The following is a 57671-nucleotide window of genomic DNA, read 5'->3' as shown; positions in this document are numbered from 1 at the left end:
CCGACGCGCGCTCGGCCGCAGTCGAGTTGACGTCCGCCTGGCACGAAACCTCCTCGCCCGCCTCGTCTTCCAGTTCCTCGATGTCCGCGGCGGAGACGGATTTGGGGGCACTGGGAAGAGCAAAAGCGAGCAGGGTGTGCAGGGCGGCGAAACCTACGCTGGACCAACCGATCAGGGCATAGCCACCCCAGAGGTAGAGCGGGGTGGCGGCGACGATACCGACGACGACGGCGCTTTCCGACGCGGCACGGGTGTAGCCGAGCAGGCGCGGATAGGCCGACTGTGCGCCGCGCGCGACCAGGTCGTCGTACAGCAGCGCTTCGAACGTGCCGGAAGCCAAAGCGCCTGCCGCGCCCCACAATACGAATCCGGCGGCGAAGCCGAAGTAGGTCGGGACCACGGTCCAGAGGGCGAAGCCGGCGGTCAGCAGGACACCGCTGAGGACGAGCAGCGCCCGGCGCGAAACGGTATCGGCCCACGCGCCGGAGGGCACCTCGAGCAGGAACGCGGTGACCGACCAGATCGCGAACAGCGACGAAATCTGTCCCGTGCTCAGCCCGTGCTCGGCGAACAACAGGGCGTACACCGCATAGAACGGAATCAGCTCACCGATGCCCTTGAAGAGCACCACGCGAACCGCGAGGGAACGAACGGTTCCGGCACTACCCGTCAGCCGGGCCAGCACCGTCCGGACAGATCAACAGCCATAAACGAGCAAACGCATGCCCCCAGCATGGGCATCCGCTCGAGCCAGGTCAACCGGATTATCCACACTCCGACGCGGCGTAGACCCGGCACCTGCTACGGACCTGGGCGGCCGCCAGGACCTCGAGTCGGTTCAGCCGTGGCCGACCTCCCGCGGCAACCCGACCGCGGCTCAGCCGAGCGGCAACCATCCGTTGGCGGCGTGCATGGAATCCCCGTTGCCGAGTTCGCGGTCAGACGTACCGGGACCGACCCGCCCCTGGTTCTCATTGAGGTCGCTGATCAACTCCGCGACCGGATGCGAGTCGCTGTAGTGATAGCCCTGGGCGAGCGCGAAGCCGAGTTCGGTGAGCACCGCGGCCTGGTACTCGGTTTCCACGCCTTCGGCGATGACCTGCAGATCGAGGGCGCTGCTCAGCGCGGCGATCACGCCGAGCAGCGGCGGCGCGGGCGAGTCGGAGCGGATCGCGGCGACGAAGGACTGGTCGACCTTGAGGATGTCGCTGGGCAACGTGGCGAGCCGGCTGAGCGAGGAGTATCCGGTGCCGAAATCGTCGATGGCGATGCGCACGCCCCGCTCGCGCAGGGTGTGCAGGTTCGCGATGGCGGTCTGCGATTCGGCGGCGAGCTCGCTCTCGGTCACCTCGAGCACGAGCTGATCGGCGGGCCAGCCGGTGCCGGCGAGGATGCCCGCGACCCGGTCGGCGTAGCCGGCTTCGGCCAGTTCGAGCCCGCTCACGTTGACGTTCAGTGTGAGGTCGAGTTGCGCGAAGGTGTCCTGCAACCGGGCGGCATCGGCGCAGGCGCGGCGCAATACCAGCTCGTCCAGGTCGGAGATGAGGTCGTATTCCTCGGCAACGCGGATCAGGCCCTCGGTGGTGACGTCGGGTTGCGCGCTCGACGACCAGCGCAGCAACGCCTCGACGCCGACCGCTTTGCCGCCGCCCTCGGTGAGGCTGACGATCGGCTGGTAGTGCACGTCGAGGGCGCCGCGGTCGATCGCCTCGCGCAGTTCCACCGCGAGCGGCAGCTGCCGCGACGATTCGAGCACCGTCCGGTTGCGGCCCGCCTGCTTGGCCCGGTACAGACCGACATCGGCGCGACTGACCAGCAGCGAGCCGGATTCGCCCGGCTGCCAGGAGGTCACGCCCGCCGAGCACCCGGTGGTCACCGCGGCGCGCAGCTGCTCGGTGAGCAGGATGGCCGCCTGCTCGGTGGTGTTCGGCAACAGCAGCGCGAACGCGTCGCCGCCGTAGCGGGCCAGACGCTGTTCCGGCGCAAGCAGTTTCGACCAGGTGTCGGCGACGCGCTGCAGGACGGCGTCGCCCGCGCGATGGCCGAGGTGGTCGTTGATCTTCTGGAAACGGTCCAGGTCGACGAGCACGAGGGCCAGTCCCTGGCCGGTGCGCGAGGCCTGCTCGATCGCGGAGTTGAGCGCCCGATCGAAACCGCGACGGTTCAAAAGCCCGGTGAGCACGTCGATATCGGCTTCCGACGCCATCCGGGTGAGGATCCCGACGACGATGCCGACGCCGAGCGTGACGCCCGCCGGGATGAGCCCGGACCACCACGGCAGGCCCGGCTCGACGGGGCGCGCCGGCAACACCCACAGACACAGGACCAGCGCGAAGGCGATGTGCGAGGCGGCATGCGACCACGCGAAGAACAGCGCGGCATCGCAGGCGATGAAGACGTAGAACGCGGCGAGGCTGATGGCGCCGACGGTGTTCGGGAACGCGTAGACCGCGATCGTCACCAGCACGGTCGCGATCGCGACGTACATGTGGTGGATCGAATGCGGCAACCGCGGCCCCCAGGCGAGCAGGGTGAGTCCGAGCGCCAGGGCGATCGCCGCAGCCGTGCCCACCAACGGCCGATTACCCTCGTCGCCCGGGGCGATCGCAGTAATCAGCAGACCCAGCACACCACCCATGACGTAGAACGCCCCGGTGGTCCGAGCCATGACCATAGCTGTCGCCAGCGCCGATGCCGCCCGCACCCGGGTTCGGGTATCGCCGCGCGCCCCGATTCCTCGCACGGGGAACAGCCTAGACACAACGAATCCCGACGGTTGCCACATCCCGTGAATCCGGCATGGCGAACAGGTAGCTATTCACGGACACGAAACATATTCGGACCGTGCGCAGGGTTCCACACCGGACCCGGCCGATCCGGTCAAACCCGGTGTGCGCAGCGAACGTTGGGCGTCGTCACCGCGGCGGGGTCAGCACCTCGGTGCCGACGAACGGCACCAGCGCGGCGGGCACCCGCACCGAACCGTCGGCCTGCTGGTGGTTCTCCAGGATCGCCACGATCCAGCGTGTCGTCGCCAGCGTGCCGTTCAAAGTGGCTGCGATCTGCGGCTTTCCGTTCTCGTCGCGGTAGCGCACGGCGAGGCGGCGGGCCTGGAAGGTGGTGCAGTTCGAGGTCGAGGTGAGTTCCCGGTAGGTCTGCTGGGTCGGCACCCAGGCCTCGCAGTCGAACTTCCGCGCGGCCGAGCTGCCGAGATCGCCTGCGGCGACGTCGATGACCCGGTAAGGCACCTCGACAGCGGCGAGCATGTCCTGCTCCCAGGCGAGCAACCGCTTGTGCTCGGCGTCGGCCTGCTCCGGCGTGGTGAAGACGAACATCTCGATCTTGTCGAACTGGTGCACCCGGATGATGCCGCGGGTGTCCTTGCCGTAGCTACCCGCCTCCCGCCGGAAACAGGTCGACCAACCCGCATACCGCTTCGGCCCGTCGCTCAGATCGAGGATCTCATCCGAGTGGTAGCCGGCCAGCGGCACCTCCGAGGTGCCGACCAGGTACAGGTCGTCCTCTTCGAGGTGATAGACCTCGGCCGAGTGCTGCCCGAGGAACCCGGTGCCCGCCATGATCTCGGGCCGCACCAGCACCGGCGGGATCATCATGGTGAAGCCGTTGGCGACCGCGCGCTGGGCCGCCAGCTGCAACAGACCGAGCTGGAGCAGCGCGCCGTAACCGGTCATGAAGTAGAAGCGCGCGCCCGACACCTTCGCGCCGCGTTCCATGTCGAACAGCCCGAGCGCATCGCCGAGCGCCACATGGTCCTTCGGCTCGAAGTCGAATTCCTTTGGCTTGCCGATGGTTTCCAGGACGACGTAGTCGTCCTCGCCGCCGGCCGGCGCGCCCTCCTGCACGACGTTCGAGATCGCGCGCTGGGCGGCGTCGAGGTCGGCGTCGGCCGCGTTCTGCGCGACCTCGGCATCCTTGACCTGCTGCGACATCTCCTGCGCCTGCGCGAGCAGGGCGGGCCGTTCCTCTTTACTCGCCTTACCGATCACCTTGCCCATCGCCTTGTGCTCGGCACGCAGGTTGTCGGCGGTGGCGACGGCGGCGCGGCGCGCCGCGTCGGCCTCGAGCAGGGCATCGACGAGGGCGGGGTCTTCGCCGCGGGCGCGCTGCGAGGCACGGACCGCGTCGGGGTTGTCCCGCAGGAATCGGAGGTCGATCATGGGCACTGAGCCTAATGGTCTGGGGATTGTTGTTTCACGCCGATATCCCAGGATGTAAACCACCGGCCGAATCGCCCGGGCATAGTTGCCGGATGGGCACAACTTTCGATGAAGCCGCGATCGATGAGGCGTTGACCGAGCTGACCGCGGGCGAGAAGGCCTGGGCCCAGACCTCGCTGCGCCGGCGCCGCGAACTGCTCGACGACATCAACACCAGAACCGGCCGCTTCGCCGGCGACTGGGTGCGCGCCGCCCGGACCATCAAAGGCTTGGCCGAGGATTCGCCGCTGGTCGGCGAGGAGTGGATGTCCGGCCCGCTCACCCTGTTGCAGGCCACCGCCGCCCTGTCCGCGACGCTGGCCGCGCTGGAAGAGGGGCGCAGCCCGCTCGACGGCGTCGCGGTGCGGACCGCGCCCGGCGATCGCGTCGCGGTGCCGATCCTGCCGCACAGCGCCTATGACCGATTGCTGCTCAACGGTTTCGAGGGCGAGGTGTGGCTGCGTCCCGGCGTCGATGCCGACACCGCGCGCCGGCGCGCCGGACTCGCTCAACTCGATCCGAGCGCGACCGCGGGCATCGGGGTGGTGCTCGGGGCGGGCAACATCACCTCGATTCCGCCGCTGGACGCGCTGTACGAGCTGTACGCGCACAACCGCGTCGTCCTGCTGAAGCTGAACCCGATCACCGACCCGCTGTTCACGGTGTTCGAGATGGTCTTCGCGCCGCTGTGCGAGCTGGGGGTGCTGCGCATCGTCACCGGCGGCGCGGAGACCGGCCGATACCTGGTGCACCACGGCGACGTCGCGCACGTGCACATGACCGGCAGCGCGCACACGCACGATGCGATCGTGTGGGGGCCGGGACCGGAAGGACTGGAACGGAAGAAGGACCGCCGGCCGCTGCTGGACAAGCCGATCACCAGCGAACTCGGCGGGGTGTCGCCGACCATCGTGGTGCCCGGCGCATGGTCCGACGCGGATCTGCGCTACCAGGCCGAGCACGTGGCCACCCAGCGGCTGCACAACGGCGGCTACAACTGCGTCGCCGCGCAGGCGCTCGTGCTGAGCAAGGACTGGCATCTCAAGGACGAGTTCCTGGCCGAACTGCGCACGGCGCTCGCGCAGGCGCCGCAACGCACCCCGTACTACCCCGGCAGCGACACCCGGGTGGCCGACGCGCTGGCCGCCTATCCCGCGGCCGCGCAGGTCGAGGGCGGGCGGGTGCTGGTCGAACAGGTACCGCTCACCGACACCCCGCTGCTGCGCACGGAATACTTCTCGCCGGTGCTCGGCGTGGTCGAACTGCCGTACGCGGGCACCGAATTCCTCTCGCGCGCGGTCGAATTCGCGAACACCGAGCTCACCGGCACGCTCGGCGCCAACGTGCTCGCGCACCCCACGACGATTCGCGACCTCGGCGCGGGCTTCGACCGCGCGCTCGAGCAGCTGCGCTACGGCGCGATCGCGGTGAACGCGTGGACCGGGCTCGCCTTCCTGGCGCCGCGCGCCTCGTGGGGCGCGTTCCCCGGGCACACGCTCGACGACGTGCAGAGCGGGATCGGCGTGGTGCACAACGCGTTCCTGCTCGACGACGTGGAACGCACGGTGGTGCGCGGTCCGTTCCGCCCCGCGCCGCGCTCGGTGCTGCACGGCGAACTGGCGCTCTCGCCGAAGCCGCCGTGGTTCGTCGGCAACACCACCGCGGCGGCGACCGGGCGCAAGCTCACCGAGTTCTACGCCACCGGCAACCCGGCCCGGATCCCCGGCATCTTCTGGTCCGCGCTGCGCGGGTGAGCGCGTGCGCGCTGCGGGGTTCCGCGCGCAGAGGTCTGATCAGACCAGGTCGTGGCACCGCGGGCCGGAGACTGCCATGATGGATCGCGATGTCCCCTTCCGATCATGAGCCCCAGTCCGACCCGTCGAGCCGGTTCCCCACGCGCGGCAAGCCGTCCCGCCCCGCCGGGGCGCGGCGCGTGTTCGACTCGGTGCGTGGCGTGTTCACCGGCGAGACCGCGCTGCCCGCGCCCACCCTGCGCTGGGGCCTGCTGCTGGTCGCCGCGGGCGCGGTCGTCGCGGCGCTTGTGACGCTGTTCGTCACCGGCTTCGACAACAAGGGGCTCGAGGCACACACGCCGGGCTCGCCGGCCGAGCCGGTGGTCGACAAGGAGTTCGGCACCGCGGTCAAGGGTGATTGCCTGAGCTGGTCCAAGCCGGACCACTCCGATCTGGTCAAGGTGCGCTGCGACGCGAAGCACATGTTCGAGGTCGCGGCCGATGTCGACATGAGCAAGTACCCGGGCAAGGAATTCGCGACCGGCGCCCGCTTCCCCGACTCGCTGCGGCTCACCGAACTGAAGGAAGAGCACTGCGTGCCCGCGGTGCAGGAGTACCTGGGCGGGCGGTTCGATCCGCGCGGGCGCTACATCGTCGGGCTGATGTACCCGAGCCCGGACGGCTGGCAGCACGGGGACCGCACGCTGCGCTGCGGCTTGCAGTACGCGGCGAGCGCGGGCACCCCCGCCTCGACCGGCAGCGCCACCCAGCACGATCAGTCGAAGGTCTACGGCCCCGGCGTCTGCCTGGGCATCAACCAGAGCCTGCCCACCGACCCGGTGGACTGCTCGCAGGTGCACGCGGTCGAGGTGGTCTCCACCATCGACCTCGGCCAGCGCTTCCAGGGCGGTCCGCCCGCCAAAGAGGAGCAGGACCGGTTCGTCGAGGACGAGTGCGCGCGCACGTCCTCGGACTACCTCGGCGGACCCGACGTGATCCGCAACAAGACCCTCACCTTGTTCTTCGACTACCTGGACGCCCGCAGCTGGCTGGCCGGCAGCCGCAAGCTGGACTGCATGGTCGGCAAGGGGGCCGACCGGGAAGGCTTCGCGCCGATCACCGGTTCGGCCAAGGGCGACATCCTGATCAACGGCCAGGCGCCGGAACCGCCGCCGAACACCGGCCGGTCCACGCCGACGCCGCTGCCCGGCGCCGCGCCGCTGCCGCCGCAACCCCAGCCGAGGTAGTCCACGACGATGTCGGTCTCCATGTCCGAGGACCGGTTCGAGGAATTGGTCGGCGACGCGCTCGATCGGATCCCGCCGGAGCTGTCCCGCGCCATCGATAATGTGGTTGTGCTGATCGAACCTCGCAATTCGGAGGATCCACATCTGCTCGGTTTGTATCAAGGCATCGCGCTGACCGAACGAGACAGCCATTACGGCGGCTCGTTGCCCGACACGGTGACCATCTATCGCGACTCCATCTTGGCGATCTGTGCGGATGAGAACGAGGTGGTCGAGGAGGTGGCGATCACGGTGATCCATGAGATAGCGCACTATTTCGGCATTGACGAAGACCGCCTGCATGAGCTGGGATGGGGCTAGTCTTTACCCCAGCTGTATGAGTGCGGTTGCAGTTGGGGTGAGCAGGGAAGAAACTTTAGGGGATTCGATGGAACCGATTGCCTGGCTGTCGCGTCCTATCACTCGAAGGGGGAATTCTCGTGGTTCCGCCCCATAGCCGCCACTAGAAGGAGTCGAGTCATGGTTGGCCACGTACTAGTCGCACCCGAAGTCGTCCTCGCCGCCGCCGCCGAGCTGGATCTGCTCGCCGACCGGCTGGCCGCCGCCGCCGCGCTCACCGCGCCCGCGACGCATGTCATCCCCTCCGGTATGGACGAGGTCTCGCTGCACGCCGCAAACCACCTCAACAAGGGCGCCGCCACGCACGATCAGGCCGTCGCCCAGGGCATCCTCGAGCTGCACCACGCGGCCGCGACGCTGCGTTCCCAGCTCGTCACGCACATCGGTGAGGACGTCGTCCGGGCCGGCACGATCGGTGCCGTCAGCTCCACTATCGCCTAAGCCTGCGGGCACAGCACAAAAGAACAAGCAAGGGGAGAAACGCATGACCGCAGGAATCACCGGGGTGTTCTGGCTGCCCCGTATGGCAGAAGGAAACTCGATCGCGCTCAACGCGGGCGCGCATGCCGTGCCGATCTCGGCCGCCGCCACCGCGTGGGGTGGCCTGACCGCCGCCTGGATCGACGCCACCGCGACCGTCGCCCGCGTGATGGCCGAGCTCGGTGTCGGCATGCAGGGCCTCAACGGCATCTCGGCGCTGTCCAAGCTGACCGGCTTCGTCGGCTGGGCCGAACAGCAGGGCGTCATGGCGGCCACCATGAGCTCGAAGGCGGCCTCGAACGCGATCGCCTACACCGTGGCGTCGATCGCCATGCCGAGCATCCCGGAGATCGCGGCCGTCGACGCGGCCCGCGTCGCCGCCTACTCGACCGGCGGCGTGCTCAACGGCACCGCCGAGGCGGCCGAGGCCGCGAAGGCCGCGCTCGATCTGCGCGCCGCGCTGACCATGGAAACCTACGAGGCCGCCACCACCGCGATGGTCGTGACGCCGGGTGAGTTCATCAACCCGCCCGCGATCGCGCACGGCGCGGGCCAGGCGAACGCGGGCGGCGCCGAGCAGGCCGCGCAGAGCACCACCAACGCCGACCCGGTGCAGACCGCGATCTCCGCGGCCGGTGCGCTGGTCAACAACCCGGCCGTGGTGAGCGCCGCGACGCAGGTGGCGAACGTCGCGGGTTCGGTGGCGACCACCGGTGTATCCACCGTGGGCACCATCGGCTCGCAGGCGGTCTCGGCCGTCACCAGCGCGGTCGCCGCGCCCGGAATCACCGCAGCGGCACCGGCTTCGATGGTCGGCGGGGCAGGCCTGGCGGCTGCCGCCGCGTCGTCCGCGACCCGGTCCGCGTCCCTCGGCGGCAGCACGGTGTCGTTCGGCAACGGTTCGCTGAAGCTCCCCGAGGGTTGGGGCGCGGGCAGCGCGGCAGGCGGCGCACCCGCCACGGCCGCCGTCGTCGAGAACAACGCGGTGGCACAGCCCACCGGCGCGCCGGTCCGCAACAACAACGGTGCGCACGGCAGCCCGCTGCTGGGCAACCAGGTGCGCGACGAGGACGACGAGTCCGAGCACAAGAGCCAGGACTACCTGCGCTCGACCGAGCACTTCAACGACGGCCGCTACGCCGCGGACGGAGTGATCGGCGCCGAACCCGCCGGAGCGGCGGCTAAGTGACCGTACTGGGTGCGGGCCGCGGCCCGTCACTGCTGAAGTCGGTTGTGCTGTCGCTCGACGAGATGCAGTTCCTCCTGGAGAAACTGGAGATCGACGAGGTCCCCGTCGTGTTGGACGCGCGCGGGCAATACGACAACGTGGCCGACCACGACGCAGCGATGGCCGTGGCCGCTCAGTCGCTCGCCGATCGGGAACTGCTGATCGGTGACGCGGTGCATCACGAACTCGAAGACCGGCTGCAGGCGCTGTACCGACCGCACTGGGTGGTCGCGCTACGGCTGCATGTGGACGGTGCGATGAGTCGCATGTGTCTCGCAAAGGGCGACGATGTTGTCACCGTCGCCCTGCGCGGGCCGCAGTCCTACGTGATCGACGAGGTCGAAGACGACCTGCCCGGCCCGGTGATCGCGGCGCTCGGCCCTGCCGAACCGCTCGACCTGACCGGCATGAACGCGCCGACCGAACAGCTCGTTCCGATTTTCGACGACACCGGTGACGCGGCCGCCACCGCCAACCGGCTCGCGAAAGTCGGCACCCCGCCACGCGATGCGCAAACCCTCGCCTCCGCGATGGTGCAGATCCATTCGCACGCCGAAATCGTCGGCGTCGTCTACGGCGACGGCACCCGCGACGTCACCGACAACCACATCGCCGTATTCAACACCCGCTCCGGGCGTTTCCTCGCCACCGCCAGCAAATCCGACGACGGCGTGAAATGGACGTCGCTGAGTCCGGGGACCCCGGGTCGGTTGCGAACGGCGTTGCAGGACTTGATCAGTGGGCTGCCGGAGCGAGAAGAGTTCCCGGCCAAACCGCAGCAGGGTTAGCGGGGGTTGTCGCTGGTGGCTTGCCGCGCGGCTGACGGTTGAGGTTCGGGGCGGGTTTCACAGACAGTCCACACCGTTCACAGGGCATACAACCCGTGAGCCGTATGCACGCGCTGTGGGTCCGCACCTATCTGTCGCTTGGGTGCCACTGTCAGCGGGCCGTACACGGTATGCACCCCACCGCGTCCTGAGTGACACGCTGCGCACGAACCGTCGCGGGGCGGGTTCACAGACAGTCCACACCGTTCACAGGGCATACAACCCCTGTGGACCGTGTGCACGCTCTGTGGGTCCAGCGCCCATCTGTCGCTTGGATGCGACTGGCGGGGGGCCGTGCACGGTGTGCGCCCCACGGCGTCCTCGGGACCCGCACCACCTCTCCGGAACCCCACCAGTCCTAAGTGCCACCACTGCGCGCGAACGTCGCGGGGCGGACCCACAGACAGTCCACACGGTTCACAGGGCATACAACCCCTGTGAACAGGGTGCACGCTCTGTGACCCTGCGCCGATCTATCGCTTGGGTGCAGTTGGCGGCGGGCCGTGCACGGCGTGCCCCGCCGCGTCCTGAGTGCCGCGCTGCGCACGAACGTCGCGGGGCGGACCCACCGTGCGGCTGGCGGCGGGCCGTGCACGGTGTGCACCTCGCCGCGTCCTGAGTGCGCGCTGCGTACGAACCGCCGCGGGGCGGGTTCACAGACGATCCACACGGTTCACAGGGCATACAACCGCTGTGAACAGGGTGCACGCTCTGTGGGCCTGGGACCTAGCTGTCGCTTGGTGCGACTGGCAGCGTGATCTGCCGCGCGACGCGCGCGTTTCAGTTCGGTGCGCGCGGAATGGTCAGCAATTGTGCGCGCGGGACGCGAAATGGTGCGCGGGAGGTGAATTCGCGCGCGAGGCACGCTCGTGCGGCAGGCTGGAGTCAGCCCATCGGGTCGTCGGGGGTGGGCGAGACGTCGTAGCCGAAGGGTGGGGTGAAACGGCCCCAGCGGATGCAACTCCAGCCGCCATCGGGGAGCGGGACCAGTTCGATGGTTTCGGTGTTGTCGAGGTGGTTGTTCGTGGTGAAGGGCGGGCGGACGTCGGCCAGGTAGCGGGAGACCAGGCGCATGGCGGCACCGTGGTTCACCAGCAGGACGTCGCCTTCGCCGGAGCCGGACAGGTAGCGCTCGCGTAGGTCTTCGATCACGGGGAAGAACCGGGCCAGGATGTCGTTGCCGGATTCCCCGCCCGGAATGCGTTCGTCCAGGTCGCCCTCGTGCCAGGCGCGGTATATGCGCTGGAAGAACAGGTGCGCTTCCTCGCTGTGCAACCCCTCCAGGTCACCGGCCTGCACCTCCTGCAGGTTATCCAGGACGGTGGCGGGCACCCCGGTCGCGGCCTCGATGTAGCCCGCGGTCTGCCGGGCGCGCAGCGCCGCCGAGCAGAACAGCACGCGCGGCGGGGTCAGCAGGGTCTCGCCGAACGTCTTCGCCTGTGCCGCACCGCGTTCGGTGAGCGGCAGGCCGGGCACCTTGGTGTCGAGCAACTTCGCGACGTTGCCCTCGGTCTCGCCGTGCCGGACCAGCACCAACTTGGCCGGGCCGATCTTGCGGTCGGAATCCGGTGCGGTACTCACAGATCCGCCACCCCCTTTCGCAGCTGGGTCAGCCACGCCGCCGCGGGCTCGTCGGACGGCGGCGGCGTGCCGGTCGCCGAGGTAGCGGGCCAGGAACCGAGGAACCGGATCCGGGCCGTGCGATGTAAAGCCTTGAGCGCCTCGGCCACCGCGATGTCGTCGATATGCCCGACGCAGTCGAGATAGAAGCGGTAGGTGCCCATCCCGGTCCGTGTCGGCCTGGATTCGATCCTGGTCAAATCGATACCGCGGGTTGCGAATTCGGCGAAGGCGCGCATCAGCGACCCGGGTTCGTTAGGCAGTTCGAGCACGATCGAGGTCCGGTCGGCGCCGGTGGCCGGCGGTGCCACCCGAGGCCGAGTCACCAGCACGAAACGGGTGATCGCCTGCTCGACATCGGCGACACCGGTGGCCAGCGGGATCAAACCGAGCCGTTGCCCGGCCAGCGCGGTGGACACGGCCGCATCGGCCTTGCCCGCCGCGACGTCCTCGGCGGCCGCGGCATTGGACGCCGACGTGTAGGGCTGCGCCTGCGGCAATTCGCGAGCGACCCATTCCCGGACCTGCGCGGCGGCCACCGGATAGGCGGCCAGCGTGCGCACCTCGGCGAGGGTGGCGCCGGGGCGGCCCAGGATCGTGAAGGTCACCTCCAGCTCGGTTTCCGCGACGATCTGTAACCGCGGACCGATCGCCAGGGAATCGAGTGTCGCGGAGATCGAACCCTCCACGGAACTCTCGATCGGCACCACCGCGCCGTCGACGTCTCCGCTACGGATCAACTCCAGCGCGGCGCCCTGACTGGGCGCGGCGACACGCTCGACAGCCCCTTCGAAGGCTCCCGAGATCTCGAGGTCGGCGAGGGCCATCTCGGTGAAGGTTCCGGAGGGCCCGAAGTACGCGATGCGCGGCACGGTTACGACCTTACTTGCGTCCGCCGCCGACCCTCCCGGGATTCACCGCGTCCCCACCGCACCTCGCTCTCCGGTCACCCCTGATTCAGGTGGGGGCGAGGGGTGTCAGGGCTGCGGTGAGGGTGTCCGGGTCATCGGTTTCGATGGCGAGCAGCACGGAGCGGAGTGCTTCCACCGCAGGGGGTTTCAGGCCGGTCAGGAAAGGGAGATCGGGGTGGCTGAGGGCGGCCGGGATGTCTTCCCCGCAGAGGGCGGCGGCGGTGCCGGCGATGACGGCCAGGGCGCGATCGCCGGAGCCGGTGCGGGCGACGAAACCGGAGTCGGTGTGCACGATGCCGGCCAGGAACTCGGCGATCTCGGCGTCGGGCGCGTCCGCGTCGAGCACGGGCGCCGGCACCTCGGCCCGCGGGGTGCGGACCAGGCCTTCGACCAGGCTGCGCCGCGCGGGCGCGGTCAACGCCACGAGTACCGGTTCGCTCGCTGATTCCGATCCGTGCGCCACCGACCCACCGTAACAACCGCGTTCGAGTCGGGGTCCGCGGGTGAATTCTCAGGATCAGGGTGGCGGGAACGCTTGCGGATGTCCCGCACGTCACTTAGCTTAGGGTAACCTAATTGAGCGCCGAGCGAGGCGAGCAGAGCCCGACCACGGAGGTTTGTATGCCGCGTCCGACACCGACCGTCGCGCCGTCCACGGCCGAGCGGGTGCGCAGTGCCTGCGCGCATGCCGAACACGCCGTGCTGGCCATGCCCGGCATCGATCCGACGCCGATCTCGGTCCATCACGTGCGTGAATGCGGCGACGCCGTGATCGCGGTGCCGACCACGTCGGTGGCGGCGGTGCTGGCCGGGAATTCGCCGGACGCGGGCGCTCCCGCGGTGCTGGAGCTCACCGATCACGCGCCGCTGCCGCTGCGTGAGCCGGTGCGCGCGCTGGTGTGGCTGCGCGGCTGGGTCCGTGCGGTGCCGACGCAGGCGCAACGCGCGCTGGCCACCGAGGTCGCCAAGGAGAACCCCGATCCGGGTCTGCTCGATGTCGGGCACACCGCGACGCTGCTGCGCCTGGTGATCAACTCCGCGGTGGTCGCCGACTCGACCGGCGCCGAGTCGGTCAGCGTCGACGAACTACGCCTGGCACAGCCGGATCCGTTCTGCACCTTGGAATCCGCGTGGTTGCAGCACATGGACGCCGACCATGCCGACGTGGTCGCACAGCTGGCCAGGCACCTGCCGCCGCGCCTGCAGCACGGCATCGTGCATCCGCTCGCCATCGACCGCTACGGCCTCACCCTGCGCGTCGAAGGACGCGACGGCGACCACGATTTCCGGCTCCCCTTCACCTCCCCCGCCGACGATATCGAGGCGCTCAGCCGCGCGGTCCGCACCCTCGCGGGCTGCCCCTTCCTCAACGGCCTGCGCCGCATCTGAGCCTCAACGGTCTGCGCCGCATCTGCGGCCTCAACGGTCTGCGCCGCATCTAAGCATCCGGACCACCCGGCGCAGAACGCCAGGCACTGAACCGGCTCGCCCGGGGCGGTGGGCTCTCCGCGTTTCGGCAGCGGCCAAAGCGGCTTCGACCGCATCCGGGGGTAACCGCTGTCGAGCGCCGCGTAGTCCGCGGCGGTGCGTGGCGCGACGCGGGCGGGGGCGGGCAATAGATTCGAGGGATGCGTAGTGCGGTTGGTGACGAGTCGGCGGAGCTGACCGGGCGGGAGCGGCTCGGGATCAAGCTCGAGATCGCGGTCGTGCTCGTGGTCACCTTCGGGTTGAGCGGGCTCAATGCGGCGTTGTCGCTGGTGGAGAGCGCGCTCGCGCCGGGCGGCGTGGGTGGGCGCACGGTCGCGCTGAATCCGTCGCGCTCTGCCCAGTCGATCATCGACCTGCTGTTCCAGCTGCTGAGTGTGGCGCGGCTGCTGGGGTGGGCGGCGCTCGGGCTGTACCTGTTGTGGCGCAGCGGAATCGGGCCGCGACTGATCGGGCTGGCGGCGCGCGTGCGGTGGCGCGCGGATGTGCTGCCGGGGCTGGTGCTGGCCGCCGTGATCGGTTTGCCGGGCTTGGGTCTGTATCTGACCGCGCACGCGCTGGGGGTCAGCGTGACGATCGTGCCCGCCTCGATCGGCGACCACTGGTGGCGGTTGCCCGCGCTGATCCTGTCGGCGTGCGCGAACTCGCTGGCCGAGGAGATCATCGTGGTCGCGTTCCTGATCACCCGGTTGCGCAGGCTCGGCTGGTCGGAGAATTCCGCGCTGTTCGCCTCGGCGCTGCTACGCGGCAGCTACCACCTGTACCAGGGCCTCGGCGGCGGCATCGGAAACGTGGTGATGGGCTTGGTGTTCGGCCGCTACTGGCAGCGCACGAACAAACTGTGGCCGCTCGTGCTCGCACACGCCACCATCGACGCGGTCGCCTACCTCGGCTACACCGCCCTGCGCGGCCACGTCTCCTGGTTGCCGTAGCCCGCGAGACCGACTGTGCGGCAACGGAACAGCAGGCAGCAGCTGCCCTGCACCCGGTAACCCACGGCTAACCATGCGGCAGGTAGCGGCCGCATATCGCGCAGCAAGTGGCCGCTGACGGACCACCCCGCACCATGGCCGGCCCCGTCTGCGATGCCCGCGAGTTGCACCACCTGGCCGTGCTGATCGGCTTCGACGCGGCCGCGTTCAACGCGTACCTGGCCATCGAAGACATGCTCGACCGCGGCCCGCTCGACATGCCGGACAGCACTGGCGATCCGGCCGCCGACTACGCCGTCGCCGCGTTTCCCCGGCACGGTCAGCGCGATCCGTCCCGCAGTTCTCCGTTGAGCCGGGCGGCCTGGCGGGTGAGGTGCGCGCGTTCCGGGAGGGACGTGGCGGCGAGGGCGGCTTCGCTGTAGAGCCGGGCGGCGGTTTCCGGGTCGCCGTCGCGTTCGCGCAGGTATGCCTCGACGGCGGTGTACCTGGGGAGGGTGGGGTCGAGGTCGGTCAGGGCGGCCAGGCCGGCGCGCGGGCCGTCGGCCGCGCCGACCGCGACGGCCCGGTTGAGGCGCGCCACCGGACTGTCGGTGAGCGCGACCAATTCGTCGTACCACTCGACGATCTGCACCCAGTCGGTCTCCTCGGCGGTCCGGGCGTCGGCGTGTAGCGCGGCGATGGCGGCTTGCGCTTGGAACTCGCCGAGCCGGTCGCGGGCGAGGGCGGTCTGGAGGATGTCGACGCCTTCGGCGATGAGGCGGGTGTCCCACCGGGCGCGGTCCTGTTCGGCGAGCGGCACGAGACTGCCGTCGGCGCTGGTGCGGGCCGGGCGGCGCGCGTGATGCAGCAGCATGAGCGCGAGCAGACCCGCGACCTCCTCGTGCGCGGTCACGGCCGCCAGCTGACGGGTGAGCCGGATCGCTTCGGCCGCGAGATCGACGTCGCCGGAGTAGCCCTCGTTGAACACCAGGTAGAGCACGCGCAGCACGGTCGCGACGTCCCCGGCCCGGTTCAGCCGGACGCTCGACACCGTGCGTTTGGCCCGGCTGATCCGTTGCGCCATGGTCGCTTCCGGCACCAGGTACGCCTGCGCGATCTGCCGCGTGGTCAGGCCGCCGACCGCGCGCAACGTGAGCGCGACGGCCGAAGCCGGTGTCAGGGACGGATGCGCACACAGGAAATACAGCTGCAGCGTGTCGTCCGCGGTCTCGGCGGGGCCGGGCGCGGGCTCGACCTCGACGAGTTCCTCCCGCCTGCGCCGCGACGTTTCGGCACGGGCGGCATCGAGGAATTTGCGCCAGGCCACCGCGACCAGCCAGCCCTTGGGATCACGCGGCGGCTCGTCCGGCCAGGCGCGCAACGCTTCGATCAGCGCCTCCTGCACGGCATCCTCGGCCGCCGCGAAGTCTGCGCCGCGGCGGACGAGGATCCCGAGGACAGCGGGCGTGAGCGTGCGCAGCAACGCCTCGTCCACCGTCGTCACTCCGTGATGGTCGCCGGCACACCGTAGAACGGCCGCACCTCGAGCCATTCGCAGATCGGCTCGCCGCCGGGCCCGGGCGCCGCGGACAGCTCGCGCGCCAGTTCCACCGCACGGTCCCACGATTCGACATCGATGATCAACCAGCCTGCGATCAGGTCCTTGGTCTCGGCGAACGGCCCGTCGGTCACCGGCGGCCGCCCCTCCCCGTCGTACCGCACGAACGCGCCTTCGGGGGACAGCGCCTGGGTGTCGACGAATTCGCCCGTCTGCTCCAACCGGGCCGCGAAATCGCGCATGAACTGGAGGTGCGCGTCGACCTCCGCCGGGGTCCACTGGTCCATCGGCGCGTAGTCCACGGCCGGGGTCGGGCCGCCGCGGTAGTGCTTGAGCAGCAGGTACTTCGCCATCTTGATCTCCTTGATGTGGTGCGGCCCATTCTGGCCGCTGTGCCCCTGGGACGGAGCCGTCTACGCGTTCTCGACATCCATGGCGGACGAATTCCGAAAATCTTTTCCGGTCCGGCAGGCGGACCGAGCCCGAGCGGCCGACCTGCGCCGATCCATTCGTGACCCAACTGTTCCCGGCCAGGCGATAACAGTGAATCAGCCCAGGCGAATTCATAGAGAGTGCTCGGACGGAAGGGCACTGGCTTCGGCGCGCCGGGCAGTCGCGCCGGACCGAGATCGATCCGTCGCACGACCACCCCGAACGACGAGCGATAAGTAGAGTCTTTGTGATGAATGGCGACGACCCCCAGTACCGCGCACCGATGCGCCGGGTGCCGCCGCCCGGCCGGCCGCCGCTGCCGCGGCCCGGGCCGCACCGGGCGGGCCCGCCCCCCGGCGACCCGCGTGCGCCGTACGTCGAACCGACCCAGGTGATGCGGCGCCGCGGCCCGCACGCGCAGCCGCTCGCCTATTCGCAGGTGCCGCCGGAGCAGGCCGCGACGCGGATGCCGCCACCGATGAACAAGCGACGCCCGCCGACCCATGCACCGACGCAGCAGCCGGTCCCCTACCGCGAGGATCCGCCGCCGCCACGCCAATTCCGGGGCGCGCCGCCCCCGCCGCCCCCGTCGGCCCCGCCGCGGCGGGAGCGGGCTCCGCGGCCGCGCCGCAAGCGGCACTATTTCCGCTGGTTCCTGGTATTGCTGCTGGTGCTCGTCCTGGCTGCGATCGGTGCCGTGATCCAGCTCGACCGATCCCTGACCCGTATCCCCGCGTTGGCGAACTACGCCGAGCGCGTCGGCGACACGCCGGGCACCAACTGGCTGCTCGTCGGTTCCGACGGCCGCGCGGGGCTGTCTCCCGAACAGGAGCAGGAGCTCGCCACCGGCGGCGAGGTCGGCCCGGAACGCACCGACACGATCATGCTCGTGCACGTCCCGAAGTCGGGTAAGGCGACGTTGGTCAGCCTGCCGCGCGACTCGTACGTCAGCATCCCCGGCAACGGCAAGGACAAGCTGAACGCCGCCTTCGCGATCGGCGGCGCGCCGCTGCTCGTGCAGACCGTCGAGATCGCCACCGGCCTGCGCATCGACCACTACGCGCAGATCGGTTTCAGCGGTTTCGCCGGCGTGGTCGACGCGCTCGGCGGCATCGACGTGTGCCTGCCCACCGCCATCGACGACCCGCTGGCCGGGATCAACCTGCCCGCGGGCTGCCAGAAACTGACCGGACCGGAGGCGCTCGGTTTCGTGCGCAGCCGCGCGACCGCGCTGGCCGATCTGGACCGGATGAACAACCAGCGCATCTTCATGTCCGCCTTGCTGAAGAAGGCGACAAGCGCTGCGACACTGGCCAATCCGTTCAAGCTGTGGCCGTTGGCGTCGGACACCGTCAAATCACTGAAGGTGGACAACGGGGACCACATCTGGAATCTGGGTCAGCTCGGCTGGGCGCTGCGCGGCGACACGGTGGCCACGACGGTGCCGATCGGCGGCTTCGACGACACCGCGAGCGGCAACGTGCTGCTCTGGGACAAGAACAAGGCGAGCGGGTTCTTCGAGGCGCTCGCGAAGGACCAACCGATCCCGGAGGATCTGCTCACCAGGTAACGTCGATCACATGGCCGACATCGACGAGTCGTTCCCTGGTCTGCTGCGCGAGCAACTGCACCGCGGCTTCACCGCCGCCCAGCAGTATCTGGCCGCCGCCGTGTACTTCGATTCGAATCGGTTGCCGCAGTTGGCGAAACACTGCTACGCGAAGTCCGCCGAGCAGCGCGCGCACGCGCTGCGGATGGTCCAGTATCTGCTCGATCGCGACCTGGAGATCCGGATCGGCGGGCTGCACGAGGTCCGGTCCACCTTCGAATCTCCGCGTGCCGCAATAGCTTTCCTGCTGGACGACGAGCAGAACCGGAGCACGCAGATCACCGGGCTGGCGCGGGCGGCCCGCGAATCCGGTGACTACCTCGGCGAGCGGTTCATCCAGTGGTTCCTCAAGGAGCAGGTGGAAGACGTCGCCCGGATGACCACCCTGCTGGCTGTGATCGACCGTGCGGCGGGCGACCTGTTCGACGTCGAACAGTTCATTGCGCGCGAGTTGAGGGCACCCCAACGCCTCGATACCACGACGCCGAAAATGGCAGGCGCAGCAAAGAATTAATTAGGCAATACTAGCCTCAATAAGGTTGCACTTGGATGACACGCGCGTTGACCAGCGCTAATGTCACCTCTATGTCCAGCCATCCGGAGTCCCCGCGCAGCAAATTCCACGGCCTGCTTCACGATCAGATCAGGCATGAATTCAATGCCGAACATCAATACATCGCTATCGCGGTGTGGTTCGACAATGCTGATCTGCCCCAGTTGGCCAAGCGGTTCTACGCGCAGGCGGTCGAAGAGCGCAATCACGCGATGATGATCGTGCAGTACTTCCTCGATCGCGATATCAGCGTCGACCTCGCCGGGATCGACGCCGCGAAATCCAAGTTCGAGAATGTGCGCGAGCCGATCGCGCTGGCCCTCGCCCAGGAGAAGACGGTCACCGACCAGATCATCCAGCTGGCGAGCACGGCCCGCGAAGAGGGCGACTACCTCGGCGAGCAATTCATGCAGTGGTTCCTGAAGGAGCAGGTCGAGGAGGTCGCCAATATGACCACCCTGCTCAATATCGCCGATCGCGCCGGGTCGAACCTGTTCGATCTGGAAGAGTTCATCGCGCGCGAAATGAGTGGTCCGAGCGATGCTTCCGGCGCGCCGTCGGCCGCGGGCGGCACCGTCTGATCAACGCGCTGCGATAAGCGACAAGGCCCAGCTCTTCGCGACGAGCTGGGCCTTTGCCATTCCCTGCGCTAGCTGGCGCTCAGCGTGCTGATCAAGGACGTGATGATCTTCAGGATCTGCTCCATTGGTGTGCCTCATTCCTCATCGATTTGGTGAGACTGCCCTCACCTGCACCAGCCTTCGGTGTCAGAGGAGAACCTAACGGAGCAGCGATCATTCAGTTGGATTTTGACTGAAATCAATCCGCTTAATTTGTCAGCGCAGGGTGACCTGGCGCGAGCGCAAACCGTCACGCGAACGACGCTCGTCGGCGGTCAACGGCGCGTCCGTGGCGAGCGCCTCGGCCAGCCGAGCCCCGAATTCCTCGGCGGGCTTGGTCCATTCGTCCGCGTGCCGCTCCCGATCCAGGTCGAACACCGGGACGAGCACGCCGTGCGTGCGGAACGAACCGGCGAACCGGGAACCCTCGCCGAGTTGCAGACCGCCCGCGGCGTGCAGCCGGGCCAGCGCCAGCATCAGATCGTCCTCGTTCTCCGGGCGGACCCAGCGGATATGCGCCTTCTCGCCGGCATCCACCCACCACGCGGCCCCGGCGGTGTCCGGCGCGAGCGCGATCCGCGCCGACGGCATGATCGCCTGCTTGGCCTGTTCGATGGTCGCGGCCACCTGCGCGTCGGGCTGCACGCCCTCGGGCACCCACCAGTCGAAGTCCTGGTGCACCGTGAGTTCCAGGGCGGCACCGGGATCGATCACGTCGGCCAGCCGCGGACCGCCCGCCACGCTCTCCACCGACGACAGCGAATCGCCGGGCTCGGCGGACTGCGTCCACAGGATGGCGGCGGCCAGGTCGGCGCCCGCATCGGCGCTCTGGAACTGCGTCTGCGCGCCGACGAATCCGGTCGGCGGCTCACCCGCGCGCGCCAGCGCGGCGACCGCACCGGGGAGCACGGTGGCGAGCACGACCGGGCGCTCGGCCGCGACGCTCGACGCCAGCTTCAGCTCGGCGGTCGCCGACGGCACGAACTCGCGCAGCGCGACCAGATCGCACTCCGCGGCCAGCCCCTCGAAGGGACGCGTCACGGTCTGCGCCGCCTGCTCCTGCGCGGCCTTCCGCTCGGCGAGACGCTGGGCCCGGTTCCCGCCGGGCTTAGGACTGTTGCGCTTGCTCTTACCCACGGGGGGTCAACCTACAGGGTGTGCCCGCCGCCACCCCGCGCGCCACGTCGGCGAATCCCACCCGGCCCCGCCGCCGCGCCACCGGCATCCGAATAACCAACGCACCCAACCACGTTCGCCATCCTGCCTACCCCGCACTCCCCGACCCGCCCGGCGACACCCGGCAACCCCCGTTCACCGGGGTATACAACCCACCCACATATCCCGGCGGGCGCAACACGGCACCGCCGCTTTCCGGCCACCACGAATCCCGTTGAGCACGCAGCGATTCCCAGCGTGGGTCACCCACTGCCGCAAAGTTCGCGTGCGGGTGAGTCTGAGCGCTCGGCGCTTTCCGGCGACCAGTCACACGCTGCCGTGAAGGGTTTGTTTGCGGCCGGTTCAAGCGCGCAGCGCTTCCCGGCGAGCGGCCGCACCCCTGCCGCGGCGGCCTACGTGCAGCCAAGCCTGAGCACGCCGCGCTCCTGGGCGAGAGGTCACACCCTGCCGCGAACACGGCTTGATGCGGTCGTGCCCAAGTGCCCGGCGCTCCCAGCGAGCGGTCGCGCCCTGCCGCGCACGGTTTGCATGCGGCCGAGTCTGAGCGCGGCAATCCCCGCGTGTGTCACCCCTGCCGCACGGTTTGCGGGCGATCGGGGTCTGAGCCGCGCGGCTCTTTCGGACCAGCGGTCGGGCCAGCGATCAGGGGGTGCCGAGGAGGGTTTTGGTGCGGCCGGGGTGGTTGGTGGCGACCCAGCTGACGCCGAGGTCTGCGCAGAGGCGGACGTCGTCGGGGTCGTCGACGGTCCAGCAGTAGGTGGCGCGGCCCGCGGCGGCGGCCTTGTCGACCAGTTCGGGATGTTCGCGCAGCGTCTTCACCGACGGCCCGACCGCGGTCGCGCCGACCGTCGTCGCGGCGCTGCCGCCGAGGTAGCGGGAGGATTCGCCGAGCAGCACGGTGGGCAGTAGCGGCGCGGCGCGGCGGATCCGCCAGACCGCGGTCGCGGCGAACGACATCACCACCGCGCGGGAATGATCGGCGGACGCGGGCGTCGCGATCCCGAACCGCTGCAGCTCGGCGAGCAGCTTGTTCTCCACCAGCGCGCCGTAGCGCACGGGATGTTTGGTCTCGATGAACAGTTTGGTCGGCCTGCTGCGCCAGTCCAGGACGAGGGTGATCAGCTCGCTGAGCGTGAGCACCGGCGACGGTTCGCCGTCCGCGCCGAAGTCGAGTTCCTTCAGTTCGTCCAGCGTCATCTCGCTGACCAGGCCGGTGCCGGACGAGGTCCGGTCGACGGTGCGGTCGTGCACGCACACCAGGTGCCCGTCCCTGGTCAGCCGGACGTCGCATTCGACGCCGTCCGCGCCTTCCTGCAGCGCCAATTCGTATGCGGCGAGCGTGTGTTCGGGACGCGCCGCCGAGGCACCCCGATGCGCCACCACGAACGGCGCGCGACTGCCCTGGCTCACTTGGCCATAACCTCCTCGTGCTCACGGTCCACTGCACCGTCGGGCGGGTTCTGCGGTTCGGCGTCCGGCGCGGCAACGGGCTGCTCGACGGTAGCCGGTGCGCCGCGGCCGCCGGGCTGCACGGGCTCGATCACCGGTACGGGCGGGTCGACGGCGATCACCCAGCGGCGCGCGATCCGGCTGTGGCCGAACGCGTCTCGCTCCTCGATCGCGCGCAGCATGGTGAGGGTGAGCAGCGCGACGGCGGCGGCGACCAAGTCGGTGAATGCCGTGAACAGCACGCCGTCGGCTTTGACCTGCAACGAGTCCGCGGTCCGCCAGTACAGCGCGGCCACCGCGACGAGGCCGCCGATTACCCAGGCCGCCCACCAGATCCGGATCGCCCGCACCGCCCGCGGATCGTCGCGCTCGGCGACGATCTCGGTCAGGAAGATGCCCGGCCACACCATATTGACCACCGGAACGACGCAGCCGAGCACGAGCGCGCGCACCGACCGCGGCTCGCCGCGACCGGCCTGCTCGAAGACGGTGCGCCGGGTCCGGATCAGCCAGCCGACCATCGCGAGCGCGCTGATCAGCGCGAGCAGCAGGGCCAGCAGCGCGGCGCCGACGACGAACGCGTCGGAGGCGAACAGCAGCGCGGGGTGGATCAACCGGGTCCGATTGCGCAGCAGCAACAGATAGCGCAGCAGTTCGGCGAGTGCCGCGAGGCCGAACACCACGGCGGTGGTGATCAGCAGGGTCGGCACCTTGCGGGTCAGTTTCGCGAACGGCAGCGCCGGACCGGCCGATTCCCGCGGCGGCTGGTCGAGCAGACCCCAGCGCGGGATCTGGGTGTAGCGCGGGGTGGCGGTGGCGGCGGGTGGGGCGCCGGAGCTCTTGCGGAGGCGGTGATCGGGTCGGCGCGCCACCCACCGGTAGTTGCGGCGTTCGGCGGGCGCGTCGATCGGCGCGGGCGACAGCAGCACGCCACGGCAGCGCGGGCACCAGTGCATCGGAGTCGACTGCACGGCCCATCGCGCACCGCAACGCGCACAAGGTTGGACAACCGTACTCATCGCACCTCAGCTCTCCCTCAGTAGATCTTCGCCTGGTGGTCGCCGTCCGCGATCAGCGGGCGGCCGGCCTGCTGCCACGCCACCATGCCACCGCTGACCTGAATCGCTTCGAAGCCGATGTGCGTGAGGTATTCGACCACCTGGAGAGAACGGCCGCCTTGCCGGCAGATGACGTAGAGGTCGACGTCGAACTCCAGTTCGTCCACCCGGGCGGGCACGTCGACCATCGGGATGTGGATCGCGCCGGGCGCGTGTCCGAGCTGCCATTCGTCCTCTTCGCGCACGTCGAGCAGGATCGCCCGGGTGGGGTCCGGCGTGGTCGGCGCGGCGCGGTCGAAATCGCTCGGCACCGCGTCCACCGGGACGGAGGGAACATGGGGACTCGTCACGGTTTCGATCCTGCCATGGGCACGCGGGGACCGCGCAGTTCCGGCTCGGCCGGGGACCTCGACAGCAAGCCGATACTTCAGGTATGTTCTGCGTCCCGGAACCCTGAACGAGCCCCGCTCAGGGGCGGTATGTGCATATCTCCGACAGAGTTATCCACATAATCCACAACCTCATCCACAGGCTGCGGCTATCAGACAGCGCATCAATCCAGTGTTCGGCTATCAAAGCAACCGTATGGCTAACTTTCTCGCCGTCGCACGCACTCGAAGCCGTTCACTTCGCGTCGCGCCGGGCACTCTCTGGCGTGTCACGCGGGCGCGAACGACCGATCCGGGACTCCCCTCCACCAAGTACATCCCGGAGCGGTCATCCGCCGCTGACCTCGGAACTTGTGGCGCAACATGTTCCGACAACTACTTGGACGACGCAGCGTGCGGTTCGGTTCCATAAAAAACGAGAACGCTAGCGAAAAACTTAAATATTGGGCTGCACCGGTAGCTGTCGGTAGCCTGTGCGCATGAACGTGAGCAGGGGGCTACTCGACGGAATGGACACGGCCGGACTCAATGTCGCCCTGTCCGAGGCCACGTGCCTCGGCCTGCAGGTCGACGCGGTGGCCGGACAACTACGACTCGATCTAGAGGTGCTGACGCTTCCGGAGAACGGAACGCCCACCGAGGACTACCGGGTGCAGGTGACGTTCACCGGGGTCGGCCGCGTCGCCGCGTCGTTGCGGATGCAGAACTGGGATGCCGTCGAACCGCAGGTGCTGCCGCTGCAGTTGGACGGCCTGGACGAGGCGATCCGCAGTTTCGGCGGCGGCAGGCTGCACGGCTGGGAGTTCATCGACCTCGATGACAGCGGGTGGACGCTGTGGGGCGAGCTGCTCAGCTTCGATACCCGCATCGATGATCACGACTCCGCGCACGTGCTGGAGTTCTCTCAGGAGGAGGGCATCGACCCGCGTGAACTCGATGTGCGCGTGTGGTTCGACAACGTGCTGATCCAGGACGCGAACGGCCAGGAGATCCCGCTGGCCCAGTTCATCGCGGGCGCCACGCGCTGGTGGGCGGCACACGACGCGGGCGATCCGCGGGCGACCCGGCCCGGTGTTGCGCCGCCGCTCTGAAACTCCGCACCCCCTACCGCACATCCGGACCGACCGGGTGTGCGGTTTTCGTTCACGTGGGCGCTCAGGCGCCGAGGCCGGCCGGGCAGCTCACCCCGGTCGCGTGCACCGGGCAGTAGCCGCCGGGATTCTTGGCCAGGTACTGCTGGTGATAGCCCTCGGCGTAGTAGAACGCAGAAAGATCGGGCAGCGCCGCGATGTCGGTGGTGATCTCGCCGAAGCCGGCCGCGGCCAGCCGGGCGCCGAAGGCGTCCGCACTGCTGCGCGCCGACTCGGCTTGACCGGTATCGACCGTGAGCAGCGCCGACCGATACTGGGTGCCGCGGTCGTTGCCCTGCCGCATGCCCTGGGTCGGATCGTGGTTCTCCCAGAAGCACCGCAGCACGGCCGCGTAGTCGAGCATCCCGGGGTCGAACACGATCAGCACGGATTCGGTATGCCCGGTCTGCCCGCTGCAGACCTCTTCATAGGTGGGATTCGGGGTGAATCCGCCCGCGTAGCCGACCGCGGTCGTGTACACGCCGTCGAGCTGCCAGAACAGCTGCTCCGCACCCCAGAAGCAACCCATCGCGACCACCGCGACCTGCAGTTCGTCCGGAAACGGCGGATGCAGCGGATGACCGTTGACGTAGTGGGTATCCGGCACGAGGATCGGTTCCGCACGGCCGGGCAGCGCATTGTCCGGCGCGACCATGACGGGCGTGGGGAGGCGCAACCGCCCCACTAGTTCGTCGTACCACGACATGGTTCGATGCTACGCGTGAGGTTTCGACCCGGTGCCCGTACCGCGGACCGGACGGCGCACAGCCCGCGCGCTGGACGTCAACGCTGGAATGCGCAGGCCTCGGGCCCGGTTGGAACCGATCGGGTGTACGAATGATGGTTGGGTGTGCCCGCGAAACGGCGCGCCCAGCCCGACATAGGAAGGGACATCGTGGCTGAGTACACGCTGCCAGATCTGGATTACGACTACAGCGCCCTGGAGCCCCACATCTCCGGGCAGATCAACGAGCTGCATCATTCCAAGCACCACGCCGCATACGTCGCAGGCGCGAACACCGCGCTGGAGAAGCTGGAAGCCGCGCGCGAAAGCGGCGACCACGGCGCCATTTTCCTGTACGAGAAGAACCTGGCCTTCCACCTCGGCGGCCACGTCAACCACTCCATCTGGTGGAAGAACCTCTCCCCCAACGGTGGCGACAAGCCGGTCGGCGAGCTCGCTGCCGCGATCGACGACCAGTTCGGTTCGTTCGACAAGTTCCGTGGTCAGTTCACCGCGGCCGCCAACGGCCTGCAGGGCTCGGGCTGGGCGGTGCTCGGCTACGACACCCTCGGCCAGAAGCTGCTGACCTTCCAGCTCTACGACCAGCAGGCCAACGTTCCGCTGGGCATCATCCCGCTGCTCCAGGTCGACATGTGGGAGCACGCCTTCTACCTGCAGTACAAGAACGTCAAGGCGGACTACGTCACCGCGTTCTGGAACGTCGTCAACTGGGAAGACGTGCAGGAGCGCTTCGCCCGCGCCGTCTCGCAGGGCAAGGGCCTCTTCTTCGGCTGAGTCTGATTGCCGCGCCTTCGCGCGGTGAGTTCGCGGCCCCTCGAAGGTTCGGATCCGAGTGACGCCAGCTCGCGACTGCGTCGCCGGCGCATCGGCCACTCGGATCCGAACCGGGCCGCGAACGACAATGCTTGATCTCGCTCCGCTCGAAACCCGCGGTCCTACCGGTGTTGTCGCGTTGGGAGCCGAATCGAACCCGCAGGCAGTTACTGCCCGCGGGTTCGGTCGTTTCCGGGGTCCACGATGGACACGCCCGGGGCGCGGAGCGGTATCGGTTCGACTGGCAACGGCATCTGCCCAGCGAGAACAGCTGGTCAGGCGGTTTCTACCAGCCGACTGGCACTCTTTGGTACTTGTGTGCCAGGTGTTTCTTAGGTCATCCTCGGAATCCACAGTTCGAGGACGGGCAAGGCCGCCCCCGGTTTCATGACGGGAGGCACGATGCGTACGAATGAACCGATCGGCATCACGCCGTTCCAAGCCCGCGGCTCGCTGCGGGGTTTCGTCATCTCCGGCCGCTGGCCGGACACCACCAAAGAGTGGGCGCAGGTGCTGGTACTCGCGGTCCGGGTGGCCTCCATGCCGGGCCTGCTGGCCACGTCGACGGTGTTCGGGGTGCGCGAGGACCTGCCCGACGATCCGGCGCCCGGCACGGTCGGGTTGGTGATGGCCGAGGGCACGGTGCTCGGCGAAGAGGCGCTGACCCCCGGCCGGTTTGCCGGTCATGTGCCGACGGCGCTGCTCATGCTGCATCCGCCCTCGGAGACCAAACCGACGCTGCCCGAATGCGCGGGCGCCGCGTCCGGGTGTGTGCTGCTGCCGGGGGTGCCGCATCTGGGCCTGGAACACCGCGCGGCGTGGGCCGAGGCGGAGTCCGACGGCACGGTGACCTCGCTGGTCAGCCGGGTCGGACTGGACCCGATCAGCGATCCCGACACCGCGGTTCTGGCTATGCTGCTGGCCGCGTAAGGGTACCCGAAACTCGCGGCGAGGAGCGCCAAACTTATTGCGCGCATTGCGATTTCGATTACAGCATGGTGGCGTGCCCGGCGTGCGGCGGGTAGAGTCGGCAGCAGCGAAGGGGAGTAGCCCCCAATCACATAGTCGACATACTGACCCGCCACCGCACAACGGATCGGGTCCGGCTGTGTGAACCGGTCCGTTCCGGTGGGCGAGACCTTCGGCCAGGACAACATTCGTTGTCGGCCGGAGGCGTATCCAGACTCCGGCCGGCAGGCCGGAGACCCGGGAGCCGCACACGTCATGATCGCCACCGTTTTGCTGAGTATCGGCATCGTCTTCCTCGCCGAGCTGGGCGACAAATCCCAGCTGATGGCGTTGACGTTCGCCCTGCGCTACCGCTGGTGGGTGGTGCTCGGCGGGATCGCGACCGCCTCCGCCGCGGTGCATCTGCTCTCGGTCGGCGTCGGCTACTTCCTCGGTTCGGCGCTGCCCACCCGGGCCATCGCCCTGGTCGCCGCGCTCACCTTCCTTGCCGTCGGCGGGTGGACCCTGCGCGAGCACTTCGGCACCGCCGACGAGGACGAGCCGGCCCCGAAATCGTTGCGCGCGAGCACCGCCCCGTTCTTCGTGGTGCTGTCCGCGTTCCTGCTCGCCGAACTCGGCGACCGCACCATGTTCGCGACCGCCGCGCTGGCCACCGACTACGACTGGGTCGGCGTGTGGCTCGGCTCGACCATCGGCATGGTCGCCGCCGACGCCCTGGCCATCGCCATCGGCATCCTGGTCGGCAAGCACCTGCCCGAGCGCGCCATCGGCATCGGCTCCGGTCTCCTGTTCCTCTACTTCGGTGCCATGACACTGATCTCGACCGCCGCGCCGGATCTCGGCGGCCTCGTCGTCGCCCTGCTCGCCGCCACCGCCCCCGCCCTCGGCGGCGCTGCCCTGCTCGCCACCCGCCGCCGGCGCCGCACGACACCGGCCGAGCCCGCGGACCAACCCGCGATCCCCGCGGACCCGCCCACCCACCGCTAGGCCGACCACGCCCGAGGCCGCCGCGCACATTCCGCCACCCCGCACGCGTGTCCTTCACCCGACACGCGCGCGGCGCGCTGGAACCTGCGCGGCAGCGGTTGAACAACTGCGGAGTGCGGGCGGGAGCTGCGGAGTCAGGGGTGGGCGAGGGCTTCGCCGTATAGCCGTCCGCCGCGGCGGACGAGGTCCAGCAGGGGTGCGCGGAGGGCAAGGAGGCCGTCGAGGTCTTCGGCGGCGATTCGGCCGGTGACCATGGCGCTGATCGCGGCGGCCAGGGTGACGCAGGCGAAGCGCTGGTCGTCGGTGCGGGCGTCGAGGACGTCGGCGATCAGGCCGACGAACAGTTCTTGCAGTTGGGCGCGGCGCGCGATCGCGGCCGAACCGACCGCGTAGACCTCGACGAGGAACAGGCGCGCGCTGGCCGGGTCGTCGACCAGGTGCTGGAGGTAGGCGGCGAAGATCTTGTCCATCCGGGTCACCGGGTCCAGCTCGGTGGCCGCGGCCGGTGCTCCGTCGGCTTCCAGGGACGCATCGGCGATGCGCTCGAGCAGGTTCTGCGCGGCCCGCTCGTACGCGGCCTCGAAACAGGCTTCCTTGGAACGGAATTGCTCGTAGAAGGTTTCCCGGGAGACCCCGGCCCGCTTCAGGATCGCGGCGACGGAGGTGCCGACGTAACCGTTCTCGACCATCGCCTCGGCCATCGCGATCAGGATGCGCTCGCGCTGCGAGGCGACCACCTGCTCCCGCGGCAGGCCGTGCCTGCCCCGAGGGAGTTGCCGTGCGCTGGTTGCCGATTCGGTCATTCAGGAACTCCGGTGTTGTCGGTCTAGACGGGCCGCTCCATTTTGCGTGGTCTGTCCGGTTGGTCTGTTGTGAAGGGTGCCGCTTCCTTCCTGGCGATCTCCAGCGCGCGCGGTACGCCGCGCCGCAGGGCGAGGTCGATGACCCGCTGGGCGACCGGCCGGGCGGGCAGCACGTAGGCCACCCACCACGGTGACACGACTTGACGGCTCCGGCGCGCAATCGCCTTTTCCACCGCATCGATGGCGGGGCCGAGCGGCGCGACACCGGAGACCGTGGCGCGCCCGATGATGGCGCGTGCCGCGTCGGTGCCGAAGCCGCGCGAGGTCATGTCGGTGTCCAGTTCGGCGAAGTACGCGACGCCCACCTTCGCGCCGGTGTGTTTGACCTCGATGCGCAACGTGTTGCCCAGGGCCTCCACCGCCGCCTTCGCCGCGCTGTACGCGCCGACCAGCGGCAGATTGACCGCCGCGGCGAGCGAGGACACCAGCAGCGCATAGCCGTTCGCGTGACTGATGTGCGGCCCGGCCGCGCGCAACGTGTAGTAGACGCCTAGGACGTTGACCGCAAGCGTCTGCTCCATCACCGCGGTGTCGCCGCCGAGCAGCGGCAGTTGCCGCGCGATACCCGCGTTGGCGACCACCACGTCCAGCCCGCCGAGTTCACCGACCAGGGTCTGCACGACGCGGTCGACCTGTTCCGCGTCGCCGACATCGCAGTAACGCCACGGTGCGTCCCCGCAGTCGGCCGCGACTTCGGCGAGCAGTTCCGGCTCCAACCCGAGCAGCGCGACCCGGGCGCCGTGGGCGTGCAGTTGCCGGGCCAGCGCGGCCCCGATCCCCCGCGCCGCCCCGGTGATCAAAACCTTGCGACCGGCCACGGACGTCGCGGAGAACAGCTTCATGCCAGCGACGGTACCACCCAAGAACACATCTGTTCGCAAATAATCCCAGCGCACCGGGCGCGCTGTTCGACCCGGGTGAGCGGCACACCGCCCGTTCGCCCGCGCGTAACCCTGCGGCAGCGGGGCCGTTCACCGGTGCCGAAATGAGAGGGAGGCCTCATCGGGTCCGGTGGGCACACCCGTTAGGGTGCAATTGACGAAAGGCCAACTGGCTGTCACGAACGAGAGGACCATCGTGGAGATTTCGGGTTCCGCCGCCATTGTCACCGGAGGCGCATCCGGCCTCGGCGCCGCCACTGCCAAGCGTTTCGCCGAGCTGGGGGCCACCGTTTTCGGCCTGGATGTGCCGCAGTCCATCGAGCGCGCGGGCGATAACGTGCCCGCCGGGGTCACCCTCATTCCGGCCGACGTCACCAGCAACGACGAGGTCGGCGCCGCGGTCGCGAAGGTCGTCGAGTCCGGTGCGCCGCTGCGCATCGTGGTGAACTGCGCGGGCGTCGGCTGGGCGGGACGCATCCTGTCCAAGAACGGCCCGCACGACCTCGAGCTGTTCCGCACGGTCATCACCGTGAACCTGCTCGGCACCTTCAACGTCATGCGCCTGGCCGCCGACGCGATCTCCAAGACCGACACCGTCGACGAATACGGCCAGCGTGGCGTCATCATCAACACCGCCTCCGTGGCCGCGTTCGAGGGCCAGATCGGCCAGATCGCGTACTCCGCGTCCAAGGGCGGCGTGCACGGCATGACCGTGCCGGCCGCGCGCGACCTGGCCCAGTTCGGCATCCGGGTTAACACCATCGCCCCCGGCATCATCGACACCCCGATGCTGGCCGGCGTCACCGAGGAGTACCGCAAGGGCCTCGAGGCCGGCGTGCCGTTCCCGTCGCGCCTGGGCCGCCCGGACGAGTACGCGCAGCTCTCGCAGTACATCGTCGAGCACGACTACCTCAACGGTGAGACCATCCGCATGGACGGCGCGCTGCGCATGGCCCCGCGCTAGGCCTCCCCTGCGTGAAAGCCGCTGTCGACCGACCCGGTCGGCGGCGGCTTTCGGTTTTTCAGGGCGCCGGCTTGTGCCCGATACCGAGGAATGCGGTGGTCGACAGCGGCTGGTTCGGCCGGTAGTTGGCGGCCAGATAGGACTTCATCAGCGACACCCGCTCGGCCCACACCTGCTCGCCGACAGTGCGCCGCATGAGCGTCAGCGGCGCGCTGCTGCGCACCATCGTGTCCCACAGCTGGTCGGCGTCGGCGCAGGCCAGCGCGGTCGAGTGACGTTGGATGGACACGGCTTCGAAGCCGGCCCGGCGCATCTCGGTCTCGAAGATCTCCGGATTTTCCAGGCTGAGGTAGTTGGGCTGCGGCTCCTGGACGCTCGGGTCGGCGGCCGCGATCGCGCCGAACATCAAGCGCATCAACGGGGATTCGACCACCGGCGCCCAACTGGACACCACCGCCGTCCCGCCGGGGCGCAGCACCCGGAACAGTTCGCCGAAACCCTTGGCCCGCTCCGGGAAGAACATCAACCCGAACATGGAGAACCCCGCGTCGAACCGGTCGTTCTCGTACGGCAGGTCCTGTCCGTCGCCCACCCGCGTCTCGATGTTCGTGAGCCCGGCGGCCCGCGCGGCGGTGCTCAGCCGCGCCAGCATCGGCTCGGAGAAGTCGATCGCGTGTACCCGCGCCACCTGCGGCGCGGCCAGCAGGCTCAACAGTCCCGTACCCGCCGCGACATCGATCACCTGCGAAGCCGGTGTCAGCGAGGCGAATTCGAGGGCGCGATCGGAGAACGGCTGCATCAGCGCGGGCGCGAATTCCGCGTAGCCGTCGGCGACGAGATCCCACGGCTCGGCGACCGCGAGGGGGTTTCCGGACATGAGCTGGCGATCCTTTCGAATGTCCAAATTTAACCGCCTCGGACCGCGCCGGACCACCAACTCGAACGAAAAACGCTGTGCGCGAAGCAAAGAGCGAAGGCCACCCGATCCGCGGATCGGGTGGCCTTCGGGTGTGCGCGCGGTGAACTCAGAGGGTGCGGGTGAGCCGATCGGTGAGGATGTGCGCGAACCGCGCCGGATCCTTCAGCTCGCCGCCCTCGGCCAGCACGGCGGTGCCGTACAGCAGTTCGGCGGTTTCGGTCAGCTCGGGCACCTTGCCCGCGTCCGCGTCCTCCTTGCGCGTGTCGTACGCGTCGCGCAGGCCGGTGACCAGCGGATGCGTCGGGTTGAGCTCCAGAATCCGCTTGGACTCCGGCAGCGCCTGCCCTGACGCGCGGTACATCCGCTCCAGCATCGGGGTGAAATCGAAGACATCACCGACCAGGCAGGCGGGCGAGGTGGTGAGCCGGTTGGTGAGGCGCACCTCCTTGATGTTCTCGTCCAGGGTCTTGCCGAGCCAGGTGAGCACCTCGGCGAAGTCCTTGTCCTGCTGTTCGCGCAGCGCCTCGGAGGCCTTCTTCTCCTCCTCGGACTCCAGGTCGACCTCGCCCTTGGCGATCGAGGTGAACGGCTTGCCGTCGAAGTCCGGCACCGAGCCGACCCACATCTCGTCGACCGGGTCGGTCAGGATCAGCACCTCGCGGCCCTTGGCCTTGAAAGCCTCCATGTGCGGGGAGCTTTCGATCTGCTGCCGGGATTCGCCGGTCATGTAGTAGATCGCGTCCTGGCCCTCGGGCATGCGCTCGACGTACTGCGCGAGCGTGGTCAGCTCGGACTCGGAATTCGTCGAGGCGAACGACGACACCTGCAGGATGGTCTCGCGGTTGTCGAAATCGCCGAGCAGACCCTCCTTCAGCACCCGGCCGAATTCGCGCCAGAAGGTCTGGTACTTGCCCTGGTCCTCGGCGCCCTGCAGCTCCTTGACCGTGGACAGCACCTTCTTGACCAGCCGCTTGCGGATCATCTGGATCTGGCGGTCCTGCTGCAGGATTTCGCGCGACACGTTGAGCGAGAGGTCCTGCGCGTCCACCACACCCTTGACGAAGCGCAGGTACTCCGGCATCAGCTCTTCGCAGTTGTCCATGATGAACACCCGCTTGACGTAGAGCTGCACGCCGCGCTTGTGCTCGCGGGTGAACAGGTCGAACGGCGCCTGCGAGGGCAGGAGCAGCAGCGCCTGATATTCGAAGGTGCCCTCCGCCTTCATCGGGATGATCTCCAGCGGATCGTCCCAGGCGTGGCTGACGTGCTTGTAGAACTCCTTGTACTCCTCGTCGCTGACCTCGCTCTTCGAGCGGGTCCACAACGCCTTCATGGAGTTGAGGGTCTGGTCCTCGAGGATGGTCTTCTCGGACTTCTCGGTCCCATCGGGTTGCTCCGCGGGATCCGCTCCTTCGTCGCCCTCTGGCTCTACGGTCACGGTCCGCTCGACCTGCATACGGATCGGCCATGCGATGAAGTCGGAGTACTTCTTGACGATCTCCCGGAGCTTCCACTCCTGGGTGTAGTCGAAAAGGTGGTCTTCCTCGTCGGCGGGCTTCAGGTGCAGCGATACCGCGGTACCCTGCGGGGCCTCGTCGAGGGTTTCGATGGTGTAGGTCGAGCTGCCGGCGGCGGATTCCCACCGGGTGCCCTCGGTCTCCCCTGCGCGCCGGGTGGTCAGCGTGACCTTGTCGGCGACCATGAAGGTCGAGTAGAAGCCGATGCCGAATTGGCCGATCAGCTCCTCGGCCGCGGCCTCGGACTTCGCCTCGTTGAGCTTCTTGCGCAGCTCGGCGGTGCCGGACTTGGCCAGGGTGCCGATCAGGTCGACCACCTCGGCGCGGGACATGCCGATGCCGTTGTCTCGAACGGTGAGGATCCGGTTGTCCTTGTCCACCGCCAGCTCGATGTGGAGGTCGGACGTGTCGACGTGCAGATCCTTGTCCCGGAAGGACTCCAGCCGCAGCTTGTCCAGCGCGTCGGAGGAGTTCGAGATCAGCTCCCGCAGGAAGGTGTCCTTGTTGGAGTAGACCGAATGGATCATCAGCTCGAGCAGCTGATGGGTTTCTGCCTGGAACTCGAGTTGTTCGACGTGCTCTGTCACGTCGCGATAGTACGTCTCCCGAAATCCTCGAGGCCAGGAACCTCCAGGTCGGCCCGATTCGACATCCATTCCCGCAGCACCTGGGTGGCGCGCACGTCGTCCTCGTTGTACTCCAGCAAACGGGTGCGCTGGGACAGATCCGGCGCGTCTTCGTAGCCGACAGCCAGCCGATACCAGCTCATCGACGCCTCGCCGCCCGCCTCGGCGTCGCGCCAGGCGAAGCCCGCGACCGGCGCGATCTTCTTGAGCCCCTTGCCGTTCGGGCAGATGAACTGCTCGGACACGGCCTGGAACATGTCCACCCATTCCGGCCCGTCCACGAACGCGCGCACCTGGTCCACCGTCGGCACACCGGGCCTGCCCGCGAACCGGCGCGCCGACTCGTACAGCCACTTGTCCTCTGCGGTGCGCGAATAGCAGTAGGCGGCAAAGGTTTTCCCGTGCGCCCTGGTTTCCGCCCGCACCGTCATCAGCCAGGTCCAGAATTCGCCGAAGGAGCGGCCCTCGTCCTCGGTGGGCAGCGGGTCCCAGGTGACGAACGGGCGGTACACCCCGTCGAGCAGCGTGCCCCACAGATACGCGCCGTACTCCTGGAAACTCTCCAGATCCACGTCGACCTCGACGTCGGCCCGCTGCACCCGCACCGGTTGCACCCGGCGCACCAGCGGCGCGCCCGCGATCCAGGCCCGGGCGGTGACCACCGCCTCGTCGAACGGGCCGTGCTGCCAGTCGTCCGGGTCCTCGCCGGTCCAGCTCGCCAGATCGTCGATGGTCTGCACGTCGTGCCTGCGCAGCACCTCGGCGCGGGAACCGGGCGCGACCAGGCTGACGTCGCGGTGTTCGATGAGCCAGCCCTCGCAGCTCGGCCCCTCGATGCTGCGCGTCCACCACGGGCACTGCCGGCACTCGGGCACCTTGGACGGCACCGTCGGCAGCTCGCCGCGGACCACCGCGACCCGGTCGGCATAGCGTTGGTCGTAGTCGGCCAGGATGGGCCCGAGGTCGTGCACGAGGATGCGGTCGAAGTGATAGCCGATCACGCCGCCGACCAGGGCGGGGCTGGCCAGGCCGTGCCGCTGCAGCATCCGGTAGAGGTGCGCGAGGCGCTGCTGATCCCGGGGCTGCTGGCGTAGTTTGCGATGCCGATCCGGTTGCGGATCCCAGTGATACGGGTCCGAGGTGGTCGGGTGGAAATCGGCGGGCTCGGGCTGGCGCGGGTCGGTCACCTTGTGGTTCACCACGATCACCGGGATGTAGCCGCCGCGGTCGGCGTCGTGCAGCAGGATCTCCGAGCCGCCGCGGCGGCCGGTCTCCGGTTCCTGCGGTAGCAGGGCGCCCCAGATGTGACGCACTCCGTCGGCACACGCCCGCATGGTGGCCGCGGCCCGCTCGGACGCGCGCAGGGTCGGATCGATGACCACCCAGCCGTCCGGGTCCGCCGCGATCAACGCGTCCCGCACGCGTAGCCGATGCGCCGTGGCGGCCTCGCGGCGCTGCCGCACGCCGGGGTCTTCGCTGACGCCCGTCAGCGCCCCCGGATGGGCCGCGTCCAGGTGCAGCCGGTGCCGGCAACCGATCAGCGCTCGCGCGTCGATGAAGGGGGTCGGCGCATCCGCGACACCGGCCGGCCGTTCCACGGCCATGCCGTTGTGCTTGCGACCTTCCCGGTCACCGATGCCCGAATCCACGTAATGCAGTATGGTCCCTCCCCCCGACAAACCCACGAACCCCGTGCGCACGGGCACGTTTCGGTCCGATCCCCACTTGCCTTCGGTACCGGGAGCGAGGCCCTACGCTCTTAACTGTCGCAGTTGAACCGATAGGGTATGGACAAACCGTGTGACATGGGCGGACGGGCTTTCCCCGGCGTCGTACTGCCATGGCAAACCAGCATGACGGAGGGCCTTCGATGGGGTTGTTCACGAAGCGCAAGGGGCGGCCGAGCCGCAGGGCCGAGGCGAAAGCCCTCAAGCACAAGGCCGGTCTGGAGGCGAAACTGGTCGCCAAGAACGACCGCAAGGCCCGCCGCGCGGAGGCCCGTACCCAGCGCAAGGTGGCCAAGGCCCAGATCTCCACGCTGCAGGCGGAGGAGAAGGCCGCGCTCAAGGTGGCGGCGCGGGCCGAGCGCGAACTGTTCAGCGCGAGCCAGATGAAGAAGTACCTCGGCGTGGCACGGGTGCTGATCCCGGTGCTCGCGCCGCTGGCCTACCGTGCCGCGACCTTCGTGCGCGGCCAGCTCGACCTCCGCAAGGCCCAGCAGCTCGGGATCGGCATCGAGCAGCTCGGCGACTTCGCCGGCCACGGCGCCCGGTTGCAGGCCCGGATCGCGAATACCGAAGCGGCCCTTGGCAAGGTCGGCGCGCAGGACGGCAAGGACAAGGGCGATACGCAGAAGTTCGTCGTCTCGACCCAGGCCCGCCTGGACAGCCTGGCCACCGCGGTGCAGACCGCCGAGCAGATGCCCGCGCCGCGCCGTCGCACCGTGCACGCCTCCATCTCCGAGGAGCTGTCCCAGGTCGAATCCGACGTACTGGCCCGCCTCGGCGTGCGCTGACCCCTGCCACGATGTCCGAGTCACCGACCAGCGGCCACCTCCGCGGTGGTCTGGTCGGTGTGCTGGTCGCCGTGCTCGCGATCGCCGCGCACGGCGTCGCCGGCGGCGGCCTGCCAGGGTCGGCGGAGTCGGCGCTGGTGCTGCTGGCGGCCGCGGTAGCGGGTTGCGCGGCACAGCGATTCGCCACCGGATCCGCCGCGGTGCTCACCTTGCTCGGCCTCGGGCAGCTCGCGAGTCATCTCGCGTTGTCCGGCCTGATCGGCCACGAACACACCACCGCGAGCACCGCGGTCCCCGTGCTGCCCACCGGGTGGATGCTCGTCGCGCACGCGGTGGCCACCCTCGGCTGCGCCGCGCTGATCACTACGGCCGAGCGGCTCTACGCCGCCGTCTCCGGCGCGGTGCGCGCGGTGCTCGCCAGACCGCGTCCGGGGCGCGTCGCGGGCCCGGCGCACTGGTCCAATCCTGGTCTCCCGCACTATCACTGCACTCCGAACGGGGCCATCGGCCCGCGCGCGCCACCGCTGCCCGCCTGACCCGCCGCACCACTCCCCCTCGGACAGAAAGACCTTCCATGTACCGTTCGATTTCGCGCGCCACCGGCACCGCCGCTGCCGCCGCCACGTTCGCGCTGCTGGCCTGCGGTAGCGCCGCCGCGCACGTCACCGTCGACTCGCCGGGCGCCCAGCAGGGCTCCTACGCGGTGGCCACCTTCCGGGTGCCCACCGAATCCGAGACCGCCAGCACCACCGCGCTCACCGTCACCGTGCCCAACCTGAAAAGCGCACGCACCGAACCGATTCCGGGCTGGTCGGCCAAGATCGAGAAGAACGAGAAGGCCGAGATCACCGCGATCACCTGGACCGCGGAGCCGGGCAACCCTGGCGTCGGCCCGGGCCAGTTCCAACGCTTCGCCGTCTCGGTCGGGCCGCTGCCGAAGCAGGAAACCGTCAGCTTCCCGACCAAGCAGACCTACAGCGACGGCAAGGTCGTCGCGTGGGATCAGCCCGCGGGCAAAGACGGCGCCGAGCCCGAACATCCGGCCCCGTCGCTCACCCTGGCCAAGGGCAAGTCGACCGATGATCACAGCGTCGACACCGCGAGCGCGGACCGTCCCGTCGACGACACCGACAACACCGCGCGCTGGCTCGGCGGCATCGGGCTGGCGCTGGGCCTGCTCGGCGTCGCGCTCGGCCTCGGCAACGTGATCCGGGCACGGCAGTCGTGATCCGCCGGCTGTTCACCGCGCTCGTCGCGGGACTGTTCCTGCTCGGATTCGGCCTGGCCGCCACGGGAACCGCGGCCGCGCATTCCGCCCCGACCGGCAGCGTGCCGGAGGACGGCGCGACGATCGAGGCAGGCCCCGCGCGAGCCAGCATCACCTTCAACGAGGCATTGCAGCCCAACTACCCGTCGCTCACCGTGGTCGGCCCGGACGGCAACCTGTGGTCCAAGGGCGAGCCGACGGTCGAGGGCAACACCGTCAGCGTGCCGGTGGGGGAACTCGGCCCGGCCGGGGTGTACACCGTCGCCTACCGGGTGACCTCCGCCGACGGCCATCCGGTCAGCGGCAAGCGCCAGTTCACGCTCAGCAAGGCGGGCAATGGTGTCCCCGGGCCCAAACCCGGTGCCAAGAACGGTAATTCGGACGAGGAGGAGTCCGGCGGGGTGCCGCTGTGGGTCTTCATCGTCGGCGCCGTCGTGCTGTTCGGCGGCGGGCTCGCGTTCGCCCTGTTCGGCGGCAGGAGCCGGAAAACACGACAGTGACCGGTAAGACGCGCGGCGGCGGCGCGCGGCGGGACACCGCGGGCGCGCCGTGGCCGGTGCTGTTGATCGTCCCGGCCGGGCTGCTCGGCGTGCTGCTCGCCTGGGCGCTGAGCCTGCCCGCCGGGTTCGCCGGGCAATCGGTGGCCCGGGTGCTCGCCGACGGCGCGGGCGCGGTGGTGCTCGGTCTCGCCGCACTGCCCCGGGTGCACGCGAAGTTGTCGCCGCCGTGGCGCCTGCTCGCCGTGCTCGCCGGATTCTGGTGCGGCACCGAGTTCGCGGTGCTGGTAGCCGAGGCGGCCGAGGTGCTCGGGGTGCCGGTCGGCGGGCTCGGCGCGGGCTCGTTCGGCGACTACCTGCTCGATGTGAGCGGCGGCCAGGTCGGCATCGCGATCCTGCTCGGCGCGGGCGCGATCGCCTGCTACGCGGCGCTGGCCTTCCGGCGGATCGATATCGCCGCGCCGGACCTGGTGCTCGTCTTCGCGGCGGTCACGCTGGCGCTGCGGCCGATCACCGGGCACATGTCCCAGCACGCGTTCGGCTCGGTGCTCGCCGCGGTGCACGCGCTGGCCGCGGCGGCCTGGTTCGGGCTGCTGGTCGCGCTCGCGCTGGTGGTTCGTACCCGCGGCACGTGGGCCGTTGCGCTGCCCCGGTATTCCGCCATGGCACTGCCGCTGGTCGCGATCGTCGCGGTGACCGGGCTGTTGAACGGGCTGATCAAGGTCGGCGGGATCACGCCGTTCTTCGACACCGGCTACGGCCGCATCCTGCTCGCGAAAACCGTGGTGCTGCTCGGCCTGCTCGGCCTGGGCTGGTGGTGGCGGCGCAGCTGGGTCGGCCGGGCCGCCGACCATCGGGTGAGCGCCGACGCCTCGCTGCGCCGGGCCGTCCTCGAGGTCGTCGTGATGGCCCTCGCCTTCGGGCTCGCCGCCACCCTCGCGGTCACGGCCTGACCCAAGTCCTGACCGGACGACCGAGAGCAGAACCGGTTACTGTTCGGGCATGACCGAAGTGAAGATCGTCGAGGACTGTGCCGCGTCGGCGGAATCCGCGTTCGCGTACATCGACGACTACCAGAACCTGCCGCGCTTTCTGCACGGCATCCAGTCCTTCACCCCGGTCGGCACGCAGACGACCGGCGTCGGCGCGGCCTTCGACGGGCACATCAAGCTCGGCCCCGCGTCGCTGAAATCGCGGATCGAGGTGGTGCGCTGGGAGGAGAACGCGGTCATCGCGGTGAAGTCGATCAAGGGCTTCGAGATCGAATCGACCTTCCTGTTCCACCCCAAGGGCGACGCGCGGTGCACCGTCGACGCGATCGTCGACTACCGGGTGCCCGGCGGACTGGCCGGACGCGCCCTCGGCAAGACCATCGAACCGTTCGTGAAGATCGCGGTGCAGCACACCACGCACAACCTGATCACCCAGATCGCCGCCTTCCACGCCGCCCGCGCCGGCGAATCGGATCAGCCGGTGCGTTGAGCGCGCGGTCGCGGCGTCCCGAATCCGGGGGCTCAGCAACCTAGCGGTGACCAATGCCACAGGCATAGCCTGAAGGTATGAAAACCCCCACGATGCGGCAGCGGATCGCCTACGATCTCGGCCGCGAGCTCCCCGGGGAGCTGCACGAGTGGGTCATCCACGACCTCGTCGGACACGGGGCCATGGAGCGCTATCTCGTCCGGTTTCTCGGCCCCGTTATCCCGTTCTTCGCGCTGGTCCTGCTCTTTCCGGGACCGATGGCGCTCAAGCTCGGGTTGATCGTGATGATGATCGTGCCGCTGGTCATCTTCACCGTCGCGCTCAGCTACGTCTGGCGCCGCTTCCGCCTCGTCCAGCACGGACTGAACCCCGAGCTGGCCGATCGTGCCAAGTTCTCCGAACACGACCGGGAGATGTACGAACTGCACTACGGACACCGATAGCGACCCTCGGCACACCGGGAGCGAATCACGCTGCGGCCGCCTTTAAGCTGAGCGCGTGACCGAATCCCAGGACTTTGTTGCCACTGCCGACCTGGCCGACGAGATCGGCCCCGAGATCCGCAGCTGCGACACGCAGTTCATCCAGTTCGGTGGCCGCGCGGCGTTCGCCGGCCGGATCACCACCATCCGCTGCTTCCAGGACAACCTGCTGGTCAAGCAGACCCTCGGCGAACCAGGGCAGGGCAAGGTGCTGGTGGTCGACGGCGGCGCGAGCGTGCACACCGCGCTGGTCGGCGACATCATCGCCGGGCGCGGCGTGGACAACGGCTGGGCAGGCGTGATCGTCAACGGCGCGGTGCGCGACTCGGCGATCCTGCGCACCCTCGACATCGGAGTGAAGGCGCTCGGCACCAACCCGCGCAAGAGCACCCAGACCGGCACGGGCGATCGCGACGTCCCCGTCGAATTCGGCGGTGTCACTTTCGTTCCCGGCGACATGCTCTACAGCGATCACGACGGTGTCGTCGTGCGCGCCGAAGACTGAACGAACAGCTCAGACCGATACGCGCGCCTTGTGCCCGGCGAGGGCGACGACGTCGCCGATCTGTAGCTGGCGACCGCGGCGCAGTTCCACCTCGTCGTTGACCCGGACCAGGCCGGAGGCGATCACCGTCTTCGCCTCGGAGCCGGATTCGATCAGGTTGGCCAGCTTGAGGAACTGACCTAGCCGAATAACTTCGTCATCGATCGGTACGTCGACTGGTTCTGACATGGGTTACATCCTTACCTTGCACCCGAAATCGGTGAACGCCAGCCCCCGTACCGGCCGCGGACACGCGTGTGCGACTCGCCGATAACCGACATGCCCGGTAGGTCTTCGAGCACCCGGACGGCGGCACCGTACACACTGGTTCGGTGACCACCACGCAAGCCCGGCAACACCTGATCGAACCGCCAGCCGACAGACCGACCCCGCCTGTGCCGCATCGCGGGCACGGCAGGCTGGCCGAGGTCCCGCATATCGCGGGTCTAGTGCTCGGGGTGTTCGCGGTCGCGTGTTTCCTCTGGAGCCTCTCACCCACCCTGCGCTACCTCACGCAGGTGCCCCGGCACTACATCGACAACTACTACTTCGACGCGCCGGACACGAACCTGATGTGGGCGCTGATCGTCGGCCTGCTCGCCGGGGCGCTGGCCAGCCGGAAGCGGATCGCGTGGTGGTTGCTGCTCGGTTACGTGTCGCTGTACGCCCTGGCCGAGGGCCTGGATTTCGCGGACACCGGCGATGTCAACGCGCTGGTCGCGATGATCGTGCACCTCGCGGTGATCGGTGTGCTGGTCGCGGCGTGGCGTGAGTTCTACACGAAGGTGCGCCGCGGCGCGGGCTGGAAGGCGCTCGGCGTGCTCGCCGGCGGCCTGACGGTCGGTTTCCTGCTCGGCTGGGGCCTGGTCGAATTGTTCCCCGGATCGCTGCCGCAGGGCGCGCAGCGGCCCGGCTGGGCGCTGTACCGGGTGACCGCCGCGGTGCTGGTGGACAACGAACGCTTCGACGGGCATCCGCGCCCGTTCGTGAACTTCCTGCTCGGTCTGTTCGGCGCGATCGCACTGCTGGCCGCGGTGATCATCCTGCTGCGCTCCCAGCGCGCGGCGAACGCGATGACCGGCACCGACGAATCCGCGATCCGCGGCCTGCTGGAACGCTCCGACGTCGAGGATTCGCTCGGCTACTTCGCGACCCGCCGGGACAAGGCGGTGGTGTTCGCGCCCAGCGGCAAGGCGGCCCTCACCTATCGGGTCGAGCTGGGCGTGTGCCTGGCCAGCGGCGACCCGGTCGGCATCCGCGAGGCCTGGCCGCAGGCGATCGACGCCTGGCTGCGGCTGGCCGACCAATTCGGCTGGGCGCCCGCGGTGATGGGCGCGAGCGAACTCGGCGCCACGGCCTACCAGCGCGCGGGCCTCTCGGTGATCCGGCTCGGCGACGAAGCCATCCTGGATACCAGGACGTTCTCGCTGGCGGGCCCGGAGATGAAACCGGTGCGCCAGGCCGCGAATCGATTGCGCAAGCACGGCATCACCGTGCGGATCCGGCGGCACCGCGATATCCCGGCCGAGGAGTTCCGCGCCGTGATCGCGCGTGCCGACGCCTGGCGCGACACCGAGACCGAGCGCGGTTTCTCGATGGCGCTCGGCCGGCTCGGCGATCCGCTGGACGCCGACTGCCTCCTGGTCGAAGCGGTGAACGGACAGGATCGCGTGCTCGGCATGCTGTCGCTGGTCCCGTGGGGCCGCACCGGGGTCTCGCTGGAGCTGATGCGCCGCGACCCGAACGGTCCGAACGGCGTGATGGAGCTGATGATCTCGCAGCTCGCACTGAACTCCGAACAGCACGGCGTCACCAAGATCTCGTTGAACTTCGCCGTGTTCCGCTCGGTGTTCGAGGAGGGCGGGCGGATCGGCGCCGGGCCGGTGCTGCGCATGTGGCGCGGTGTGCTGCTGTTCTTTTCGCGATGGTGGCAGCTGGAGGCGCTGTACCGCTCCAACGTGAAATACCAGCCGCATTGGGTACCAAGGTTTTTCCTGTTCGAGGAGCGCAGGCAACTGCCGCGGGTCGCGGTGGCCAGCGCGCTCGCCGAGGGCTTCCTGCCGCGGTTCGGGAAAGAACCGGACACGATCACCCACACCGGCTCGCACAGCGCGGCGCCCGCGAGCATGACCGGCCTGCACGCCGACGGCAGCCCGCCCGACCTCGACCAGGTCGAGGGACAGGAACTGCTGCCGCGCCGGCCCGAACAGGTGCGGGTGCGGATGGACAAGCTGGACCGGCTCACCGCCTCCGGTGTCGAGGCATACCCGGTCGCCTACCCGCCGACCCACAGCGTCGCGGGCGCCCGGCAATCGCCGCGCGGCACCACGGTCCGGGTGTGCGGCAGGCTGCTGCGCATCCGCGACTACGGCGGCGTGATCTTCGCCGTGCTGCGTGACTGGACCGACGACATCCAGCTGGTGATCGATCGGGACCGGGTCGGCGCCGAACGCAGCGCCGAATTCACCGAATTCTTCGACCTCGGTGACCTGATCGAGGTCAGCGGGCAGATCGGGCGCAGCCGCCGCGGCGAGCTCTCGCTGCTCGCGGCGGACTGGCGGATGCTCGGCAAATGCCTGCATCCCTTGCCGGACAAGTGGAAGGGCCTGTCCGATCCCGAGGCGCGAGTGCGGCAGCGCTACGTCGACATGGCGATCAACGCCGAAACCCGCGAGGTGCTCGCCAAACGCAGCGCGGTGGTCCGTTCGCTACGCGACACGTTCAACGGCTGGGGCTACCTCGAGGTGGAGACGCCGATCCTGCAGCAGGTGCACGGCGGCGCCAACGCCACCCCGTTCCTCACCCACATCAACGCCTACGACCTCGATCTGTACCTGCGGATCGCGCCCGAGCTGTACCTGAAGCGGCTCTGCGTCGGCGGCATGGAGAAGGTTTTCGAGATCGGCCGCACCTTCCGCAACGAGGGCGTCGACTTCAGCCACAATCCCGAGTTCACCATCCTCGAGGCCTACGAGGCGCACAGCGACTACGAGCGGATGATGCACGCCGCCCGCGAACTCATCCAGAACGCCGCCGTCGCGGCCAACGGTGCGATGGTGGCGTTGCGGCCGCAGGACGACGGCTCGTTCGAGCAGGTCGACATCTCCGGCGAGTGGGCGGTCAAAACGGTGCACGGCGCGGTGTCCGAGGCACTCGGCACCGAGATCACCCCGGCCACCGAGGTCGAGCTGCTGCGCGAACTGTGCGACAAGGCCGAGGTGCCCTATCAGCACGGCTGGGACGCGGGCCAGGTGGTGCTGGAAATGTACGAGCACCTGGTCGAAGCGCGCACCGAGGCGCCGACCTTCTACATCGACTTCCCCACCTCGGTGTCCCCGCTGACCCGCGCGCACCGCAGCATCGCCGGAGTCACCGAACGCTGGGACCTGGTCGCCTGGGGCGTCGAACTCGGCACCGCCTACAGCGAACTCACCGATCCGGTGGAGCAGCGACGCAGGCTCACCGAACAATCCATGCTCGCCGCCAACGGCGATCCGGAGGCGATGGAACTCGACGAGGACTTCCTGCAGGCCCTCGAGCACGCGATGCCGCCGACCGGCGGGCTCGGGCTCGGCGTCGACCGGGTGGTCATGCTGATCACGGGGCGCAGCATCCGCGAGACACTCCCGTTCCCGCTGGTGAAACCGCGCTGATTCGGCGAACGGAACCCAGCGGACGAATCGGACAGCTACCCTTGAGAATTCGAACCGGAGCGGCCGAGAACCTTCGGCCCGGGAGGGGACCGTGACACGAAATGGGGTTCAGATATGTACCTTGACCTGCTGACCAATATGGCCCTCGTGGACCACAGCGTCTGGGCGAGCCCGGAGGTGCTCGAGCTCGCGGCCCGCAAGAAGAAGCGCAGCAGCGGCGGCCTGATCTTCGGCGGCATCTGCTGCCTGCTCGTGGTCGCCCTCATCGTCCTCGGCGTCTACCTCCTGATGAAGCGCAAGAAGAAGCAGTAGCTCGGAACCGCCGAACGGCCCGGTTCGTGGGGGCACGAACCGGGCCGTTCGCCGTCTGCTGCAGTCCCCTAGAGCCGCTCGATATCCGACAGATCAATGTCGATGTCGAAGGGGCAGTCCCTGATGGGGCAGAGTGGGGCTGTGCAGTTGATTCTTGTTCGTCATGGGCAGCCGGTGCGGATCGTGAATGCCGTGGGGGCGGCTGATCCTGAGCTGGCGGCGGTCGGGGTGGAGCAGGCGGAGCGGGTGCCGGCGGCGTTGAGTCAGCATCGGGTGGCGCGGGTGGTGAGCAGTCCGCAGCGGCGGGCGCGGGACACCGCCGGGCCGACGGCGGCGAAGCTGGGGCTCGACGTCGAGGTGATCGACGATCTGGCCGAATACGATCGGGATCTGCCCGCCTACATTCCGATCGAGGACGCCAAGGTCGAGTTCCGCGCCGTCTACGAGCAGATCAAGGCCGGGCATTTTCCGCCGCAGATCGACGGGACCGCGTTCAAGTCCCGGGTGCTGGACGCGGTCGCCGAGATCGCGGCCGCCACCGACCCGGCCGACACCGTGCTCGCGTTCACCCACGGTGGTGTGATCAACGTGCTGCTGCAGCAGATACTCGGCCTGGAACGGCCGCTGACCTTCCCGATCGACTACTGCTCGATCACTCGAATCCTGTTCTCCCGCAACGGCCGTCGCACCGCAGCGACGATCAACGAGAACGGGCACGTGTGGGATCTGCTGCCGCGCAACATCAAGTCCTGATTGTCGGGTTCACAGCCGATTGGCAGGGACGTCACACCCGCACCCCAGCGACGGAACCTTGGATGGGACCGGTGAGCCGCCACACCAGCGGCTCATGGTCCGAGAGAAAGGAATTCCGTTGCTCAGCAGAACATCGACGCCGCTGCGTCGCCGGGTCACCCGGGTCGCGGTGGCAGGGGCATTGATCGCCCTGCCGCTCGGCGCGCTCGCCGCGACCGCATCGGCCGAGACGCCGGACCCCGCGGCCATCCAGCTGACCCAGGCCGACCCGGAAGGCACCGATATCAGCGCACATCCGCGCGGCGGACCCGGCTGGTTGCCCGGCGGCGATCAGGGCGGGCCGCGGGTGGAGTACCGGGACGGGCCGGGACGGCACGGTCCGCGCATCCACAAGGACGATCCCGGTCCGCGGACCCTGCACGTCCGCCCGCCGAGCGGCTCCGCGGGCAGTAGCTGATCCCGAGTAGTCCCGCGACGACGAAGGCCCACCTCCGCGAGGGAGGTGGGCCTTCGTTCGGCTGCCGTGGATCAGGCCATGCCGGCGATCCAGTTGTGCATCCAGGACGTGGCGGTCTGCCCGCCGCCGACCGGGTAGCTGCCGTACAGCGTGTGCGCCTGCGACTTGTAGAACCGCTCCAGGTCCTTGGCGCGCTGCTCGTTCGCCGATTCGGTGAGCTGGGCCTGCAGCGCGGGCACCCCGCCGTGCGCGAACAGGTCGGTCATGATGTTGCCCGCCTCGATCTGGTACCGCCACATGTTGGCCGGGTTCATGTCCGAGGCCTGCGCCATGAAGCCCGCGAACCGGGTGACGAAGTCGTCCGGCGCGGTCGCACAGTACAGGTCATCCAGCGCGCAGATGGTGCGGGTGCGATCGCTCAGCCAGCCGAAGCCGCCGACCCGGGGGCCGCCGGCGCCTGCGCCGGGCGCGGGCGCGCCGACCTGGACGTCGGTGGGCGAGCGACGCGGATCGGAGATCAGGCCGACGCCCGCGACCCGGTCGGCCGGAATGGGGCCGAGCCCGGTGCCGATCTCGGCGGCGAGGTCGCCCGCCGCGTCCGCGCCCTGGCTGTAGCCGACGAGCGCGATCTTGGTGGCGCCACAGGACTTCGCCATATCGGTGATCAGGCCGCGCGCGCGGTCGGTGGCTTCCTTCTTCGAGTTGCCGTAAACCTCACCCTCCCAAGGGAACGCGGTCGCGGCGTAGGTCACGTAGTCGACGTCGGTGGAGCTCGGCAGGTTCCGCGTGACACCGGCGAGCATGCCGGGCTGCGGCTTCTTGTCCTTGCCGGTCTCCCAGGTGCCGGGGATCGCCACCACGTACAGGCTGGGGCAGCCCGGGTCGGCACTCACCGATCCGCTGCCGAACACCAAGCCGGACAATACCGTCGCGGATGCACCGAGAGCCGCGACAACCTTCTTCAACTGCATACCGCTCCAGTCCAAACCCATGCCCGCCCTGGGCATCCCGACAAGTTGCGCACCAATGCTGGACCGCAGGAGTGACTTTCCAGTGCACGCTGGGTTAACTCGAGCCACCCGGCGATCCGAACGCTGCTGTCCGGCGAACCCACATCCCAAGATCAGCAACGTGCCGGGATCACAATAAAGGTCGCGAGCGCCCGGCGCCATCCCGACCCGCGTCCGATGTCCGATTTCCGTCCGATGCCCAAACCCGCAGCTCCGCACCACATCCCGGCACCAACCGCCCTGATCAGCCGGTAATCCGCCACTCGCGAATATCCGCAATCTTTCAGCAATCAGAGCGCTGACAACACCGACCACCGATGTGAACGCACACAGACCGATGCCGATCAGACGCGAACCGAGGCCCGGAGAACGCAGGCTAGCAATCGCCCAGAGAATCATCGCGCCGTGTCTCGCCCAGCGACGCCGAACGCCCGGCGTCGAATTCCGCAAACGCGCGTGTCGCGTCGCAGTACCGCGACGACGCAAAGAACAAAGGCGTCTGCGGACCGAAGTCCACAGACGCCTTTTTCCGCTCCGGTAAGAGAGGGGTTCAGATCATCGCTGGGCGACCATGCTGGGGGTGATCGGGGCGGGAAGCGCCGTCTCACCCTCCAGGAAGCGGTCCACCGCGGCGGCCGCGGCGCGACCCTCCGCGATGGCCCAGACGATGAGGGACTGGCCGCGGCCCATATCGCCCGCGACGAACACGCCGGGGATGTTGGTCGACCAGCCCTTGTCGCGCTGGACGTTGCCGCGCTGGTCGTAGCCGACGCCGAGTTCTTCGAGCAGGCCGCGCTTTTCGGGACCGGTGAAGCCCATGGCGAGCAGCACGAGATCGGCCTCGAGGGTGAAGTCGGTGCCGTCGACCTTCTCGAAGCGGCCGTTGACCATCGTCACCTCGTGCGCCTGCAGGCCGGTGACCTTGCCGTCCGCGCCGACGAAACGCTCGGTGTTGACGGAGAACACCCGCTCGCCGCCCTCCTCGTGCGCCGAGGACACCCGGTACATCAGCGGGTAGGTGGGCCACGGAGTGGAGGAAGCGCGCTCCTCCGGCGGGCGCGGCATGATCTCGAACTGGTGGATGCTCTCGGCGCCCTGCCGGTGCGAGGTGCCGAGGCAGTCGGCACCGGTGTCACCGCCACCGATGATGACGACCTTCTTGCCCTTCGCGTGGATGGGCGGCAGGCCGTCGGCATCGGTGACGTCGTCGCCCAGCTGCACCCGGTTGGCCCACGGCAGGAACTCCATGGCCTGATGGATGCCGTCCAGCTCGCGTCCGGGGATCGGCAGGTCACGCGCGATGGTCGCGCCGCCGGCCAGCACGATCGAGTCGAACTGCTCGCGCAGCTGCTCGGCGGTGATGTCGACACCGACGTTCACGCCGGTCTTGAAGATGGTGCCCTCGGCCTCCATCTGCGCCATCCGGCGGTCGATGAAGCGCTTCTCCATCTTGAATTCCGGGATGCCGTAGCGCAGCAAGCCGCCGATGCGGTCGGCCCGCTCGAACACGGTCACGGTGTGCCCGGCACGGGTGAGCTGCTGTGCCGCGGCGAGTCCCGCGGGACCGGAGCCGACGACCGCGATCCGCTTACCGGTCAACCGGGTCGGGTAGACCGGGGTCACCCAGCCCTCGTCGAAGGCGTTCTCGATGAGCTCGACCTCGACCTGCTTGATCGTCACCGGGTCCTGGTTGATACCCAGGACACAGGACGCCTCACACGGCGCCGGGCACAACCGCCCGGTGAACTCCGGAAAGTTGTTGGTGGCGTGCAGCCGATCGATGCCCTCGCGCCACTGTCCCTTGTAGACCAGGTCGTTCCACTCGGGGATCAGGTTGCCCAGCGGGCAACCGTTGTGGCAGAACGGGATACCGCAGTCCATGCACCGGCTGGCCTGACGCTGCAGGGTCTCGTGCGCGAAACCCTCCTCGTAGACCTCTTTCCAGTCCATCAGCCGCAGCGGCACGGGTCGACGCGTCGGCAGTTCCCGCTTGGTGTGCTTCAAAAAACCTTGTGCGTCAGCCACGTTCGGCCTCCGTAATCTTGCCTGTGGACAGTGGACTCAGCTGTTGGATGCGTCGCGTGTCAGCCACGTGCCGCCTCCATGATCGCCTCGTCGACGTCCTTGCCGGCCTTCTCCGCCTCGGAGATGGCGAGCAGTACCTTCTTGTATTCGCGCGGCATGACCTTCACGAAGTGGTTCACCTGCTGCGACCAGTCGCCCAGGATGCGTTCGGCGACAGCCGATCCGGTCTGGTCGCGGTGCTCGGTGACGACGTCGCGCAGCCAGGTGAAGTCGTCACCGGAGAGCTGTTCGACGGCGTCGGCCTGCTCGGGGTTGAGCTTGTCCTCGAAGGTGCCGTCCGGGTTGTAGACGAACGCGACACCGCCGGACATGCCCGCACCGAAGTTGCGGCCGGTCTCGCCGAGGATGACCACGCGGCCACCGGTCATGTACTCGCAGCCGTGATCGCCGACGCCCTCGACCACCGCGGTGGCGCCGGAGTTGCGCACGGCGAACCGCTCGCCGACCACACCGCTGATGAACGCGTGCCCGTTGGTGGCACCGAACAGGATCACGTTGCCCGCGATGATGTTCTCTTCCGGCTTGAAGCCGTCCGGCGCGTCGAGCGACGGGCGCACCACCAGGTGGCCACCGGAAAGTCCCTTGCCGACATAGTCGTTCGCGTCACCCTGCACGCGCAGCGTGATGCCCGCGGGCACGAAGGCGCCGAAGCTGTTGCCCGCCGAGCCGGTGAAGGTGATGTCGATGGTGTCGTCGGGCAGGCCCGCGCCACCGTAGAGCTTGGTCACCTCGTGGCCGAGCATGGTGCCGACGGTGCGGTTCACGTTCGTGATCTTGGTTTCGAACTTCACCGCCTGGCCGCGCTCGAGCGCGTCCCGGCTCTGCGTGATCAGCTGCTGGTCCAGCGCCTTGTCCAGGCCGTGGTCCTGGGTCTTGGTGCAGCGCCGGTCCTGGTACATGAACGCGGTCTCGACGTTGTCCAGGATCGGCGACAGGTCCAGCTTGTTGGCCTTGAAGTGCTGCTTGGCCTTGGCGGTGTCGAGCAGGTCGACCCGGCCGATGGCCTCGTCCAGCGTGCGGAAGCCCAACTGCGCCAGCAGTTCCCGGACCTCTTCGGCGATGAACAGCATGAAGTTCTCGACGAATTCCGGCTTGCCGGTGAAGCGTTCGCGCAGCACCGGGTTCTGCGTGGCGACACCCACGGGGCAGGTGTCGAGGTGGCAGACCCGCATCATGATGCAGCCCGACACCACCAAAGGCGCTGTGGCGAAACCGTATTCCTCGGCACCGAGCAGCGCGGCGATCATCACGTCGCGGCCGGTCTTCATCTGCCCGTCCACCTGCACGACGATGCGGTCGCGAAGTCCGTTGAGCAGCAACGTCTGCTGGGTCTCGGCCAGGCCGAGCTCCCAGGGGCCGCCCGCGTGCTTGAGCGAGGTAAGCGGCGAGGCGCCGGTGCCGCCGTCGTGCCCGGAGATCAGCACGACGTCCGCGTGCGCCTTGGACACACCGGCCGCGACCGTGCCGACACCGGGCTCCGCAACAAGTTTCACGTGAATCCGCGCCTGCGGGTTCGCGTTCTTCAGGTCGTGGATCAGCTGCGCCAGATCCTCGATCGAGTAGATGTCGTGGTGCGGCGGCGGCGAGATCAGGCCGACGCCCGGCGTGGAGTGCCGCACCTCGGCGACCCACGGGTACACCTTGTGCGCGGGCAGCTGGCCGCCCTCGCCGGGCTTGGCGCCCTGCGCCATCTTGATCTGGATATCGGTGCAGTTGGTCAGGTAGTGCGCGGTCACGCCGAAGCGGCCGGAGGCCACCTGCTTGATCGCGCTGCGCCGCCAGTCGCCGTTCTCCTCCGGCTCGAAGCGCGCGGGCGACTCGCCGCCCTCACCCGAGTTCGACCGGCCGCCGAGGCGGTTCATCGCGATCGCCAGGGTCTCGTGCGCCTCGGCCGAAATGGAGCCGTAACTCATTGCGCCGGTGGAGAACCGCTTCACGATCTCCGAGGCGGGCTCGACCTCGTCGATCGAGATCGACGCGCGCTCCTTCTTGAACTTGAACAGGCCGCGCAGCGAGGCGAGCCGCTCGGACTGGTCGTCGACCAGCTTGGTGTACTCCTTGAAGATCGAGTACTGGCCGGAGCGGGTCGCGTGCTGCAGCTTGAACACGGTGTCCGGGTTGAACAGGTGGTATTCACCCTCACGCCGCCACTGGTATTCGCCGCCGACCTCGAGCTCGCGGTGCGCGCGCTCGTTGCGGTTCTCCAGGAACGCGAGCCGGTGCCGCTGGGCGACGTCGGCCGCGATGTCATCGAGCCCGATGCCGTCCAGGTGCGAGCGCAGACCGGTGAAGTATTCGTCGGCCAGGTCCTGGGACAGGCCGATCACCTGGAACAGCTGCGCGCCGGTGTAGGACGCCAGCGTGGAGATGCCCATCTTGGACATCACCTTCAGCACGCCCTTGCTCGCGGCCTTGTTGTAGTTGGCGACCGCCTTGGCGTAGTCGGCGGCCAGATCGCCGGTGCTGCCCGGCATGTCGAGCGCGCCGCGCTCGAGCATGTCCTCGATGGTCTCGAAGGCCATGTACGGGTTGATCGCGGCCGCGCCGAAGCCGACCAGCATGGCCATGTGGTGCACCTCGCGGGCGTCACCGGCCTCCACGACCAGGCCGACCATGGTGCGGGTGCGTTCGCGCACCAGGTGGTGGTGCACCGACGAGGTGAGCAGCAGCGACGGGATCGGCGCCAGCTTCTCGTTGGACTCGCGGTCGGACAGCACGACGATCCGGGCGCCGCCGTCGATCGCGGCCGACACCTGGGTGTTGATCGCCTTGAGCGCCTTGCGAAGTCCCTTGCCGCCCTTGGCGACCGGGTACAGACCGCGCACGATCACCGACCGCAGCTCGGGCTGGGAGCCGTCGTCGTTGATGTGCACCAGCTTGGCCAGCTGGTCGTTGTCGATGATCGGCGATTCGATCGCGATCTGCTTGCAGGATTCCGGGCCGGGGTGCATCAGGTCGGCCTCGGGGCCGATCGCGCGGCGCAGGCTGGTCACCACCTCTTCCCGGATCGCGTCCAGCGGCGGGTTGGTGACCTGCGCGAACAGCTGGGAGAAGTAGTCGAACAGCAGCCGGGGCCGCGCCGAGAGCACGGCGATCGGGGTATCGGTGCCCATCGAGCCGAGCGCCTCGCCGCCGGTCTTGGCCATCGGCGAGATCAGCAGGTTCAGCTCTTCGGTGCTGTATCCGAAGATCTGCTGACGGATCAGTACCCGGTCGTGCGACATGTGCACGTGCGGGCGGTCGGGCAGGTCCTCGAGCTTGGTCACACCCGCGTCCAGCCATTCCTGGTACGGGTGCTCGGCCGCAAGCTGGTCCTTGAGCTCCTCGTCGCCGACGATGCGGCCCTGCGAGGTGTCGACCAGGAACATGCGGCCGGGTTGTAGTCGGACCTTGCGGACCACCTTGGACGGGTCGATGTCGAGCACGCCGACCTCGGAGGCCATCACGACCAGGCCGTCGTCGGTGACCCAGATGCGGCTGGGGCGCAGGCCGTTACGGTCGAGCACGGCGCCGACCACGGTGCCGTCGGAGAAGCACACCGAGGCCGGGCCGTCCCACGGCTCCATCAGCATCGAGTGGTACTCGTAGAACGCGCGGCGGCGCTGATCCATCTTCTCGTTGCGTTCCCACGCCTCGGGGATCATCATCAGCACCGCGTGGGGCAGGCTGCGGCCGCCGAGGTGCAACAGTTCCAGCACCTCGTCGAAGCGCGCGGTATCGCTCGCCCCCGGGGTACAGACCGGGAAGATCTTCTCCAGCCGGTTGTTGCCCGCCGAGTCGATGCCGAAGATGTCCGAACGCAGCAGCGCCTCGCGCGCCCGCATCCAGTTCTCGTTACCGGTGACGGTGTTGATCTCGCCGTTGTGCGCAACCCGGCGGAACGGGTGCGCCAGCGGCCACGAGGGGAAAGTGTTGGTGGAGAAGCGCGAATGCACGATGCCGAGCGCCGATTCCACCCGGCCGTCCTGCAGGTCCAGGTAGAAGGCGCGCAGCTGCGGCGTGGTGAACATGCCCTTGTAGACGAAGGTCTGGCCGGACAGGCTCGGGAAATACACCGACTCCTTGCCGACCGCGCCCTCGCCGGAACCCGACTTGCCGAGTTCGTGCTCGACCCGCTTGCGGATCACGTACGCGCGCCGCTCCAGGTCCATGCCGGACAGCTGCTCGGCCGCGCCACGCGGCGAGCCGATGAAGATCTGCCGGAAGGTGGGCATCGCGTCGCGGGAGAGCGCACCGAGCGAGGACTCGTCGATCGGCACCGCACGCCAGCCGAGAACCTCGAGGCCCTCTTCCTTGACGATCTTCTCCACACCGTACGCGGCGCGCGCGGCCTCGCGACGGGCCTGCGGCAGGAAGGCGATACCGGAGGCGTAGGAGCCCTCCGGCGGCAACTCGAAGTCCACGATCGCGCGGAAGAAGCGGTCCGGAAGCTGGATCAGGATGCCTGCGCCGTCACCACTGTTGGGTTCCGCGCCTGCGGCACCACGGTGCTCCAGGTTCAACAGAGCCGTAATAGCCTTGTCGACGATGTCGCGGCTGCGGCGGCCGTGCATGTCGACGACGAACGCGACACCGCAGGCGTCGTGTTCGTTCGCCGGGTCGTAGAGCCCGACGGGTCCAGGTGACCTGTGGCCAGGAAGTTGCATCATGCCTCTGCCTTCAAGAAGGGCGTTCGACGAAAACGAAATGGGCTATTTCGTCGGAATGCCTCCGTACAAGACTGCGCCCGTACGTTCCGAAACCAGCCGCGCTGATGGTCTTCGGCGTGCAGTCACGTCTCCAGTTGTTTCACCCGCTTCAGTGACGTAGTGGGTGCTCGTCGGTAACGGATCTCTAACAAGATCCTTACCTCCGCGCGGGTTCCGGCCCGCTACGCTGAGCACCGGTCAGGAGCTGCCCCGAGCGGGCGAGTGGGCCGAGCATTCTGTGTTCGGCGTAAGAGCAAACGATAAGTCAGGTCCGAGGCCCAACCAACTTAGGCTGTACTAATAACTGGGTCTAGCTGGGCTTCTTCATTCGGTCCTCCACGTGTGCGCGTCGTCCAGTGTAAAGCAGCAGGCACCGCATGATCGATCCCGCGGCGTCTGGTGCCGACTACTCAGGGTCGGCGCGGGAGAGCGGCCCCAAACCTCGCGAAACGGTCAGAAAAACGCTCCCACCTGCATCGCAGATGATTTCCCCGGCGAAGCATCCGGCAAACCACCGAAGGGCGGCTAACTCGGAAGCCGGGTGAATGAGATATTTCCGACAGGCTCCTGACGAGCCAAGCATGCGATCCGACCGTTCGGCCTCTTTTGCCTGCTGTGGGCTTCAGCACATATTCAGCTAACGCCAGTCAGTGGTGTTCGACACATTTTTCTGACCCGAAACCTATCCACTCTTACGCCGTAATCGACGTGACTTATTGCGGAATGGGCCACCCTTTACCGAATATTCGCCAGCCGATCCGGCTTTCGTCGTTGAGTTCAACTTAAGACGACGTCTTACGGCGTCAGCCGGCTGCGTTCCGGCGGCGCACACCAGCGTTACCCGGGACCACAAAGTTTCGGGTGGAAGGGTGCACCCGGCGCACAGTTCACGGCACCGGTTTCGCCGAACACGCACAAATTGGGCGCCGGACGAGGCGCGCTCAGCGCGGGGCGCAGAGCACCACCGCGGCGCGCACCAGTGCCGCCTGGTGCAGCGCGTCCGTGCGGCCCGCCGTGAACACGCCGAAAACGCTGCGCGCCACCCGTTCCGCGCAGTCCGGCGCGGTCAGCTCGCCGCGTTCGGCGGCCAGCTGGTCGACGATCTCGACGTTCACCCGATCGATCACCGGCCGCACCGACAGCAGATCCGGCGGCGCGGTGGGCGCGGACGTGGCATCGAAGCGCCAGCCGGTGATCAGACCGCGCTGCACGATCTTGTTGGCCTCGATCTGCCCGGAGAACACCTGTCGCACCCAGTGTTCGGGCAGGTCACGACCGGCGCCGAGCTGGGTCATCGCGTCGTAGACCGCGGCCTCCCGGGCCGGATCGTCGATGGTGGGCTCGGTGCCGGTGCGAGCGGCGCCGGCCCATTTCGCCGCGGCCACGGCGTCGGCGGTCTGCAACCGCTCGAGCACCAGGCCCACCAGACGATCCAGGGACTCGGGCGTGTCGGCTCCCGCCCTAAGCGGGGACATGATCAGCGCGGCCGACACCACCAGCAAGGTGGCCAGCCGCGGCGCCGCGCGTCGTGTGGTCGTGCGTCGGACGAAACGAATACGCATGAGCTGACCTCCCGAGACGGCACGCCTGGCAACGGATCATCGATCGAGAGTAGAACCCGCAGGTGAATCGGCGCCGACACCGCCTCGGACCGTTTGTGAGCCTGGCCACATACGCCCGCTCGTACTCGGTGTGTCGGGGACGGTCCTGTCACGCTGTGACCACGAAACCGTGACGGTTTCGCTCGCTAGCGGTGTCCGCGAAATCGACTGGGACGAAGAGGATGTGAGTTCCCAATGACCGTCACCGGCTTGTTCACCTGGCTCGGCGGGGGTCAGCCCAACGATGTCGCCTACCGCCACGAACGCACCGGATACGCCGTCACCGGCGCGGTGGTGCTGCTCTTCGCGATCGTATCCGCGCTGGTCACGGCCTTTGCCGTGGGCTCGGTCGGTACCTGGCCGGTACTCGGTGTGCTCGCGGTCGCGTTGCTCGTCGGGGTGCCGGCCTGCGCGATCGCGCGGGCCCTGGCCACGCCGCGGCCGGATCGGATGCCGGACAAGCTCGGCCTGCTCGCGCGCGTCGCCCTGGCCGTACTGACCGGTGGGCTGATCGCCGAACTCGCGGCGATCGTGGTCTTCGGCGGCAGCGTCGACCGCACGTTGGACGAACGGGCCCAGCGCGACGCTGCTTCCGCGCCGCAGGTCGTCACCGCGCGCACCCAGCTCGACCGGGCGCGCGACGACCGGACCGCGCTGGATCGGGCCATCGCCAAGGCGCAGGACGACATCGATCGCACCATGACGATCGCACGCTGTGAGCTGAACCCGGGCCCGGAATGCCCGCAGCAGTTGATCACCCGGGTGCCCGGCCGCGGGCCGGAAGCACAGGTCGCCAACGACATGCTCGACGACGCCCGCAAGCAGCTCGCCGTCGCACAGGCCCGGGTCGAACCGGCCGACCAGCGCATCGCGGACGCCGAAAAGGCCGTGACGGCAGCCGAATCCGCCGCCTTCACCGCGGCCGACCGCGGTCTGGGTGCGCGCTGGCAGGCGATGAACGACTACACCACCCAGCACGCGGGCGCCATGCCGCTGCGCATCCTGACGATCATCTCGATGATCGCGCTCGCCCTGTTGCCGCTGTTGCTGCGCTGGTGGCGCGGGGACACCTCGTTCGACCGGGCCACCGCCGCGCTCGCCGTGCGGGACAAAGCCGATCAGGACGCCGAGGCCGCCATCGCGGTGAAGCAGGCCGAGGTCCGCGCCGCGGCCGAGCAGTTGCGCGCCGAACAGCGCCTCACCTCCGCCCGGCTCGCCGTCGAGGCGGACACCGCCATCGACCGGGAGCGTCAGCGCACCCGGATCATCGCGGCCGTCGGCGGCGTGGAATTCGGTATCACCGAACCGGCCCGCCGACCCGAACTCCCAGCCGCACCGGCTGACGAACGAAAGGACAGCTCCGTGTCTGCCGAAGGATTCGTGACACCGAACCTGCCCGCCCCTGTCGCCCCGGGTGCCCTCGCGCCGCAGGGCGCCCCGCCGCCGCTCGCGCCCAAAACCGGTGGTGGCCTGGAACTTCCGCTGATCGGCACGGTGCCCTTCACCGATACCGCGGCACGCCTGATCCGGCCGCTGGTCCCCGCGTTCGTGGCCACCGCGATCGACAACGCCACGCACCCGCTGCGCACCGCCAAGCAGGCCTTCGAAGAGGTCGAGGAGATCACCTTCACGCTGCGCCGCACCCGCAAGGTCACGGTGGACACCCAGGATTCGCACGGGACGAGCGGCTACCAGTTCGCGCCGGGTTCGCCCGAAGCGGTGCACGCGCAGCGCATCGCCGCCACCGTGGTGGACGCCGACTACGGGCAGCAGGATCCGCGCTATTCGGCGCTGCCCGCGCACTCGGGGGCGCAACCCTACGGTCTGCCGAACGCCCGGCACGACGAGCTGACCGGCCGCGATACGCACGAACTGCCCGGTCGCGGGCAACGCGAGCTGCCGCGCGGCCACTGATGTGCCTACCGTGGGGGCTATGCGACGCGTTCGAGCGAACCTGGCCCGCACGGTGTCGGCGCGAGACGGCGCCGCGTTCGAGCGCTGCCCGATCC

Annotated in this window: 52 protein-coding genes and 1 pseudogene (1 of these 53 only partly in view); 30 read left to right on the top strand and 23 right to left on the bottom strand. The window is 68.8% G+C overall.

Features of this window, described 5'->3' with window-relative positions; translation table 11 throughout:
• From O3I_RS00515 to serS, 3 genes are all read right to left on the bottom strand, one after another.
• On the bottom strand, window positions 1-631 hold the 5' portion of the coding sequence (locus O3I_RS00515; RefSeq protein ID WP_014980930.1) for an MFS transporter. The gene continues 767 nt to the left of window position 1, outside the view; the window shows 631 of its 1398 coding nt (coding positions 1-631); its start codon is at window positions 629-631; its stop codon lies off the left edge, out of view.
• 246 nt (window positions 632-877) lie between these two features.
• Complete coding sequence (locus O3I_RS00510; RefSeq protein ID WP_237748229.1) at window positions 878-2743, bottom strand: putative bifunctional diguanylate cyclase/phosphodiesterase; 1866 nt, start codon at window positions 2741-2743, stop codon at window positions 878-880.
• Between the two features lie 172 nt (window positions 2744-2915).
• The gene (gene serS, locus O3I_RS00505) at window positions 2916-4178 is read right to left on the bottom strand and encodes a serine--tRNA ligase (RefSeq protein WP_014980928.1); all 1263 of its coding nucleotides are present in this window, start codon (window positions 4176-4178) and stop codon (window positions 2916-2918) included.
• 92 nt (window positions 4179-4270) lie between these two features.
• Here serS and O3I_RS00500 point away from each other — a divergent pair, with 92 nt between their 5' ends.
• From O3I_RS00500 to O3I_RS00475, 6 genes are all read left to right on the top strand, one after another.
• Window positions 4271-5971 (top strand): aldehyde dehydrogenase family protein, encoded by a 1701-nt coding sequence (locus tag O3I_RS00500; protein WP_014980927.1) that lies wholly within the window; start codon window positions 4271-4273, stop codon window positions 5969-5971.
• 89 nt (window positions 5972-6060) lie between these two features.
• Window positions 6061-7197, top strand: a complete 1137-nt coding sequence (locus O3I_RS00495) for a septum formation family protein (protein ID WP_081593861.1) — start codon at window positions 6061-6063, stop codon at window positions 7195-7197.
• 9 nt (window positions 7198-7206) lie between these two features.
• A complete protein-coding gene (locus O3I_RS00490; RefSeq protein ID WP_014980925.1) occupies window positions 7207-7557 on the top strand; it encodes a metallopeptidase family protein in 351 nt (116 codons plus the stop codon).
• A 159-nt stretch (window positions 7558-7716) separates the two neighbouring features.
• The gene (locus O3I_RS00485; protein WP_014980924.1) at window positions 7717-8037 is read left to right on the top strand and encodes a PE domain-containing protein; all 321 of its coding nucleotides are present in this window, start codon (window positions 7717-7719) and stop codon (window positions 8035-8037) included.
• Window positions 8038-8080: 43 nt separating this feature from the next.
• Window positions 8081-9265: a PPE domain-containing protein gene (locus tag O3I_RS00480; RefSeq protein ID WP_014980923.1), complete on the top strand. Its 1185-nt coding sequence runs from the start codon at window positions 8081-8083 to the stop codon at window positions 9263-9265.
• Complete coding sequence (locus tag O3I_RS00475; RefSeq protein ID WP_014980922.1) at window positions 9262-10092, top strand: ESX secretion-associated protein EspG; 831 nt, start codon at window positions 9262-9264, stop codon at window positions 10090-10092. The genes O3I_RS00480 and O3I_RS00475 overlap by 4 nt, the downstream gene beginning before the upstream one ends.
• A gap of 924 nt (window positions 10093-11016) precedes the next feature.
• Here the strand turns inward: O3I_RS00475 and O3I_RS00470 are convergent.
• From O3I_RS00470 to O3I_RS00460, 3 genes are all read right to left on the bottom strand, one after another.
• The gene (locus O3I_RS00470) at window positions 11017-11712 is read right to left on the bottom strand and encodes a histidine phosphatase family protein (RefSeq protein ID WP_014980921.1); all 696 of its coding nucleotides are present in this window, start codon (window positions 11710-11712) and stop codon (window positions 11017-11019) included.
• Window positions 11709-12623 carry a prephenate dehydratase gene (gene pheA, locus O3I_RS00465; protein ID WP_014980920.1) on the bottom strand — a complete coding sequence of 305 codons (915 nt, stop codon included), beginning with the start codon at window positions 12621-12623 and terminating at the stop codon, window positions 11709-11711. The genes O3I_RS00470 and pheA overlap by 4 nt, the downstream gene beginning before the upstream one ends.
• 85 nt (window positions 12624-12708) lie before the next feature.
• On the bottom strand, window positions 12709-13125 hold the full coding sequence (locus tag O3I_RS00460) for a hypothetical protein (RefSeq protein ID WP_014980919.1): 417 nt from the start codon (window positions 13123-13125) through the stop codon (window positions 12709-12711).
• Window positions 13126-13283: 158 nt separating this feature from the next.
• Between O3I_RS00460 and O3I_RS00455 the strand changes: the two genes are divergently transcribed.
• The 3 genes and pseudogenes from O3I_RS00455 to O3I_RS46995 all read left to right on the top strand — a co-directional run.
• Window positions 13284-14051: a DUF2470 domain-containing protein gene (locus O3I_RS00455; RefSeq protein WP_014980918.1), complete on the top strand. Its 768-nt coding sequence runs from the start codon at window positions 13284-13286 to the stop codon at window positions 14049-14051.
• A gap of 239 nt (window positions 14052-14290) precedes the next feature.
• Window positions 14291-15079 (top strand): CPBP family intramembrane glutamic endopeptidase, encoded by a 789-nt coding sequence (locus O3I_RS00450; protein ID WP_014980917.1) that lies wholly within the window; start codon window positions 14291-14293, stop codon window positions 15077-15079.
• Between the two features lie 152 nt (window positions 15080-15231).
• Window positions 15232-15336, top strand: a pseudogene (locus tag O3I_RS46995) (glutamate synthase central domain-containing protein); the annotation flags it as partial.
• 62 nt (window positions 15337-15398) lie between these two features.
• Here the strand turns inward: O3I_RS46995 and O3I_RS00440 are convergent.
• On the bottom strand, window positions 15399-16553 hold the full coding sequence (locus O3I_RS00440) for an RNA polymerase sigma factor (protein ID WP_014980915.1): 1155 nt from the start codon (window positions 16551-16553) through the stop codon (window positions 15399-15401).
• A 5-nt stretch (window positions 16554-16558) separates the two neighbouring features.
• Entirely contained in the window at window positions 16559-16969 is a 411-nt protein-coding gene (locus O3I_RS00435) for a YciI family protein (RefSeq protein WP_014980914.1), read from the bottom strand.
• A gap of 329 nt (window positions 16970-17298) precedes the next feature.
• On the opposite strand from O3I_RS00435, the gene O3I_RS00430 reads away from it, so the two are divergent.
• From O3I_RS00430 to O3I_RS00420, 3 genes are all read left to right on the top strand, one after another.
• Entirely contained in the window at window positions 17299-18618 is a 1320-nt protein-coding gene (locus tag O3I_RS00430) for an LCP family protein (RefSeq protein WP_014980913.1), read from the top strand.
• 10 nt (window positions 18619-18628) lie between these two features.
• Window positions 18629-19171: a ferritin gene (locus tag O3I_RS00425; RefSeq protein WP_014980912.1), complete on the top strand. Its 543-nt coding sequence runs from the start codon at window positions 18629-18631 to the stop codon at window positions 19169-19171.
• A gap of 71 nt (window positions 19172-19242) precedes the next feature.
• Window positions 19243-19791 (top strand): ferritin, encoded by a 549-nt coding sequence (locus tag O3I_RS00420; RefSeq protein WP_014980911.1) that lies wholly within the window; start codon window positions 19243-19245, stop codon window positions 19789-19791.
• Between the two features lie 255 nt (window positions 19792-20046).
• Here the strand turns inward: O3I_RS00420 and O3I_RS00415 are convergent, their stop codons facing one another.
• The 4 genes from O3I_RS00415 to O3I_RS00400 all read right to left on the bottom strand — a co-directional run bounded on the left by O3I_RS00415 (window position 20047) and on the right by O3I_RS00400 (window position 23863).
• Window positions 20047-20967 (bottom strand): DUF5926 family protein, encoded by a 921-nt coding sequence (locus O3I_RS00415; RefSeq protein WP_014980910.1) that lies wholly within the window; start codon window positions 20965-20967, stop codon window positions 20047-20049.
• Window positions 20968-21648: 681 nt separating this feature from the next.
• Window positions 21649-22416, bottom strand: coding sequence for a glycerophosphodiester phosphodiesterase (locus O3I_RS00410; protein ID WP_014980909.1), 768 nt, complete (start codon window positions 22414-22416; stop codon window positions 21649-21651).
• Window positions 22413-23426: a DUF4328 domain-containing protein gene (locus O3I_RS00405; protein WP_237748228.1), complete on the bottom strand. Its 1014-nt coding sequence runs from the start codon at window positions 23424-23426 to the stop codon at window positions 22413-22415. The genes O3I_RS00410 and O3I_RS00405 overlap by 4 nt, the downstream gene beginning before the upstream one ends.
• A 65-nt stretch (window positions 23427-23491) precedes the next feature.
• Window positions 23492-23863, bottom strand: coding sequence for a rhodanese-like domain-containing protein (locus tag O3I_RS00400; protein WP_041562319.1), 372 nt, complete (start codon window positions 23861-23863; stop codon window positions 23492-23494).
• A 518-nt stretch (window positions 23864-24381) separates the two neighbouring features.
• On the opposite strand from O3I_RS00400, the gene O3I_RS00395 reads away from it, so the two are divergent.
• The gene (locus O3I_RS00395) at window positions 24382-24993 is read left to right on the top strand and encodes a hypothetical protein (protein WP_041562318.1); all 612 of its coding nucleotides are present in this window, start codon (window positions 24382-24384) and stop codon (window positions 24991-24993) included.
• Window positions 24994-25057: 64 nt separating this feature from the next.
• Here the strand turns inward: O3I_RS00395 and msrA are convergent, their stop codons facing one another.
• On the bottom strand, window positions 25058-25738 hold the full coding sequence (msrA, locus tag O3I_RS00390; protein ID WP_041562317.1) for a peptide-methionine (S)-S-oxide reductase MsrA: 681 nt from the start codon (window positions 25736-25738) through the stop codon (window positions 25058-25060).
• Between the two features lie 189 nt (window positions 25739-25927).
• On the opposite strand from msrA, the gene O3I_RS00385 reads away from it, so the two are divergent.
• The 3 genes from O3I_RS00385 (at window position 25928) to O3I_RS00375 (ending at window position 28546) form a co-directional block, all read left to right on the top strand.
• Window positions 25928-26551, top strand: coding sequence for a superoxide dismutase (locus tag O3I_RS00385; protein WP_014980904.1), 624 nt, complete (start codon window positions 25928-25930; stop codon window positions 26549-26551).
• Window positions 26552-26992: 441 nt separating this feature from the next.
• Window positions 26993-27520, top strand: a complete 528-nt coding sequence (locus O3I_RS00380; protein WP_041563241.1) for a hypothetical protein — start codon at window positions 26993-26995, stop codon at window positions 27518-27520.
• 294 nt (window positions 27521-27814) lie between these two features.
• Complete coding sequence (locus tag O3I_RS00375) at window positions 27815-28546, top strand: TMEM165/GDT1 family protein (RefSeq protein ID WP_041563240.1); 732 nt, start codon at window positions 27815-27817, stop codon at window positions 28544-28546.
• 134 nt (window positions 28547-28680) lie between these two features.
• Here the strand turns inward: O3I_RS00375 and O3I_RS00370 are convergent, their stop codons facing one another.
• Together O3I_RS00370 and O3I_RS00365 are read right to left on the bottom strand one after the other, a co-directional pair.
• Entirely contained in the window at window positions 28681-29349 is a 669-nt protein-coding gene (locus O3I_RS00370; RefSeq protein ID WP_014980901.1) for a TetR/AcrR family transcriptional regulator, read from the bottom strand.
• A gap of 23 nt (window positions 29350-29372) precedes the next feature.
• Window positions 29373-30251 carry an SDR family NAD(P)-dependent oxidoreductase gene (locus O3I_RS00365; protein WP_014980900.1) on the bottom strand — a complete coding sequence of 293 codons (879 nt, stop codon included), beginning with the start codon at window positions 30249-30251 and terminating at the stop codon, window positions 29373-29375.
• A 235-nt stretch (window positions 30252-30486) separates the two neighbouring features.
• Here O3I_RS00365 and O3I_RS00360 point away from each other — a divergent pair, with 235 nt between their 5' ends.
• The gene (locus O3I_RS00360; protein WP_014980899.1) at window positions 30487-31254 is read left to right on the top strand and encodes an SDR family NAD(P)-dependent oxidoreductase; all 768 of its coding nucleotides are present in this window, start codon (window positions 30487-30489) and stop codon (window positions 31252-31254) included.
• A gap of 58 nt (window positions 31255-31312) precedes the next feature.
• Here the strand turns inward: O3I_RS00360 and O3I_RS00355 are convergent, their stop codons facing one another.
• The 3 genes from O3I_RS00355 to O3I_RS00345 all read right to left on the bottom strand — a co-directional run bounded on the left by O3I_RS00355 (window position 31313) and on the right by O3I_RS00345 (window position 35920).
• On the bottom strand, window positions 31313-32131 hold the full coding sequence (locus tag O3I_RS00355) for a class I SAM-dependent methyltransferase (protein ID WP_014980898.1): 819 nt from the start codon (window positions 32129-32131) through the stop codon (window positions 31313-31315).
• A gap of 148 nt (window positions 32132-32279) precedes the next feature.
• Window positions 32280-34277, bottom strand: coding sequence for a molecular chaperone HtpG (htpG, locus tag O3I_RS00350; RefSeq protein WP_014980897.1), 1998 nt, complete (start codon window positions 34275-34277; stop codon window positions 32280-32282).
• Window positions 34274-35920, bottom strand: coding sequence for a TM0106 family RecB-like putative nuclease (locus O3I_RS00345; RefSeq protein ID WP_051066863.1), 1647 nt, complete (start codon window positions 35918-35920; stop codon window positions 34274-34276). Before O3I_RS00345 ends, htpG begins: the two co-directional genes overlap by 4 nt.
• A 266-nt stretch (window positions 35921-36186) precedes the next feature.
• Between O3I_RS00345 and O3I_RS00340 the strand changes: the two genes are divergently transcribed.
• From O3I_RS00340 to rraA, 8 genes are all read left to right on the top strand, one after another.
• Entirely contained in the window at window positions 36187-36831 is a 645-nt protein-coding gene (locus O3I_RS00340; protein WP_014980895.1) for a DUF6474 family protein, read from the top strand.
• A gap of 11 nt (window positions 36832-36842) precedes the next feature.
• Window positions 36843-37367 (top strand): hypothetical protein, encoded by a 525-nt coding sequence (locus O3I_RS00335; RefSeq protein WP_014980894.1) that lies wholly within the window; start codon window positions 36843-36845, stop codon window positions 37365-37367.
• Between the two features lie 38 nt (window positions 37368-37405).
• Window positions 37406-38059: a YcnI family protein gene (locus O3I_RS00330; protein ID WP_014980893.1), complete on the top strand. Its 654-nt coding sequence runs from the start codon at window positions 37406-37408 to the stop codon at window positions 38057-38059.
• The gene (locus O3I_RS00325) at window positions 38056-38598 is read left to right on the top strand and encodes a copper resistance CopC family protein (protein WP_014980892.1); all 543 of its coding nucleotides are present in this window, start codon (window positions 38056-38058) and stop codon (window positions 38596-38598) included. The genes O3I_RS00330 and O3I_RS00325 overlap by 4 nt, the downstream gene beginning before the upstream one ends.
• Window positions 38595-39548, top strand: a complete 954-nt coding sequence (locus tag O3I_RS00320) for a CopD family protein (RefSeq protein ID WP_014980891.1) — start codon at window positions 38595-38597, stop codon at window positions 39546-39548. Before O3I_RS00325 ends, O3I_RS00320 begins: the two co-directional genes overlap by 4 nt.
• A gap of 49 nt (window positions 39549-39597) precedes the next feature.
• A complete protein-coding gene (locus O3I_RS00315) occupies window positions 39598-40077 on the top strand; it encodes an SRPBCC family protein (protein ID WP_014980890.1) in 480 nt (159 codons plus the stop codon).
• Between the two features lie 77 nt (window positions 40078-40154).
• Entirely contained in the window at window positions 40155-40520 is a 366-nt protein-coding gene (locus O3I_RS00310) for a DUF5313 family protein (protein WP_041562316.1), read from the top strand.
• A gap of 55 nt (window positions 40521-40575) precedes the next feature.
• Complete coding sequence (gene rraA / locus O3I_RS00305) at window positions 40576-41064, top strand: ribonuclease E activity regulator RraA (RefSeq protein WP_014980888.1); 489 nt, start codon at window positions 40576-40578, stop codon at window positions 41062-41064.
• Between the two features lie 9 nt (window positions 41065-41073).
• On the opposite strand, the gene O3I_RS00300 is transcribed toward rraA, so the two are convergent.
• Window positions 41074-41292 carry an RNA-binding S4 domain-containing protein gene (locus O3I_RS00300; RefSeq protein WP_014980887.1) on the bottom strand — a complete coding sequence of 73 codons (219 nt, stop codon included), beginning with the start codon at window positions 41290-41292 and terminating at the stop codon, window positions 41074-41076.
• A 143-nt stretch (window positions 41293-41435) separates the two neighbouring features.
• On the opposite strand from O3I_RS00300, the gene lysX reads away from it, so the two are divergent.
• The 4 genes from lysX (at window position 41436) to O3I_RS00280 (ending at window position 46278) form a co-directional block, all read left to right on the top strand.
• Window positions 41436-44756 (top strand): bifunctional lysylphosphatidylglycerol synthetase/lysine--tRNA ligase LysX, encoded by a 3321-nt coding sequence (gene lysX, locus O3I_RS00295; protein ID WP_014980886.1) that lies wholly within the window; start codon window positions 41436-41438, stop codon window positions 44754-44756.
• Window positions 44757-44870: 114 nt separating this feature from the next.
• Window positions 44871-45068, top strand: coding sequence for a hypothetical protein (locus tag O3I_RS00290; RefSeq protein ID WP_014980885.1), 198 nt, complete (start codon window positions 44871-44873; stop codon window positions 45066-45068).
• A gap of 141 nt (window positions 45069-45209) precedes the next feature.
• Window positions 45210-45821: a histidine phosphatase family protein gene (locus O3I_RS00285; RefSeq protein WP_041562315.1), complete on the top strand. Its 612-nt coding sequence runs from the start codon at window positions 45210-45212 to the stop codon at window positions 45819-45821.
• A gap of 118 nt (window positions 45822-45939) precedes the next feature.
• On the top strand, window positions 45940-46278 hold the full coding sequence (locus O3I_RS00280) for a hypothetical protein (RefSeq protein ID WP_141691654.1): 339 nt from the start codon (window positions 45940-45942) through the stop codon (window positions 46276-46278).
• Window positions 46279-46349: 71 nt separating this feature from the next.
• Here O3I_RS00280 and O3I_RS00275 read toward each other — a convergent pair whose 3' ends face one another.
• From O3I_RS00275 to aroQ, 4 genes are all read right to left on the bottom strand, one after another.
• The gene (locus O3I_RS00275) at window positions 46350-47249 is read right to left on the bottom strand and encodes a cutinase family protein (protein WP_141691668.1); all 900 of its coding nucleotides are present in this window, start codon (window positions 47247-47249) and stop codon (window positions 46350-46352) included.
• 594 nt (window positions 47250-47843) lie between these two features.
• On the bottom strand, window positions 47844-49313 hold the full coding sequence (locus tag O3I_RS00270) for a glutamate synthase subunit beta (protein WP_014980881.1): 1470 nt from the start codon (window positions 49311-49313) through the stop codon (window positions 47844-47846).
• A gap of 59 nt (window positions 49314-49372) precedes the next feature.
• The gene (gltB, locus tag O3I_RS00265; protein ID WP_014980880.1) at window positions 49373-54022 is read right to left on the bottom strand and encodes a glutamate synthase large subunit; all 4650 of its coding nucleotides are present in this window, start codon (window positions 54020-54022) and stop codon (window positions 49373-49375) included.
• A gap of 980 nt (window positions 54023-55002) precedes the next feature.
• Entirely contained in the window at window positions 55003-55623 is a 621-nt protein-coding gene (aroQ, locus tag O3I_RS00260; RefSeq protein ID WP_014980879.1) for a gamma subclass chorismate mutase AroQ, read from the bottom strand.
• A 234-nt stretch (window positions 55624-55857) separates the two neighbouring features.
• On the opposite strand from aroQ, the gene O3I_RS00255 reads away from it, so the two are divergent.
• Complete coding sequence (locus O3I_RS00255) at window positions 55858-57576, top strand: DUF4407 domain-containing protein (RefSeq protein ID WP_014980878.1); 1719 nt, start codon at window positions 55858-55860, stop codon at window positions 57574-57576.
• Window positions 57577-57671: the final 95 nt, after the last annotated feature.

This window comes from Nocardia brasiliensis ATCC 700358 (assembly GCF_000250675.2).
Taxonomy (GTDB): domain Bacteria; phylum Actinomycetota; class Actinomycetes; order Mycobacteriales; family Mycobacteriaceae; genus Nocardia; species Nocardia brasiliensis_B.
This window is presented reverse-complemented; position numbering and strand designations above follow the sequence as displayed.

What these genes read in the sequence shown, in the direction of transcription:
- serS (WP_014980928.1), bottom strand. Translation starts at nt 4,178, where the DNA reads ATGATCGACCTCCGATTCCTGCGGGACAACCCCGACGCGGTCCGTGCC.
- O3I_RS00500 (WP_014980927.1), top strand. Translation starts at nt 4,271, where the DNA reads ATGGGCACAACTTTCGATGAAGCCGCGATCGATGAGGCGTTGACCGAG.
- O3I_RS00495 (WP_081593861.1), top strand. Translation starts at nt 6,061, where the DNA reads ATGTCCCCTTCCGATCATGAGCCCCAGTCCGACCCGTCGAGCCGGTTC.
- O3I_RS00490 (WP_014980925.1), top strand. Translation starts at nt 7,207, where the DNA reads ATGTCGGTCTCCATGTCCGAGGACCGGTTCGAGGAATTGGTCGGCGAC.
- O3I_RS00485 (WP_014980924.1), top strand. Translation starts at nt 7,717, where the DNA reads ATGGTTGGCCACGTACTAGTCGCACCCGAAGTCGTCCTCGCCGCCGCC.
- O3I_RS00480 (WP_014980923.1), top strand. Translation starts at nt 8,081, where the DNA reads ATGACCGCAGGAATCACCGGGGTGTTCTGGCTGCCCCGTATGGCAGAA.
- O3I_RS00455 (WP_014980918.1), top strand. Translation starts at nt 13,284, where the DNA reads ATGCCGCGTCCGACACCGACCGTCGCGCCGTCCACGGCCGAGCGGGTG.
- O3I_RS00450 (WP_014980917.1), top strand. Translation starts at nt 14,291, where the DNA reads ATGCGTAGTGCGGTTGGTGACGAGTCGGCGGAGCTGACCGGGCGGGAG.
- O3I_RS00435 (WP_014980914.1), bottom strand. Translation starts at nt 16,969, where the DNA reads ATGGCGAAGTACCTGCTGCTCAAGCACTACCGCGGCGGCCCGACCCCG.
- O3I_RS00430 (WP_014980913.1), top strand. Translation starts at nt 17,299, where the DNA reads ATGAATGGCGACGACCCCCAGTACCGCGCACCGATGCGCCGGGTGCCG.
- O3I_RS00425 (WP_014980912.1), top strand. Translation starts at nt 18,629, where the DNA reads ATGGCCGACATCGACGAGTCGTTCCCTGGTCTGCTGCGCGAGCAACTG.
- O3I_RS00420 (WP_014980911.1), top strand. Translation starts at nt 19,243, where the DNA reads ATGTCCAGCCATCCGGAGTCCCCGCGCAGCAAATTCCACGGCCTGCTT.
- O3I_RS00395 (WP_041562318.1), top strand. Translation starts at nt 24,382, where the DNA reads ATGAACGTGAGCAGGGGGCTACTCGACGGAATGGACACGGCCGGACTC.
- msrA (WP_041562317.1), bottom strand. Translation starts at nt 25,738, where the DNA reads ATGTCGTGGTACGACGAACTAGTGGGGCGGTTGCGCCTCCCCACGCCC.
- O3I_RS00380 (WP_041563241.1), top strand. Translation starts at nt 26,993, where the DNA reads ATGCGTACGAATGAACCGATCGGCATCACGCCGTTCCAAGCCCGCGGC.
- O3I_RS00375 (WP_041563240.1), top strand. Translation starts at nt 27,815, where the DNA reads ATGATCGCCACCGTTTTGCTGAGTATCGGCATCGTCTTCCTCGCCGAG.
- O3I_RS00370 (WP_014980901.1), bottom strand. Translation starts at nt 29,349, where the DNA reads ATGACCGAATCGGCAACCAGCGCACGGCAACTCCCTCGGGGCAGGCAC.
- O3I_RS00365 (WP_014980900.1), bottom strand. Translation starts at nt 30,251, where the DNA reads ATGAAGCTGTTCTCCGCGACGTCCGTGGCCGGTCGCAAGGTTTTGATC.
- O3I_RS00355 (WP_014980898.1), bottom strand. Translation starts at nt 32,131, where the DNA reads ATGTCCGGAAACCCCCTCGCGGTCGCCGAGCCGTGGGATCTCGTCGCC.
- O3I_RS00345 (WP_051066863.1), bottom strand. Translation starts at nt 35,920, where the DNA reads ATGGCCGTGGAACGGCCGGCCGGTGTCGCGGATGCGCCGACCCCCTTC.
- O3I_RS00340 (WP_014980895.1), top strand. Translation starts at nt 36,187, where the DNA reads ATGGGGTTGTTCACGAAGCGCAAGGGGCGGCCGAGCCGCAGGGCCGAG.
- O3I_RS00335 (WP_014980894.1), top strand. Translation starts at nt 36,843, where the DNA reads ATGTCCGAGTCACCGACCAGCGGCCACCTCCGCGGTGGTCTGGTCGGT.
- O3I_RS00330 (WP_014980893.1), top strand. Translation starts at nt 37,406, where the DNA reads ATGTACCGTTCGATTTCGCGCGCCACCGGCACCGCCGCTGCCGCCGCC.
- O3I_RS00315 (WP_014980890.1), top strand. Translation starts at nt 39,598, where the DNA reads ATGACCGAAGTGAAGATCGTCGAGGACTGTGCCGCGTCGGCGGAATCC.
- O3I_RS00310 (WP_041562316.1), top strand. Translation starts at nt 40,155, where the DNA reads ATGAAAACCCCCACGATGCGGCAGCGGATCGCCTACGATCTCGGCCGC.
- O3I_RS00300 (WP_014980887.1), bottom strand. Translation starts at nt 41,292, where the DNA reads ATGTCAGAACCAGTCGACGTACCGATCGATGACGAAGTTATTCGGCTA.
- O3I_RS00290 (WP_014980885.1), top strand. Translation starts at nt 44,871, where the DNA reads ATGTACCTTGACCTGCTGACCAATATGGCCCTCGTGGACCACAGCGTC.
- O3I_RS00275 (WP_141691668.1), bottom strand. Translation starts at nt 47,249, where the DNA reads ATGCAGTTGAAGAAGGTTGTCGCGGCTCTCGGTGCATCCGCGACGGTA.
- gltB (WP_014980880.1), bottom strand. Translation starts at nt 54,022, where the DNA reads ATGATGCAACTTCCTGGCCACAGGTCACCTGGACCCGTCGGGCTCTAC.
- aroQ (WP_014980879.1), bottom strand. Translation starts at nt 55,623, where the DNA reads ATGCGTATTCGTTTCGTCCGACGCACGACCACACGACGCGCGGCGCCG.
- O3I_RS00255 (WP_014980878.1), top strand. Translation starts at nt 55,858, where the DNA reads ATGACCGTCACCGGCTTGTTCACCTGGCTCGGCGGGGGTCAGCCCAAC.